We start from the raw sequence: 57,671 nt of genomic DNA, 5'->3' as shown, positions 1-57,671 counted from the left end.
CGACGAGCACGGCGGCGGCCGCGACGAGGAAGAAGGTGCGGCGGCGGGAGCGGGCCCGCTTGGCGCCGACCTCGTCCATGAGCCGGTCCAGGAGCGCGGGGGCGGGGGCCGCGTCGAGGCCGACCGGGACCGTCGGGACGGCGCGCGGCCCGGGGGGCGCGGGCGGGCGCGGCGCGAAGGCGTCGAAAGCCTCGTCGGCGTACGGGTCGGAGCCGGCCGGTCCGGCGTAGGGGTCGCGGTCGCCGTACGGGTCGGAGCCCGTCGGTCCCGGGCGGGGTGCGCCGGGGCGGGCGCCGGTGGGGGCGGTGGGCTGCGCGCCGGCGTCGGCCAGCATGGCCAGCATCGACTCCATCCCGGCGAACTCCTGCACGTGCGCGGCGCAGAGCCCGCACTCCGCCAGGTGGACCTCGAAGGCGGCGGTGTCGACGTCGTCCAGGATGCCGAGTACGTACGCACCCGCGGCGTCATGCGGCGGTGTCATGCCGATACCCCCCTCTCCTCCAGCGCGAGCTTCATCGAACGCAGTGCGTAGAACACCCGGGAGCGGACGGTTCCCGCGGGGATTCCGAGGGTTTCGGCCGCCTCGTTGACGGTACGCCCCTTGAAGTAGGTCTCGACCAATACTTCCCGGTGGGCAGGGGTCAAATCTTCGAGCGCGTCAGAGAGCGTCATCAGCCACAGCGCCTTGTCGATCTCGTCCTCCGCGGGCAGGACCTCGAGCGGTGCCGGGTCGACCTCCTGCGGCCGGGCCTGCCGGCTTCGGTGGCCGTCGATGACGATGCGCCGGGCGACCGTCACCAGCCAAGGTCGGACGGAGCCGGTCGCCCTGTTGAGCTGACCGGCGTTCTTCCAGGCACGGATGAGCGTCTCCTGTACGACGTCCTCGGCGCGCTGGCGGTCACCGGCGACGAGGCGCAATACGTAGGCGAGCAAAGGTCCGGCATGTTCGCGGTAGAGAGCACGCATCAACTCTTCGTCGGGGACGGAGGATCGAAGACGTGACACCTCGCTGCGATGCCGGGCCCGATGCGGACGGTCATCGGCCACGGCCGCATCCTTGCGCACCTGAACCTCCCGGTCGAGACCTTGTTTGTCGTCCAGGGGTACGGAACCGGAGCGGGTTCTTCTCAACGCGCGGCGAAGTTTCTCTCCACGGCAGGTGAAAGCCCGTCCGGTGAGGCCGAGTTGCGGCCACGACCGGGCCGGGTCAGCGGGCGTCGCGCCGCGTCAGCGTGTGACGAGATTCTTCGCGCGGGCGCGGGCGGCCCGGTGCCGGGCGACCCGTTCGCGGTTGCCGCACAGCTCGCTGGAGCACCAGCGGCGGCGGTGTCCGCGGGAGGTGTCGAGGTAGCAGCGGCGGCAGTCGTCGCCCTCGCACTGGCGCAGCAGGGCGCGGGCGACGGGGTCGGTGAGCAGGTCGACGGCGTCCCGGGCGACGGCGGCGAGCAGCGCCCGGCACTCCGGCTCTTGGCTCAACGCCCGGACGAGCAGCCCGGTCTCGGTGCGGACGGCGCGGGGCGCGGGCGGCGCGGAGGCGGCGGCGAGGCAGTTGAGCCGCTCCAGGGCGGGCCCGGGGCGCCGCCCTTCGAGCTGGGTGTGGACCAGGTCGTCCACGCAGTCGCGCAGTTCGCGGAACGGACCGAGCCAGTGCGGGTCCAGCGTGCTCAGCGGCGTGGCGGCCGGGACGAGCCCGGCGGCGTGCAGGAACCGGTCGAGCGTCTCGGGGCGGTCGAGCGGCTGGGCGGCGAGGTCCAGGCAGATCCGGCCGGAGTCGAACCGTACGGTCATGCCCCTGTCACCACCTTGCCGTCGAGAGCCGGTCCGGGCGCCCTCCCAGAGTGCCCACCCGCGCCGGGTCCCGCTAGAGGGTGTGGTGGCGATCAGGCCGGAGACCGCCCCGGGCCCGGGCCCTACCCGTCCTGCCCGTCCGCCTGAGTGCCGTCCGCCGCCGGATCCGCCGCCGGGTCCAGCGCCAGCCGGTAGCCGCGCTTGACCACCGTCTGGATCAGCTTCGGTACGCCGAGGGCGGTCCGCAGCCGGGCCATCGCGGTCTCCACCGCGTGTTCGTCGCGGCCCGCGCCCGGCAGGGCGCGCAGCAGGTCGGCGCGGGAGACGACCCAGCCGGGGCGCCGCGCCAGGGTGTCCAGGAGCGCCATCCCCGCGGGCGGCACCGGCCGCAGGGCGCCGTCGACGAGGACCGCCTGGCCGCGGATCTCGACGCGGTGTCCGGCCACCGGCAGCGTGCGCGCCCGGGACGGCAGCTCCTGGCACAGCAGCTGCACCAGCGGCCCCAGCCGGAAGCGTTCGGGCTGGAGCGTCCCGACGCCGTGCCCCTGGAGCGGCAGGGCTGTCACCGGGCCCACGCAGACGGCGAGGACGTCCTGCCGCAGCGCGGCGAGGAGCTCCGGCAGCACCCCGCGGTCCTCCGCCCGGGTCAGCAGCGAGGCGGCGGCCGGCGCGCTGGTGAAGGTCACCGCGTCCAGGGCGCCGTTCAGCACGCCGTCCAGCAGCCGGTCCAGCGGCCCGATGTCCTCCGGCGGCATCCACCGGTAGACGGGGACGCCGACGACCTCCGCGCCGCCCGCCGTCAGGGCCTCCACGAACCCGGGCAGCGGCTCCCCGTGCAGCTGGAGCGCGATCCGCCGCCCGGCCACGCCCTCGTCCAGGAGCCGGTCGAGGACCTCGGCCATGGACTCGGACGACGGCGACCACGACTCGGTCAGGCCCGCGGCGCGCACCGCGCCCTTGACCTTGGGCCCGCGGGCCAGGACCTCGACGCCCCGCAGCCGGGCGAGGAGTTCGTCGCCGTACCCCCAGCCGTCCGCCGCCTCCACCCACCCCCGGAAGCCGATCGCCGTGGTGGCGACGACCACGTCGGGCGCGTGGTCGATGATCTCCTTGGTGGCCGCGAGGAGTTCGGTGTCGTCGGCGAGCGGCACGATCCTCAGTGCGGGGCCGTGGACGACGGCGGCGCCACGGCGGCGGAGGAGCGCGCTCAGCTCGTCCGCGCGCCGCGCCGCCGTGACCCCGACGGTGAACCCCGCGAGGGGACCCTGCTCATGCTCGTACATGACGACCGAGCCTGACGGTGATCCGTGACAGACTCGGTTCGCCCGTATTTCTTGGCCGTTACGGACCACTCCCGATCACACCTCGGCGTAACCGAGCCGCGGGTTCCTCTCCTCCGCCGCCTCCGCCGTGTCCGGTACGGCGGGGCGCCGGCGAAGGTATACCGCCCAGGTCACGGCGAGGGCCGCCGCGTAGAAGGCGAGGAAGGCCACGAAGGCCCAGGTGCCGGACCCCGTGGTCTGGAAGGACTGCCGGAAGGCGAGGTTGATCCCCAGCCCGCCGAGCGCCCCCACGGCCCCGATCAGACCCATCGCGGCCCCGGAGAGCCTGCGGCCGTACGCCTCGGCCTCCTCGCCCGCCAGGCCTTTGCGGTGCCCCTGGGCGAGGAAGATCGCGGGGATCATCTTGAAGGTGGAGCCGTTGCCGAGCCCGGAGAGGACGAAGAGGGCGATGAAGCCGACGAGGAAGACGGCGAGTGACTCGACGACGGAGGCGTAGATCACCACGGCGGTGGCGGCCGCCATGGCGACGAAGTTCCACAGGGTGATGCGGGCGCCGCCGTGCTTGTCGGCGAGGGAGCCTCCGACGGGCCGGATCAGCGAGCCGAGCAGCGGGCCGATGAAGGTGAGCGAGGCCGCCTGCAGCGGTGTACGGCCGAACTGGGTCTGGAGGACCAGGCCGAAGGCGAAGCTGTAGCCGATGAAGGAGCCGAAGGTGCCGATGTAGAGGAAGGCCATGATCCAGGTGTGCCGGGCCGCGAGGGCTTCCTTGACCGCGCCGGTGTCGTTGCGCACCGGCGCCAGGTTGTCCATGCAGAGGGCGGAGCACACGGCCGCGATCACGATGAGCGGGAGGTAGACGCCGAGGACGATCCGGGGGTGCAGGGCGCCGGCGGTGCCGATGACGAGCAGCCCGACGAGCTGGACGACGGGGACGCCGATGTTGCCGCCGCCCGCGTTGAGTCCGAGTGCCCAGCCCTTCTTCCGCAGCGGGAAGAAGGCGTTGATGTTGGTCATGGAGGAGGCGAAGTTGCCGCCGCCGACGCCGGTGAGGGCCGCCACCAGGACGAAGGTGCCGTAGGAGGTGCCCGGCTCCATCACGGCGAAGGCGAAGCCGGTGGGCAGCAGGAGCATCAGCGCGCTGAAGACGGTCCAGTTCCGGCCGCCGAAGCGGGCGACGGCGAAGGTGTACGGGATCCGGATGAGCGCGCCGACGAAGGTGGCGGTCGCGATCAGGAAGAACTTCCCGGCCGGGTCGATGCCGTACGCGGGGCCCATGAAGAGGACCATGACCGACCACAGGCTCCAGATGGAGAACCCGATGTGCTCGGAGAAGACGGAGTAGGCGAGATTGCGCCGGGCGATCCGCTCTCCCTGTTCGCGCCAGAAGGTCTCGTCCTCCGGCTCCCACCGTTCGATCCAGCGGCCGCCCATCACGTACCTCCACGGAGTCGGGTCCTGAGCGTCCAGATGCCCTGGACCTCTTTCCGGAGAGACTAGGGAGGCCTCGTTTCGGAGCGGTGGCGGGAGGTGACGGGGGCGGAACCTTGCTCTCACCCGCGGCGGGGCACGGATGTGAGCAGCTCGTCCTCCGGGAGCCAGGAGCCCGGCGGGCGGTCAAGCCAGCCCTCCCGCGCGCCGATCTCCGCCGCGGCCGCCCGCAGGGCGTCCAGACCCGGATGCCGCAGCCCTGTGCGCCACACCAGGCTCACGGGCGACAGCGGCACCGGATCGACGAGGGGGCGCAGCACGCTCCCCGGGAAGGGCGGGAAATCGACCACCACGAGGGCGGGGATGCCGAGCTTGGCCAGGATCCGGCGGAACTCCTCCTTCCCCACGGCTCTCGGGACGCGCGGTGCCACCGCGATGCCCCGGCCCTCGAAGAGCCGCGCGGCCAGATCGGTCCACTCCCGGGTGAGGTCGTTGCCCGCCGCCGCGTAGACGCTCTCGCCCGCCAGGGCGGCCAGCGGGACGGCCGCCAGGGCCGCGAGCGGGTGGTCCTCGGGGAGCAGGACGGCCATCGCCTCGTACCGTACGAACTGCGAGGAGAGGCCGGCCCGTTCGGTGGGGCCGAGCCCGCCGTAGCGGCCGAAGGAGACGTCGAGGCTCCCGGCGAGGATCTGGGCCGCGGCTCCCGCGAGGCCGCCTTCGTAGCGGGCCATCAGCTCCTGCTCGGGGGCGAGTTCGCGGGCCCGTTCCAGGACGCGGCTGTGGGAGAGGGCGGTGGTGTTGAGGTCGACGAGCAGCGGCCGGTCCGCCGCCCGGAAGGCGTCGGCGAGCGCGTCGCAGGCCGCCAGCACCGCGCGCGCGTGCGGCAGGAGCCGCTCCCCCTCCGCGGTGAGCGCGACCCTGCGGGTGGTACGGACGAACAGCTCGGCGCCGAGACCCCGTTCCAGCCGCCGGATGTCGCGGCTGAGCGCCTGCTGGGCGACGTAGAGGCGGGCGGCGGCGCGGGTGAAGTGGAGTTCGTCGGCGACGGCGACGAAGGCGCGCAGCAGCCGCGGCTCGACGTCGTGGCCGTAGCCGGACGGAGCGGGGACGGGAACCGCGGAAGACACCGGAGGAGCGACCGCGGACGGAGCATGGGAGGCGACCGGGGACGGAGCCTGGGAAGCGACCGCGGGCGGAGCATGGGAGGCGACCGCGGGCGGAGCCTGGGAAGCGACCGCGGGCGGAGCCTGGGAGGCGACCGGAGGAGCGACCGCGGACGGAGTCTGGGGAGGGACCGGGGAAGGAGCCACGCCGCATTCAACAACGCCGGCGCGTGAATGGCCACCGACCAGGTGTTGGACCGCCCGGGACCCGGGCCCCGAGGCTGGTCCCATGCCGCTCGACCTCATGCTCACCCCGTCCGGTCCCGCTCTCGCACCGCGCTACCGCGACCCCCACCCGCCCGCCGGTCCCCACCGGCCCCACCCGCACGGCCGGCTCCGTCACCCCCGTCCCGGCGGCGCGCCCAGCCCGTCCCGCCGCTCGGCCAACCCCTACGTCCGTCTCTTCGCGACCCCCGGCGCCCGCGCCTTCACCCTCGGCAATCTGATCGCCCGCCTGCCGATGGGGATGTTCGGCGTCAGCGCGGTGATCATGATCGCCGGGTCGTACGGCTCGTACGCGCTCGCCGGCGCGGTCACCGCCACGGGCCTGGCCGCCACCGCCCTCGTCGCGCCCTGGACGGCCCGGCTGGTGGACCGGTACGGCCAGGCCCGGGTCGCCGTCCCCGCGACGGCGCTGGCGACCCTCGGCTCGCTCGCGCTGCTGCTGTGCGTACATCACCAGGCGCCGGCGTGGACCCTCTTCGCGGCGTACGCGGCGACCGCCACCACCCCCAACACGGGCGGCATGTCCCGGGCCCGCTGGGCCCACCTCCACCGGGACGACCCGGCGGCCCTGCACACCGCGAACGCCTTCGAGCAGGCCGTGGACGAGCTGTGCTTCGTACTGGGTCCGGTCCTGGCCGCGTTCCTGTGCGCCGGTCTCTTCCCGGAGGCGGGGACCCTGGCCGGCGCGGTCCTCCTCCTCACCGGCGTCCTGGTCTTCACGACCCAGCGCGCCACGGAGCCACCCGCCACACCCCGCGCCCACGGCTCCGGCTCCCCGCTGCGCGCGCCCGGGATGGGCCCGCTGCTCGGCGTCTTCCTGGCCACCGGCGCGGTCTTCGGGGCGATGGAGGTGGTCACGCTGGCCCACGTGGACGGACCGCTCGCCGGGCCGGTGCTGGCGCTCCAGGCGGCCGGCTCGTGCGCGGCGGGCCTGGTCTACGGCCGCACGAGCCGCTCGGCCGGGCCGCGGACCTGCCTCGCCGCGATGGCCGTGCTGATGACGCTGCCCTTCCTGGGCGCCGTGACGGGCTCCCTGACCGCCCTGGCGGCCGGGCTGCTGGTGGCGGGGATGGCGACCGCGCCGACCCTGCTGACGGGGATGACCCTGGTCCAGCGCCTGACCCCGGCGGGGCGCCTGAACGAGGGGATGACCCTGGCGGTGACCGCCCTCCTCGGCGGCATCGCGGCCGGCTCGGCCTCCGGCGGCTGGACCGTCGAGCACGCCCCGGCGACGGCGTACGCCTTCCTGGTGCCCACCGCGGCGGCCGCCCTGGCGCTGGCCCTGTCCGTCCTCCTGCGCGTGGGCGCGGCCCCGGACATGACGAAGGCCCGGTGACCGTCGTGACGGTCACCGGGCCTTCGCCCACATGGGATGAGGTGTCCGGGCGGAGGACCGCTCGGACGCTCGGTGGAGATGGCGGGAATCGAACCCGCGTCCAACGGTGGCAAAACAGGGCTTCTCCGTGTGCAGTCCGCTAGGAGTTTCTCAGCCCCGGAGATCACGCGGACAAGTCTCCGACGGGCTCAGTCACTGTTTGATTTCCCTCAGGCCCCCGTGACCGGGGCTAGAGGTTTAGATCCCTAGATGACGCCAGGATCCGGGTCGGGACCATCCCCGGGCTGACGCTCCTCACAGAGGCTTCTGTTCGTTACCTAAAAATTAGGCAGCGAGGGCGAAGCGGGAGTTATCGCTCTTGGAGTTGGCGATTATTGGTTGCGACATATGGTTTACGAGATCATTGCCGCTTCCTCGACACGCTTCCCCTGATTCGGCATCCGCTGTCGAAACCGATCATCCCCATGTTGATTTTTCAAAGACGCACCCGCTGTGAGGTGCGAGGCCCATCGTACGGGAACAACGGGCGCCGTTGCCAGCGCATTACCGTGGACCCGGGGCGGGTCAGGCCTCGGCGGCCCGCTGGCGCCGCTTCGCCGCCGCGATCGCACGGCTGGTCTCCCGCGTGTCCTGCTTCTCGCGGAGCGTCTGCCGCTTGTCGAACTCCTTCTTGCCCTTGGCGAGCGCGATCTCGACCTTGACCCGGCCGTTGAGGAAGTACAGCGCGAGGGGCACGATCGTGTGACCCGTCTCCTGTGCCTTCGACTCCAGCTTGTCGATCTCCTCGCGGTGCAGCAGCAGCTTGCGCTTCCGCTTCGCCGCGTGGTTGGTCCAGCTGCCCTGGAAGTACTCGGGCACGTGGATGTTGTGCAGCCACGCCTCGTGGCCGTCGATCTGGACGAAGCCGTCGACGAGCGAGGCCCGGCCCATCCGCAGCGACTTCACCTCGGTGCCCATGAGCACCACACCGCACTCGTACGTGTCGATGATGTGGTAGTCGTGCCGCGCCTTCTTGTTCTGCGCGATGATCTTGCGCTCAGGACCCTTGTCGGCGTCCTTCTTCTTGGCAGGCTTGCCCTGCACGTTCACGAGTCCCTTTGCCATAGTGCGGCCATTTTCGCACTACGACCCCCCTCCGAGGCCACTCAATACCGTCCTCGCCCGCTCCTCGGCCCGCTCGCCGACCGCCAGGTCCGGGGTGATGCCCCGGCCGTCGACACCGTGGCCGGCCGGGGTGCGGTAGTGGCCGACGGTCAGCTCGGCGACGGACCCGTCCGGCAGGGTGCTGGGCATCTGCACCGCGCCCTTGCCGAAGGTGCGCGAGCCGACGGTGACCGCCCGGCCGCGGTCCTTCAGCGCGCCGGTGAGCAGCTCGGCGGCGCTCATGGTGCCGCCGTCGATCAGCGCGACCACGGGCCGCGCGGTGTCCCCGCCGTTCTGCGCGTACACCGCGCGCTGCTCCCCGTCGACGTCGTACGTGGCGACCAGGCCGCCGTCGAGGAAGGCGGAGGCGGCGACGGCGGCCTCGGAGACCAGACCGCCGGCGTTGCCGCGCAGGTCGAGCAGGATCCCGGCGCCGGCCGGGGCGCGCCGCACCGCGTTCCGTACCCGCTCGCCCGTGCCCTTGGTGAAGGCGACCACCTTGATCAGCACGGTCCCGTCGTCGAGGCGGCGCACGGTGACGTCCTCGCCGGCGAGCCTGGCCCTGCGGAGGGTCTCGGTCCAGGCGGAGCGGCCGCGTTCGACGCCGAGGGCGACGGCGGATCCTGGGACGCCGGCGCCGCGCAGCAGCGAGACGACCTCGGAGACCGGAAGGCCGCCGACGGGACGCCCGTCGAGGGTGACGAGACGGTCGCCCGGCCGCAACCCGGCCCGGGCGGCGGGCCCGCCGGGGTGGACGCGGCTGATCTCCACGCGTCCCTCCCCCGCCTTGCGGGCGGAGAGGCCCACACCGGTGTACGAGCCGTCGAGGGCCTGCTCGAACTCCTCGTACTCCGCCGGGCCGTACACCGCGCCCCAGCGGTCGCCGCTGCGGCTGACGAACTCCTCGGCGGCCTGCTTGCCGGACTTGCCGTCGGCCATCGCCTCGGCGGCCACCCGGTTGAGGGCGCCCCGGTCGACGGTCTCCCGCGCGGGGGCGACCCCGGCGGGCTTCGCGGCCTCCGGCGCCTGCCGGGGCAGCGCGCCGGTGACGGCGGCGGTGGCGAGCACTCCGGCGAAGACGAACGTCAAAGCGGCCCCACGGAGCGCTCCGCGGGGCCGGAGACAGTGGTCGGGACGGAGCCCGGGGCCGACCGGCATGTCGCCCACTCTAGGACAAGCGAAAGGCGCCGTACGGTGGTTGACCGTACGGCGCCCGGGGCACTCAGGCGGCTCTTCTCACACCTTGAGGTACTTGCGCAGCGCCACGAAGGCCGCAAGGGCCGGCATCAGCAGGCCGATCGCGATGACGAGCGGCAGCTTGGCGAGGACGGCGTCCCAGCCGATGAAGTTGACGAGCTGCATCTTGTCGGCGAGGGCGATGCCGTGGTCGATGAGGAAGTACCGGCCGACCAGCAGCATGATGCAGGCGACGGCGCCGCCCAGGAGGCCGGCGAACGCGGCCTCCATGATGAACGGCATCTGGATGTAGAAGCTGGAGGCGCCGACCAGCCGCATGATGCCGGTCTCCCTGCGGCGGCTGAAGGCGGAGACGCGCACCGTGTTGACGATGAGCATCAGCGCGATGACCAGCATCAGCCCCATGACACCGAGCGCGGCGATGTTCATGCCGTTCATCAGGTCGAAGAGGTTCTGCAGGATGTTGCGCTGGTCCTGGACGGACTCCACCCCGTCCCGCCCGGCGAAGGCGGTGGCGACGACCTTGTACTTCTCCGGATCGTCCAGCTTGACCCGGAACGACTCCTGCATCTGGTCGGGCGTGATGACGGAGGCGATCGCCGTGTCGCTGTACTGCTCCTTGTAGTGCTTGAAGGCCTCGTCGGTCGACTCGTGGTGCACGGTCTCGACGATGTCCATCTTCTTCAGGTCGGCCTCGATCTGCTCCTTCTGCTGCGCGGTCACCGCACCCTTGGCGCACTTGGGGGAGGTGGCCGCGTCGTTCTTGTTGCAGAGGAAGATGGAGACGTTGACCTTGTCGTACCAGTAGTCCTTCATCGTGCTGACCTGCTCGCGCATGAGCAGCGCGCCGCCGAAGAGGGCGAGCGAGAGGGCCACGGAGACGATGACGGCGAAGGTCATCGTGAGATTGCGCCGGAGACCGACGCCGATCTCGGAGAGCACGAACTGAGCGCGCATGGTGATCTGTCCCCTACCTGCTCAGTGCTGGTATCCGTAGACGCCGCGCGCCTGGTCGCGGACGAGACGGCCCTTCTCGAGCTCGATGACGCGCTTGCGCATCTGGTCGACGATGTTCTGGTCGTGGGTCGCCATGACGACGGTGGTCCCTGTCCTGTTGATGCGGTCGAGCAGCTTCATGATGCCGACGGAGGTCTGCGGGTCGAGGTTGCCGGTGGGCTCGTCGGCGATCAGCAGCATGGGCCGGTTGACGAAGGCCCGGGCGATGGCGACGCGCTGCTGCTCACCGCCGGAGAGCTCGCCGGGCATCCGGTCCTCCTTGCCGCCGAGGCCCACCAGGTCGAGGACTTGGGGCACGGCCTTGCGGATCTCGCCGCGCGGCTTGCCGATGACCTCCTGGGCGAAGGCCACGTTCTCGGCCACGGTCTTGTTGGGCAGCAGCCGGAAGTCCTGGAAGACGGTTCCGAGCTGGCGCCGCATCTGGGGCACCTTCCAGTTGGACAGCCGGGCGAGGTCCTTGCCGAGGACGTGCACCTGGCCGTGGCTGCAGCGCTCCTCGCGCAGGATCAGCCGGAGGAAAGTCGACTTTCCGGAGCCGGAGGAACCGACGAGGAAGACGAACTCCCCCTTCTCGATCTCCAGGGATACATCCCGGAGCGCGGGGCGGTTCTGCTTCGGATAGGACTTGGAGACGTTGTCGAATCGGATCACGGATGCACCACGGTCGGCCGGGAGTAGGTGTGCGCGACCTTACGCGACCCGGGATGGCCCGCGCAGTCGCGGTCCCGGCTTGTGCGGTATATCCTTTTCGCCCTTCCGGGCGGAACGCAGGCGATCCGGGTGCAATCCGACGGGGCGCGCCGAAACGCCTCGGAGCTGGCACAGTGGTAGGGGGAACGCACGGGTGCCGCTCGGCGTTGACCGTGGTGAGGATCCCCGTGCGGGAGAGGAGAGCGCATGACCTACGACCGACTGGTGTGCGCCAACTGCGCGGCCCCCGTCGCGGAGGGCCGCTGTCCCGTCTGCCGCGCGAACCGGGAGCGCATGGACCCGTCGACGGGTCTGACCCCGGGGATGCTGCTGGCACTGGTGATCGCCCTGGTGGCGATGGCGGCGCTGCTCGCGGCGCTGCAGACCGCGTAGCACTCCGCATACGAGCCGGACACGGGAGAGGGCCGGGGGTTCGCCCCCCGGCCCTCTTTCGTCACGCGTGCGGCCTCACGGCCCCACCGTTCCGCCCGATCCGCTCACACCGGCCGGATTCCGGCCGGTGCCCGGCGATCGATCCGCTCAGACGGCGGCCCGCCCGCCGCCGACGAGGCGGGGGAGCATCCGGAAGCCGATGCCACCGGCGATCATCGTCGCGGCGCCGATGATCAGGAACGAGGTCTCGGCGGCGCCGGTCTCCGCCAGCTCCTCCTTGGCCTTGCCCTGCTCGACCGGCTGCGAGCCGGCGTTGTTGGTGCCCGGGTTGTTGTCGACGCACTCGGCGCCGTCGAGGTCGACGGTGCAGGTGTTGCCGTCGCCACCGGTGGTGCCGCCGTCGGTGGAGCCGCCCGTGGAGCCGCCCGTGGAGGACGACGAACCACCGTTGCCGCTGGTGCCACCGGTCGTCGGCTGCTCGCCGCCGCCCGTGGTCGGCGTGCCGCCGTTGCCACCGGTGGTCGGCTGACCACCGTTGCCGCCCGTGGTCGGCGTGCCGCCGTTGCCACCGGTGGTCGGCTGACCGCCATTGCCACCGGTGGTCGGCTGCTCGCCACCACCGGTCGTCGGCTGACCGCCATTGCCGCCCGTGGTCGGCTGCTCGCCACCACCCGTGGTCGGCTGACCGCCATTGCCACCGGTGGTCGGCTGCTCGCCACCACCGGTCGTCGGCTGACCACCGTTGCCACCGGTCGTGGGCTGCTCGCCACCACCGGTCGTGGGCTGCTCACCGCCACCCGTGGTCGGCTGCTCACCGCCACCGGTCGTGGGCTGCTCACCGCCACCCGTGGTCGGCTGCTCGCCACCACCGGTCGTCGGCTCGCCGCCGCCACCGGTCGTCTCCTCGCAGACTCCGCCCACTTCCTCGCACGGGTCGTCGGAGTCGACCTGGACCGAGGCGCTGAGGCCGCCGATCTCGACTCCGACACCGACTGCCTGCGCGGCACCGGCCGCGGTCAGGGACGCACCGGCGACGACAACCGTCCCGGCGGCTATCCGCGCGAGGCGAACCCGCGTCTTCTTCGTCATATGCCTGCTACCCCCAGTAGCTCAATCTCGTCATGGGGCCGCGTTCGGGGCCACGGGCATCGGGAGCGGGATGATCACTCAACCGGTCCCCGTTCACACGCGCCCCAGAAATACGCATGCCGCGGGTCACCCTTGCGAGTTTCCGCATACGCGTCAAGGTCGTTGCGCGTGCGATGCCCGAAAGATCATCAGTTGACCGTCATGCGGGGATGCAACTGTGACGTAAACGCGGAACTTCCGCCTCTCCCAGGCCAGTTCTTATGTCGACAAAGCGGCTCGTCGGCATCGTTTCCGCTTGCGCCCGCGAATCGGCCGTACGCCGACGAAAGCACCGGGCCCCTCACGGCGGTGTGCGCGAGGGGCCCGGTGCGGTGAAAGTCGAAGGGGGTTACTTCTCCTGCTGCTTGCGCCAGCGGATGCCCGCCTCGAGGAAGCCGTCGATCTCGCCGTCCAGAACGGACTGCGGGTTGCCGACCTCGAAGTCCGTCCGGAGGTCCTTGACCATCTGGTACGGGTGCAGGACGTACGAACGCATCTGGTTGCCCCAGGAGCTGCCGCCGTCGCCCTTCAGGGCGTCCATCCTGGCGCGCTCCTCCTGGCGCTGACGCTCCAGCAGCTTGGCCTGGAGGACGTTCATGGCGCTCGCCTTGTTCTGGATCTGGGAGCGCTCGTTCTGGCAGGAGACCACGATGCCGGTCGGGAGGTGCGTGATGCGCACCGCCGAGTCGGTCGTGTTGACGCCCTGGCCGCCGGGGCCCGACGCGCGGTAGACGTCGACGCGCAGCTCGGACTCGTCGATCTCCACGTGGTCGGACGACTCCACGACCGGGAGGATCTCGACGCCCGCGAACGAGGTCTGGCGGCGGCCCTGGTTGTCGAAGGGCGAGATGCGCACCAGGCGGTGCGTGCCCTGCTCGACGGAGAGGGTGCCGTAGGCGTACGGCGCCTTGACGACGAAGGTGGTCGACTTGATGCCGGCCTCTTCGGCGTACGAGGTTTCGTAGACCTCCGTGCCGTAGCCGTGGCGCTCGGCCCAGCGCAGGTACATCCGCTGGAGCTGCTCGGCGAAGTCGGCGGCGTCCACGCCGCCGGCCTCGGCGCGGATGTTGACGAGCGCCTCGCGCTCGTCGTACTCGCCGGACAGGAGCGTACGGACTTCCATCTCGTCCAGCGCCTTGCGGACGGAGACCAGCTCGGTCTCGGCCTCGGCGCGGGTGTCGGCGTCGTCCATCTCCTCGGCGAGCTCGAAGAGCACCGCGAGGTCGTCGATCCGGCCGCGCAGGGCCTCCGCCTTGCGGACCTCGGCCTGGAGGTGCGAAAGCTTGCTGGTGATCTTCTGCGCCGCCTCCGGGTCGTCCCACAGGGACGGGGCCGCGGCCTGCTCTTCGAGCACGGCGATGTCGGCCCTCATCTGTGCGAGGTCCAGGACGGCCTCGATCGACCCCATGGTCGAGGAGAGGGACTTCAGCTCTTCTGATACATCGACGACTGCCACGCGTCCAGCGTAACGGCTCCCCACCGCTCCCCGACCCGCCGCCCGCCTCGGAACACCGCGACCCCGGCAGGATCGGCAGGGGCCCCTACGGGCTCGTGGAGGTCTTGGAGTCCTGGGGTGGGGCGTCGGAGTCGCCGGTGGTCGCCAGGTAGCCGCCGGCGGCCAGGGCGCCGGTGACCAGGACCGCGGCGATGGAGAGGGTGAGCCGGCGTTTGCGGGCCGCGCCCGCCTTGTGGCGGGCCGAGCCGGGCCGGCGGGCTCCCGCGGGGCGGGGGGCGCGGGCGGTGCCCAGCGGGCCGCCGGAGAGTTCGTCGGGGGCGGGCACGCGCATGGAGGTGTGCGTGTCGCGGTTGGAGTCGGGGGTGGCGCCCGGGACGAGCGGGACGGCGGCGCGGCGGGGGGCGGGCCCGCCGCTCGACGTGGACGTCCCGGAGCCCGTCGCGTACGGCTCCTCCTCCGGTTCGCCGGACGGCTCCGCGTCCGGCTCGTCCACGTCGAGCGGCGGGATGCCGGCGAGCAGCGGCAGGACGTCGCGCAGCCGGGCGCCCAGCTCCGAGGCGCGCAGCCGGGAGGCGGGGGCCTTCGCCAGGCACTGGACGATCAGCTGCCACAGCTCCTCGGGGATTCCGGGCAGCGGGACGACGGTCTCGGTGACGTGCCGTCGGAGCACGGCGCCGGGGTGGCCGCCGCCGAAGGGGGTGAACCCGGCGAGGAGTTCGTACAGCACGGTGGCGAGGGCGTAGATGTCGACGGCGGCGCGCGGCGGCAGGCCTTCGACGATCTCGGGGGCGAGGTAGTCGGGCGTGCCGATGATCCGGGTGGCCTTGGTGCGGCCCGGGGTGTCGATGAGCTTGGCGACGCCGAAGTCGGTGAGGAGCGCGGGATGGGCGCCGCCGGGGCCGAGCGGGCCCTCCATGTCGAGGAGGATGTTCTCCGGCTTGACGTCCCGGTGGACGACGCCGGCGGCGTGCGCGGCGGCGAGCCCGTCGGCGACGTCGGCGATGATCGAGACGGCCGCCTCGGGGGCGAGCCGCCGCTCGCGGTCGAGGCGGGTGCGGAGGTCGGTGCCGCGGACCAGGTCCATGACGAGCGCGAGGTCGTTGCCGTCGACGACGAGGTCGCGGACGGCGACCACGCGCGGGTGGTCGAGGCCGAGCAGGGCGGTGCGCTCCTGGACGAAGCGTCCGACGAGCTCCTGGTCGGAGGCCAGGTCCTCGCGCAGCAGCTTGATGGCGACGGGGCCCTCGGGGCCCTCGCCGAGCCACACCGTGCCGGCGCTGCCCCGCCCGAGGATCTGATGGGCTGTGTAGCGGCTGCCGATTTTCCGTGCCAAGACTGCTCCCTCAGCGGCTGGCGGTCGCGACAAAGTTACGCGTCCCCGGGCGCTGGTCGTCACTTCCGAGGGGAAATCACCCCTCGGAAGTCGATAAATCGGCAGTACTACTGTCCCGTACCGCCGGTAGTGGTCCCGCCGGTGGTCCCGGTGTCGGTGCTGCTGCCGAGGTCGGAGACCCAGGTGGAGACGGACGAGATCATGTCGCCGATCGCCTCCCAGTAGCCCTTGCCCTCGGCGACCCAGCTCTGGAGCGGGGTCAGCTCCCAGACGAGCCAGCCGGCGACGACGAACAGCACGATCGTGAACAGGCAGCCCTTGAGGCAGCCCAGGCCCGGGATCCGCATCGGGTTGGCGCTGCGCTGACGCGGCGGGCGGGGCTCGCGCGGAGCCGGCGCCTGCGGCGGGGGCTGCGGCGGCCGGTACTGCTGCTGCGGCCGCTGTTGCTGCTGCTGGGGCTGGGGCGCGTACTGCTGCTGCTGGGGCTGCGGGGCGTACTGCTGGGGCTGCTGCTGCCGCTGCGGCGGACGCTGCTGGTACTGCTGAGGCTGCTGCTGGTACTGCGGGGGCTGGGGCTGCTGTTGGGGCGCGTACGGCTGGGGCCGGCGCTGGGGGCGTCGGCGCAGCGGGTCCTCGCTCGGGTCCAGGTACTGCACCTGGGTCTGCTCGTTGCGGTCCCGCGCCGCGCGGAGCTGGCTCTGCCAGGGGTGCGGCTCGTCGCTCTGCGCTCCCTGCGGGGGCTGGGCGGGGACGGGCGGCAGGACCGTGGTCGGGTCGGCGCCGGCCCCCGGGCCGCCGGTCGGCATGACGCTGGTCGCGGCGGCGGGGTCGTACTGGTGGGCTCCGCCACTGGGCAGCACCTGGGTCGGGTCGGCCGCGCCGGGCGTCTCCGGGACGTGCGCGGGCGCCGGGTCGGGGCCGAGCAGGGCGCCGACGCCCTCGGCCGCCTCGATCTGCGCGGGCGCGGCGTGCACGCCGATGCCGGACGCGACCGTGCGCAGCGCGCGGGCCAGGTTCTCGGCGCTGGGCCGGCGGTCCGGGTTCTTGCTCAGGCAGCGCTCTATCACCGTCCACAGCGGGCCGGGGACGGTCGACGGGCGGTGCGGGTCCTCGCTGAGGTGCCGGTGCAGGACCTCCAGGGCCGTGCCGCCCGCGAACGGGGGCCGGCCGGTGACCAGCTCGTAGAGGAGGATGCCCGCGCCGTAGATGTCGACGGCGGAGGTCTGCGGGCGGCCCTCGGCGGACTCCGGCGCGACGTACGCGGGCGTGCCGACGAACTCGTGCGTCCGGGTCAGGCCCGGGGAGTCGGCGAGGCGGGCGATGCCGAAGTCGGTGAGCATCGGGTGCATCCCGCCGTCCCGCTCGGCGAGCAGGACGTTGGCGGGCTTGAGGTCGCGGTGGACGACGCCGTCGGCGTGGCTGGCGGCGAGGGCGTCGGCGATCTGCGCGGTGAGCAGGGCCGCGGCGACCGGGGTGAGCGGGCCGTTCTCGCGGATGTACCGGTGCAGGTCCGGGCCCTCGACGAGGTCCATGACCAGGGCGAGGACATCGCCCTCGACGACGAGGTCGCGGGTCCGCACGATGTTCGGGTGGGTGAGCCGGAGCAGCACGGACCGCTCGCGCAGGAAGCGCATCACGATGTCCGCGTCGTTGGCCAGCTCCTCCTTGAGGACCTTGATCGCCACGGTCTCTCCGGGCTGGCCCGGCACGGCGGCCTCGGCGCCCGCCGTCTCCCGCTGGCGGGCTCGCCAGACGGTGCCCGTGGCGCCGCGGCCGAGCGGCTCCTCGAGCAGGTACTTGCTGCCGATTGGCCGCACGTCACGCGCTCCCTGCTGATCGTGGTCCTGGACCCCCCGGAGTCCCTGTCATCTGTTGTGACCCGTCCGGGGGTCCAACCCACTTTAGTGCCGCCGAACGGGTCAGCGGTCGATCGCGAGACGGCCGATTCCGGCACCGGACTTGTCCGAAAACAAGACGCATATGGCGCACCCGAGGTTGCGGGAAGTGCCGGGAGACGTGCCCAACCAGGCACTTTTACGTCCACAGCCGACCATTCAAGATCACTTCGAGGCGACCCGCGGGCGGGTTGTCAGTGGCAGGTGCGAGGATGCACACAGCACGTCGCATCGAGGGGTCGGGAGCCCCGCGCCGTGCCGACCTGTACCGGACGACGCGTCCGTGCGGGTGGGGGAGGTCACAGGGCGGCTCCCCTGCCGGCACCACGCGCAGAAGGGACCGCTGACGGCGATGCAGATCCGGCTGACCGTCCTCGCGCCGCACGCCGGCCACGGCGCCGGGCGCGCCTGCGACATGCTCGTCACCGCCCCCGCGGGGACGGCTCTGGCCGCCGTGGCCTCCCAGCTCGCCGCGGCCGTCTCCGGCCCGGACACCTCCACCTCCGGCACCACCGTGCTCTACGCCGGCCGGGAGCGGCTCGACACCCGGCGCTGCGCCCTCGGCGAGCCCCCGCTGGTCGACGGCGCGGTGCTCACCCTCCAGGTTCCCGGCGAGGGCGACCGGGTCGCCGAGGGCGCCCCGGCCCGGCTCCACGTGGTCGCGGGGCCGGACGCCGGAGGGGTCCACCTCCTGCACGGCGGCCCGATCAGGATCGGCCGCTCCCTGGACGCGGACGTGCCGCTCGACGACCCGGACGTCTCCCGGGTCCACTGCACGGTGACGGTCGGCGACGACGGCCGGATCACCGTCGCCGACCTCGGCTCCACCAACGGCACGACGCTGGACGGCTCCCCCGTCGGCCCCCGCCCGGTCCGTCTGGCCCCCGGCGCCCTCCTGCGCCTCGGCGAGTCGGCCCTGCGCCTCGCGGACCGCGGCGACTGCGGCACGGACTCCCTGCCGACGACCCCGGACGGCGAGGGCCATCTGCGGGTGGGAACGGCCGCCGGGGACGGCGGACCCTCCGGAATCGGCCGCCTCTCCGGGGGCGACCCGGCCGGGAGCGGCCCGGTCCACGGCCGGAGCGCGGGCTCCTCGGACCTCGACGCGGGCCCCCAGGGGGCCTGCGGCGCCGCCGGCCCGTACCCGACCCCCGGCCTCCACGGCGCCGACGCCCGGGCCGCCGACATCCCGGGCCCCCGGCCCGCGCCGGGCCCGGGCGGCGCCCCGGAGCACGACGGGCTCCGTCACCACCCCGCCCCCTTCCGCGCGGACGACGCCACGCACGCGGGCTCCCTCGGCCACGCGCGCGCCGAAGAGGACGGGGACGACGAGGGCGAGGCCCACAGCAGGACCCGCCGTCAGACCGCCCCGCCGGCACGGGGCAAGCGCGGCATAGGAGCGTGGGCGCGCCGGCTGACCGGGGGGAAGGGCGAGGCGGCGCCTTCGGAGACGGGCGTCGCCGCCGGCGCCTCCGGCCTGTTCGCGGCGGGCCCGTCCGTGGGCGGTCCTGCCCCGGCCGCCGACACCTGGCCGGATCCGGCCGCCGTGCTGCTGACCGCGCTCGGCCCGGGCCCCCGCCTCTGGGAGCGCGGCCCCGGCCACCCGGAATCGCTGGTCGTCCGGCTCGGCACGACCGACCGTGCCGAGCTCTCCGGCGTGCCGGTCACCGTCGGCCTGCGGGAGGCCGGCTCGCTCGGGCTCGCCGGGCCCGGGGACCGGCTCGCGGGCCTCGCCCGCTCCGTCGTCGCCCAGCTCGCCGCCCTGCACTCCCCCGCCGAGCTGGAGATCGTGCTGATCAGCGCGGACCGCGGCCGTTCCCTTGAGGAGCGGCGCCGGGCCTGGGGCTGGCTCGGCTGGCTCCCCCATCTGCGGCCCGCCCACGGCCAGGACTGCCGGCTGCTCCTCGCGTACGACCGCGAACAGGCCGAGGCGCGTACGGCCGAGCTGACCCGCAGGCTCGACGACGGTCCGCTCGGTCCCGGGTGGCCGAGCGCCGACCGCGCCGCCGTCGCCGAGGCCGCGGCCCGGCACGAGGGCCCGTCCACGGTCGTGATCGTGGACGGGGACCCGGGGTCGGCGGCCCTGCGCGAGACGACCGCGCGGCTCGCCGGAGCGGGCGCCGCCGCCGGGATCCATCTGATCTGTCTGGCCGAGGCGCCGGCCGCCTCCCCGGTCTCGCCGGTGGCGGCGACGTACGAAAGCGCGTGCGCGGCCTCCCTCGCCTTCCGCGAGTGCGGGGCGGTGGCCCTGCTGAGCGGTGACGTGGCGACGGCGCTGCGGCTGTTGCGTACGGCGGGGGGCCGGGCCGCCGGGCACGGCACGGTGGGCGTGGTGGACGCCGTCTCCGTCGCCTGGGCGGAGCGCTTCGGCCGGGCCCTGGCCCCGCTGCGCACGGAGGGAGCGGCCGCGCCGCGCGGCCGGGCGGCCGCGGCCCTGCCCCGGTCCGCGCGGCTGCTCGACGAGCTGGGCCTGGCCCGGGCCACCCCCGCGTCGCTGCTGGCCCGCTGGGCGTCGGCGGCGGACGGGACGGTCGTGCTGGGCGCGGGGCCGCGCGGGCCGGTCTCGGTCGATCTGACCGCGGAGGGCCCGCACCTGCTGATCGAGGGACCGGCGGGCAGCGGGCGCACGGAGCTGCTGCGGTCGATCGCCGCCTCCCTCGCGGCCGGCGGGCGGCCCGACCGCCTGGGCCTGCTCCTGGTGGACGGCGGGGGCGGCGAGCGGGGCGAGGGCCTGGCGGTCTGCGGCGAGCTGCCGCATGTCACGGAGCATCTGGTCGCCTCCGACCCGGTCCGGATGCGCGCGTTCGCGCAGGCGCTGGGCGCCGAGCTGAAGCGCCGCGCCGAGCTGCTGGGCGACGGGCACTTCGCCGACCGCCGGACGGCCGGGCGGCGCGCGTCCGCGGACCGTCCGGCCGGGCAGCGGACGCCGAGCCCGGCGGAGGCCGTGGCGCCGGCCGGTCGGGCGACGGCCCGTATCCCGGACCCCCGCGTCTCCTCCGGGCGGACCGACCGCCCGCACGCCGAGGCCCCGGCCGCCGACCGCCTGAGCGGCCGTACGGTCCGCACGGGCCCCGAGGGCCTGACGTACCACCCCAGCGCCCGCCCCCCGCGCACGGACGCACCCTCGACACCACCCGGCCGCCCGGCCCCCGCGGACCTCCCGGCCACCCCGAGCGGCCGGGTCACCCGCCGAACCTCCGACGAGCTCCCCGCCACCCCGAGCGGCCGACCTTCCGACGGCCTCCCGGCCACCCCGAGCGGCCGCGTCACCCGCCGAACCCCAGACGAGCTCCCCGCCACCCCGAGCGGCCGAGCCTCCGACGGCCTCCCGGCCACGCCGAGCGGCCGCGTCACCCGCCAGACCCCCGACGGCTTCCTCACCGACCAGCCCAGCACCCGTCCCACCCGTCCCGCCCGCCGCGCCCCCGACGACCTCCCGGCCACGCCGAGCGGCCGCGTCGGCCGCCCGACCTCCGACGACCTTCCCGCCACCGCCGGTGGCCGGGGCGCTCCCCTGGCCGGTGGGGACGGCGCGCTCGGCGACCGGCCCAGTGGCCGGCTGCCGCTGCGGGGCGGGGCCGATCTCGCCGACCGGACCGGTGGGCGGGTCCCGCGTCCGGCCCGGGAGGCCGAGGTGCTCGGTGAAAGGCCCGCCCCGGAAGCGTCCGGGTCCGGCGCCGAGTCCGGCGCGCTGCCCCGGCTCGTCGTCCTCGTGGACGACTTCGACGCACTCGTGGCGCCCGCGCTCGGCGCCCCGGGACGGCCCGCCGCCGGTTCCGTCGTACGCGCCCTGGAAGCCGTCGTCCGTGGCGGCGCCCGGCTCGGGGTGCACCTCATCGCGGCCTCGGCCCGCCCGGACCGGACGGCGGACACGGAGCTGGCCCACGGCGCCCGGCTGCGGATCGTGCTCGACGCTCCCCCGGCGGTCCCGGGCCCCGACGAGCCCGTGCCCGGCCGGGGGCGGCTCGGTCACCCGGACGGCCGGGTGACCCCGTTCCAGGCGGGCCGCGTCTCCGGCCGGATCCCGCGCACGGCGACGCTCCGGCCGACCGTGGTCCCCCTGGAGTGGGAGCGGATGGGCGACCCGCCCACCCGCAGACCCGTGCGCGAGCTGGGCAACGGCCCGACCGATCTGGCCCTCCTCGCGAGCGCCCTCGACCGCGCGGCCCGCTCCGTCGACGCCACCCCCGTGGCTCCTCTCGCCCCGGCCGTCCACCCCTGACCCTCGCCCCGTCCACCGGGCGCGAGCCCGTCCCGCGCGAGCCGATCCCGTACGAGCGCGTCCGTCACGAGCCCATCACGATCCCCGCCCGGGCACGGGAGGCGGTATTGCGGGGGCCGATCACCGGGCGTAGACCTGTCGGCACTGGCACGAGCACGGGACGAGCACGCGCACAGGGAGACGGGGCAGTCATGCGTACACCTCTTCGTACACGCAAAGCCGCGACGACGATCACCGCCGTCACCGCGTTCACCGCACTCGCCCTCGCCGGCTGCGGCGGCGAGAGCGGCAAGGACTCCGGCCCGCCCGCCGGGCCCACCAGCACCGCGGACCCGGGCGGGGAGTCGGTCTCCCTGCCCTCCCTCAAGGGGGAGAAGATCCAGGTCGCCGCCGTCTGGACGGGCCCCGAGCAGGAGAACTTCACCAAGGTCCTGAAGGAGTTCGAGAAGCGCACCGGCGCCACCGTCACCTTCGTGCCCGCGCAGGACCCGATCGTGAACTTCCTCGGCACGAAGATCGCCGGCGGCGCCCCGCCGGACGTGGCGATGCTCCCCCAGGTCGGCGCGATCAAGCAGGCCGCCGCCCAGAAGTGGATCAAGCCGGTCGGCCCGGAGGCCAAGGCCCAGCTCGCCAAGAACTACTCCCAGGGCTGGCAGGACCTCGGCGCGGTCGACGGCACGCAGTACGGCGTCTACTTCAAGGCCGCGAACAAGTCCCTGATCTGGTACAACAACGCGGCCTTCGAGAACGCCGGCGCCTCCGAGCCCGCGACCTGGAAGGAGTTCCTCGCCACCGCGGAGACCATCTCGGCCTCCGGCGTCACCCCCGTCTCGGTGGGCGGCGCGGACGGCTGGACCCTCACGGACTGGTTCGAGAACATCTATCTCTCCCAGGCGGGCCCGGAGAAGTACGACCAACTGGCGCAGCACACGATCAAGTGGACGGACCCGTCCGTCACCCAGGCCCTGACGACCCTCGCCCAGCTGTTCGGCAAGCCGGGTCTGATCGCGGGCGGCGCCGACGGCGCCCTGCAGACGGAGTTCCCGGCCTCGGTCACCCAGACGTTCACGGGCGGCGACCAGCCGAAGGGCGCGATGGTGTTCGAGGGAGACTTCGCCGCCATCAACATCGCGCAGACGGACGCGGAGATCGGCACGGACGCGAAGGTGTTCCCGTTCCCGGCGGTGGGCGCGGAGTCCCCGGTCGTGACGGCCGGCGACGCGGCGGTGGCGCTGAAGGACACCAAGGGCGCCCAGGCGCTGCTGACCTTCCTCGCCTCTCCGGACGCGGCGCGGATCTGGGCGGGCGCCGGCGGCTTCCTCTCCCCCAACAAGGCCCTGGACCCGGCCGCGTATCCGAACGACGTCCAGCGGGAGATCGCCAAGGCGCTGATCGAGGCCGGTGACGACTTCCGCTTCGACATGTCGGACCAGATGCCCCAGTCGTTCGGCGGAACGCCCGGCAAGGGCGAGTGGAAGGCGCTCCAGGACTTCCTCAAGAACCCGAAGGACATCGCGGGGACCCAGGCACGACTGGAGGCCGACGCGGCCAAGGCGTACCGGAGCTGATCGGTCGTCATGGCTTCGGTGCCGCGCACGGCGGGGCACGGCACGCCCCGCACACCGCACAAGAGCGTCACCGGCACCCGTAAGGCAGTGGCGGCGGGGTTCCTCCTCCCCGCCCTGCTGCTGCTCGGTGCGCTCGTCGTCTACCCGATCGGGTACTCCGTCCAGCGGTCGTTCTTCGACAAGTCCGGGGAGTCCTTCGCCGGCCTCGGCAACTACGTCGAACTCTTCACCGACGACACGATCCTCACGGCGGTCAGGAACAACGCGATCTGGGTGGTCTTCGCCCCGGCCGTGGCGACCGCGCTCGGGCTGATCTTCGCGGTGCTGACCGAGCGGGTGCGCTGGGGCACGGCGTTCAAGCTGATCGTCTTCATGCCGATGGCGATCTCGATGCTCGCCGCCGGGATCATCTTCCGGCTCGTCTACGAACAGGATCCGGACCGCGGGGTCGCCAACGCCGTCTGGGTGGGCGTGCACGACACCTTCGCCGAGTCGTCCGTCTTCCCCCGGGCCCGGCCCCTGCCGGTGCATCCGCTGGAGGCGGCGGGCGGCGGGGCGTTCGTGACGAAGAGCCCCGTCCGCGCGGGCGAGGCGGTTCGGCTCCCGCTGATCGGTGTCCCGCCGGCGCAGATGCCGCCGGACGCGCGCCCGGCGCGCCCCGCCGAGCCCGCGCCGGCGGACGGCGGGATCAGCGGCACGGCGTGGCTGGACTTCACTCGGGGCGGGGGCGGGAAGCCGAACGTCGTCGATCCGCAGGAGCTCGGTCTCCAGGGGCTGCGGATCGAGGCGGTGAAGGACGGCCGGGTGGTCGCGAGCACCACGGCCGGCGCCGACGGGCGGTTCGCCCTCCCGGCCGCCGCCGACGGCGCCGTCCTGCGACTGCCGGCGGGCAACTTCCGGGAGCAGTACAACGGCGTCGAGTGGCTCGGCCCCTCGCTCGTCACCCCTGCCGTCATCGGCAGTTACGTGTGGATGTGGGCCGGGTTCGCGATGATGCTGATCGCCGCGGGGCTTGCGAGCGTCCCGCGTGAACTCCTCGAAGCGGCCCGCGTCGACGGGGCGAACGAATGGCAGGTCTTCCGCCGCATCACCGTGCCGCTCCTGGCGCCGGTCCTCGCCGTGGTCGTGGTCACCCTGATGATCAACGTCCTGAAGGTCTTCGACCTGGTGTTCATCATCGCCCCGGGTTCGGCGCAGGACGACGCGAACGTCCTCGCGCTCCAGCTGTACCGGTCGTCGTTCGGCACGGACGCGGATCTCGGGGTGGGCTCCGCCATCGCGGTCCTGTTGCTCCTGCTGGTGATCCCGGTGATGGCGTTCAACATCCGCCGCATGCGAAGGGAGACCCGCCGGTGACCGCGTCGGATCGAGACGGGGGCGGCCTGGGCGCACGGCTCGCCGCCCGGACCGCCGGGGGTGCGATGCGGGTCCTCCTGGTCCTCGTCGGGCTCTTCTGGCTCATGCCCACGGTCGGCCTGCTGCTGTCGTCGCTGCGCGGTCCGTCCGACATCAGCGAGAGCGGCTGGTGGAAGGTCTTCACCACCCCGGCGCAGCTCACGACGGAGAACTACGCCGACCTCCTGGCCAACGAGACGATCACGGGCTCGCTCGTCTCCACCGTCCTGATCACCGTCCCGGCGACGGTCCTCGTGGTCGTGATCGGCTCGCTCGCCGGGTACGCCTTCGCCTGGCTGGACTTCCCGGGCCGGGACTGGTGGTTCCTGGTGGTGGTCGGGCTCTTGGTGGTGCCGGTCCAGGTCGCGCTCGTGCCGGTCTCGAAGCTCTTCGGCACGATCGGGATCTTCGAGACGACGCTCGGGGTCGTCCTCTTCCACACGGCGTTCGGGCTGCCGTTCGCGATCTTCCTGCTGCGGAACTTCTTCGCGGAGATCCCCAAGGAGCTGCTGGAAGCGGCCCGTCTCGACGGGGCGGGTGAGCTGCGGCTCTTCACCCGGGTGGTGCTGCCGCTGGGCGGGCCGGCGATCGCCTCCCTGGGGATCTTCCAGTTCCTGTGGGTGTGGAACGACATGCTGGTGGCGCTGATCTTCGCGGACTCCGACTCGCCGCCGATCACGGTGGCGCTGCAGCAGCAGGTGCGGCAGTTCGGGAACAACATCGACGTGCTGGCACCGGGCGCGTTCGTGTCGATGGTGATCCCACTGGCGGTCTTCTTCGCCTTCCAGCGGCAGTTCGTCTCGGGCGTGATGGCGGGCGCGGTGAAGTAGCGGGCGGGGGGCGCCGGGGGGCCAGCCCCGAACGCGGTGAGCCCGACAGGCGAGTGATCCGAAGGGCGCGCCGGGGGAACAGCCCCGAACGCGCGGAGCCCCCGAGGAACGAGGGGGCGAGCACGTACGGGGCTGTGAGCCCGGCTCGAAGCGCCCGGAGGGGAACCGAGCCCCGAAGAAAGGCGGGCGAGCACGTACGGGGCTGTGAGCCCGGCTCGAAGCGCCCGGAGGGGAACCGAGCCCTCAAAAGAAGAAGCCCTATGCGAGCAGGGCGGCCACGGCTGAGCGGGCGAGGTCGTCGAGGTAGCCGCTCGGCAGGTCGCCGCGGACCACGACGAGCCGCCAGTAGAGGGGGCCGACGATCAGGTCGAGCGCGCGGTCGGGGTCGGCGTGGGTGGGGAGTTCGCCGCGTTCGGCGGCCTCGCGGACGATGTGTGCGACGACGCCTTGTTGGCTGTCGAGGAGAGCGGCTTTGATCGCGTCGGCGATCTCCGGTTGCCGGGCGGCCTCGACGAGCAGGTCGGGGACGACCTGGGAGGCCACGGGGTGGCGCAGGGCGTGGGCGGCGACTTCGAGGAGCGCGCGGACGTCCCCGTGGAGGGAGCCGGTCGAGGGGGCGGGGAGGCCTTGTGCGGCGACGGCGCCGACGAGGTCGAGGACGAGGGCGAGCTTGGATTTCCAGCGGCGGTAGACGGCGGTCTTGCCGACGCCGGCGCGGCGTGCGATGCCCTCGATGGACATGCGGGCGAAGCCGACGGCGGCCAGTTCCTCGAAGACGGCGGTGCGGATGGCCTCGGTGACGTCCTCCCGGAGCACGGCGGCTCCCGCGGGGGCGCGACGAGGGGTGCCGAGGGGTGGGGTCATGTCCAGATGGTAGCCGACGCCCGCGTCACGACGAAACGGTTGCGTTCCGACGTAAGGCAGCTCTACTCTCCACGAAGCGACGATACGGTCCCGTCCCGTCGTTACTTCTGGGCGCCGAGGCTGTTCCCGCGTGCGCCGAAGCCGTTCGAGCGAAAGCGATCCGACTCCGTGACCACCGTCCAGGCGCTTCCCGAGCCCGTCGCCCCGGCACCGCCCCCACGCCCCCTGGAGGACCCGCCCGCCCCACCACCCCCTGAGGCCCTGCGCGCCCTCGCCCTCCGCCATGGCCTGTCCGTCAGCGGCGCCCGGCCGCCCCTGCCGGCGTACGTCCGGCAGCTCTGGTCGCGCCGGGCCTTCATCACCGCCTTCGCGACCGCCCGGCTCACCGCCCAGTACAGCCAGGCCAGGCTCGGCCAGTTGTGGCAGGTGATGACCCCGCTCCTCAACGCGGCGGTCTACTACCTCGTCTTCGGCGTCCTGATGGACGTCCGGAACGACATCCCGGACTACGTCCCCTTCCTCCTCACCGGCGTCTTCGTCTGGTCCTTCACCTCCCAGTCGGTCCTGGCCGGCACCCGGGCCGTCAGCGGCAACATCGGACTCGTCCGCGCCCTGCACTTCCCGCGCGCGAGCCTCCCGGTCGCCGTCACGCTCCAGCAGCTCCAGCAGCTGCTCTTCTCGCTCGGGGCGCTCGCCGCCCTGCTGTTCTGCTTCGGCGAGTTTCCCACCCGGAGCTGGTTGCTCGTCGCGCCCGCGCTCCTCCTCCAGACGCTCTTCAACACCGGCGTCGCCCTCGTCATGGCCCGTCTGGCCGCCCGTACGCCCGACATCGCGCAGCTGATGCCGTTCCTGCTGCGCACCTGGATGTACGTCTCCGGTGTCATGTGGTCGATCCAGCACCTCGAGACGAGCGGCCGGCTGCCGGGGGCGCTGATCACCGTCCTGGAGGTCAACCCGGTGGCGCTCTTCATCGATCTGACGCGCTACGCGCTGATCGGCGGCTTCACCGCCGACCGGCTCCCTCCGCACGCCTGGGCGTTCGCCTCGGGCTGGGCGTTGCTGGTCTTCACCGGCGGCTTCCTCTTCTTCTGGGCGGCGGAGGAGGCCTACGGCCGTGGCTGACGACACCCTGCGGGAACGGACCCCGACCGTCGTGGTGGACGGCGTCCACGTCCGCTACACCGTGCGCGGCGGGAAGGGCGGAAAGGGCGGCGCCGCTGCCGCCCTGAGCCGGATGGTCCGGCGCGCGGAGGCTCCGGACGCGCGTTCGGTCCATGCGGTCCGCGGCGTCGGCTTCGCCGCCTACCGGGGCGAGGCGATTGGCCTGATCGGTTCGAACGGATCCGGGAAATCCACCCTCCTCAAGGCGGTGGCGGGCCTGCTGCCCGTCTCCGAGGGCACGATCTACATCCAGGGCCGCCCCTCCCTCCTCGGTGTCGACGCGGCGCTGATGAGCGATCTGACCGGGGAGCGCAACGTGATCCTCGGCGGGCTCGCCATGGGGATGAGCCGCGCCGAGATCGACGCCCGCTACGCCGGGATCGTGGAGTTCTCCGGGATCGACGAGAACGGCGACTTCGTCTCGCTCCCCATGCGGACGTACTCCTCCGGCATGGGCGCCCGCCTCCGCTTCTCCATCGCGGCGGCCAGGAGCCACGACGTCCTGCTCATCGACGAGGCGCTGGCGACCGGCGACGCGCGGTTCCGCCGCCGCAGCCGGCAGCGGATCGAGGAGCTGCGGGCCGAGGCGGGGACCGTTTTCCTGGTCAGCCACTCCCTCTCGACCGTCACGGAGACCTGCGACCGGGCGCTGTGGCTGGAGGCGGGGGCGCTGCGCCGGGACGGACCGGCGGCGGAGGTGGTGGCCGCGTACGAGGAGTTCACCAGGACGGGGGGACAAAAGGGGAGATAACCCACCGAAGCGCCATAGAGTGCAGTTCCGATGACGACGCATCGAGAGTCCACCCCAGCGCCCCCGCCCGGCAGCGCCACCGGCGACCCGGGTCCGGCCCCCGCGCCCGTCGACGGTGCCGGGGGCGGGCCCGCCTCCGGCACCACGACCGCGACCGGGACCAGCCCCGTGATCGGCCCCGCGACCGACCGGGACAGGCGGCCGGCACGGTCCGGGTGCGCACCCCCGCCCCCCGGGCTCACCGGCTCGCCCTTCGAGTCGGAGACGTTCACGGCGGCCACCTTCGTCGCGGTCGGCCGCGGCCCGTGGATCGCCCTGGCCGTCCTCTGGCTCGTCACCCGCGCCGGCATGCTCCTGCTCCTGCTGCGCGACAGCCTCGGCGTCGGCGGCGTGGGCCGCGAGGTGTACGTCCTCTACCAGCACTGGTACGGGCAGTTCGCCCGGGGCACCTTCCCGGTGGACGACTCCACCTGGCAGTACCCGCCGGGCGCCGGGCTCGTCATCATGTCGCCCGGCGTGCTGCCCTGGCTGACGTACTTCCAGGCCTTCGTCGCCCTCACCCTCCTCGCCGACGCCGCCGTGGCCCTCGCCCTCGCCCGCGCCGACAGCCACCGCCTCACCCACGGCGCCTGGGTCTGGGTCTGCGGCCTGCCCCTGCTCCTCCACCTCCCCCTCGCGCGGTACGACGTGCAGGTCACCGCCGTCGCGGTCCTCGCCCTCCTCGCGATGAAGTCCCGGTTCGCCGTCGGCCGGGTCCTCGGCGGGGCGCTCGCCGCCGTCGGCGCGCTGGTCAAGGTGTGGCCGGTGCTCACGCTGATCGGCACTCCCCGGGGCCGTACCACTCGCGAGACCTGGATCGCCGCCGCGACCACCGCCGCCGCGCTGCTCGCCACCCTGGCGTTCTGCTTCTCCGACTCCCTCGGCTTCCTGCGCCAGCAGGGCGGCCGGGGCGTGCAGATCGAGTCGCTCGGCGGCACCGCCCTGGCGCTGGGCCGGGCGGCGGGTGTCTGGCCGGGGACGGTGGAGTACCGCTTCGGGGCGTTCGAGTACGTCGGCCCGTACGTCTCCAGCATCGGCCGGCTCGCCCTGCTCCTGACGGTTCTGGCCTTCGTCTGGCTGCTGCTGTGGCGGCTGCGGGCCCGCACCTGGACGGTGGCGACGCCGCTGGACGCGGCCCTGGCGGCGGTGCTGCTCTTCACCGTCACCAGCAGGGTGATCAGCCCCCAGTACATGGTCTGGCTGCTCGGCCTGGTCGCCGTCTGCCTCACCTGCCGGGAGACCGTGATGCGCCCGGTGGCGCTGCTCCTGCTGCCGGCCGCGGCGCTCAGCTCGCTTGCCTACCCCGTCCTGTACGACGAGGTGGTGACGGGCACCGAGCGGGGCGTGGCCGTCATGGTGGCCCGCAACGCTCTGCTGCTCCTGGCGGCGCTGGTGGCCGCACGGCGGCTGTGGACCGCGTCGGTCGCCGTCCGCCAGGACGACGACGTGTGAGACCGGCCGGCCCCCCACCACGGGGCGCCCCACCGCACGGCGAAGGGCCCCGCCGGAAACCCGGCGGGGCCCTTCGTCACGTCCGGCGGCGCCGGTCTCAGCTGTGCGTGCGCAGCAGCTGGCGCATCGTCCGCATGGCCACCGACAGGTTGGCCAGGTCGAACGTCTCCGAGCCCTGGATCTCCTCCAGCGTCGACCGCGCACGGCCGAGGATCGCCGCGTTCCGCTCCTCCCAGGCCTTGAACCGGTCCTCCGGCGTCGAGGTGCCGTTGCCCGCCGCCAGCACGTCGGCCGTGAGGGCGGCGTGCGCGGCGAAGAGGTCCTCGCGAATGGAGGCGCGGGCCATCGACTGCCAGCGGTCCTCACGCGGCAGCTCGATGATCCGGTCCATGAGCTGGGTGATCCGCAGCCGGTCGGCCAGGTCGTAGTAGACCTCGGCGACCGCCATCGGGTCCTTGTCCGTACGGTCCGCGATCGCGACGATGTCGAGGGTCGGGAAGGCGGAGGAGAATCCGGCGACCCGCAGGGCCAGCTCCTCCGGGACACCCTCGCCGGTCAGCTCCTGGAGGATCGACTGGTACCACTCCAGGTCCGCGCCGCGCAGCAGCTGCGGCAGCTCGCCCCAGACCTGCTCGACGCGCTCGCCGAAGAAGCCGATGGTCTCGGCGAGCCGCAGCGGCTGCGGCCGGTTGCCCAGCAGCCAGCGCGTGCCGCGCTCGACCAGACGACGGGAGTGGAGCCGCATCCGGGTCTGGACGTCGGCCGGGACGCGGTTGTCGAGGGCCTCGACGGCGTCCCAGACCTCGCCGAGCCGGAAGATGGAGCGGGCGGCGGTCTGCGCGCGGACGATCTCCTCGATCGACGCGCCGGTCTCCTCGCGGAGGCGGTGCAGGAAGGTCGAGCCACCGCTGTTGACGGTGTCGTTGACCAGGATCGTGGTGATGATCTCCCGGCGCAGCGCGTGGGCGTCGATCGCCTCGGGGAACTTCTCGCGCAGCAGCGTCGGGAAGTACTCGTGGAGCAGTTCGCGCAGGTAGACGTCGTCGGGCAGCTCGGTGTGGATCAGCTCGTCGGCCACCGTGATCTTGGTGTACGCGAGGAGGACGGCGAGCTCCGGCTGGCTCAGGCCGCGCTCGGTGTTGAGCAGTTCGCGGATCTGCCGGTCCTGCGGCAGGAACTCCAGCGCGCGGTCGAGGTGCCCGTCGCGGCCCAGCCGGCGCATGAAGCGCTGGTGGGCGTGGAGCAGGGACGGCGACTGGGCGACGGCGTTGGCCAGGGCCACGTTCTGCGCGTAGTTGTTGCGCAGGACGAGCGCGCCGACCTCGTCGGTCATCTCCGCGAGGATGGCGTTGCGCTGCTTGACGGTCATGTCGCCTTCGGTGACGAGACCGTTGAGCAGGATCTTGATGTTGACCTCGTGGTCGGAGGTGTCCACGCCGGCGCTGTTGTCGATGGCGTCGGTGTTGACCTTGCCGCCCTCGCCCTCGGGGCCGCCCTTGCGGGCGAACTCGATGCGGCCGAGCTGGGTGAGACCGAGGTTGCCGCCCTCGCCGACGACCTTGACCCGCAGGTCCTCGCCGTTGACGCGGATGGCGTCGTTGGCCTTGTCGCCGACGTCGGCGTGGGTCTCGGCGGACGACTTGACGTACGTACCGATGCCGCCGTTCCACAGCAGGTCGACGGGGGCGTGGAGGATCGCCCGCATCAGCTCGGCCGGGGTCATCTTGGTGACGCCGGCCTCGATGCCGAGGGCCGCGCGGGTCTGCGCGTTGACCGGGATCGACTTGGCGGACCGGGGGTGGATCCCGCCGCCCGCGGAGAGGGCGTTCGTGTCGTACTCGGCCCAGGAGCTGCGCGGCAGCTCGAAGAGGCGGCGCCGCTCGGCGTACGAGACGGCCGCGTCCGGGGTCGGGTCGATGAAGATGTGCCGGTGGTCGAAGGCGGCGACGAGCCGGATGTGCTCGGAGAGCAGCATGCCGTTGCCGAAGACGTCGCCGGACATGTCGCCGACGCCGACGACGGTGAAGTCCTCGGTCTGGGTGTCGTGGCCCAGCTCGCGGAAGTGCCGCTTGACGGACTCCCAGGCGCCGCGGGCGGTGATGCCCATGCCCTTGTGGTCGTAGCCGGCCGAGCCGCCGGAGGCGAAGGCGTCGCCGAGCCAGAAGCCGTAGGAGACGGCGACCTCGTTGGCGATGTCGGAGAAGGTCGCGGTGCCCTTGTCGGCGGCGACGACGAGGTAGGTGTCGTCCTCGTCGTGGCGGACCACGTCGACCGGCGGGACGACCTCGCCGGCGACGAGGTTGTCGGTGATGTCCAGGAGCGCCGAGATGAAGGTCTTGTAGCTCGCGATGCCCTCGGCCAGCCAGGCGTCACGGTCCACGGACGGGTCCGGGAGCTGCTTGGCGACGAAGCCGCCCTTGGCGCCGACGGGCACGATGACGGTGTTCTTGACCATCTGCGCCTTGACCAGGCCGAGGATCTCCGTACGGAAGTCCTCGCGCCGGTCGGACCAGCGCAGACCACCGCGGGCGACCTTGCCGAAGCGCAGGTGGACGCCCTCGACGCGCGGGGAGTACACCCAGATCTCGAACGCCGGGCGGGGGGCGGGAAGGTCGGGGATCGCCTGCGGGTCGAACTTCATCGACACGTACGCGTGCGGCCTGCCGTCCTCGGCCTTCTGGAAGAAGTTGGTGCGCAGGGTGGCCTTGATGACGGTGAGGAAGGAGCGGAGGATCCGGTCCTCGTCGAGGGAGGCGACCTGGTCGAGGGCGCCGTCCAGCTCCTCCAGGAGCCCGTCGGTCAGCTCGGTGCCGGCGCGCTGGCGCTCCGGGGCCATCCGGGCCTCGAAGAGGGAGACGAGCAGCCGGGTGGTGTGGACGTTGTCGCGGAGGGTGTCCTCCATGTAGTCCTGGCTGAACATCGCGCCGGCCTGGCGGAGGTACTTCGCGTAGGCGCGCAGCACCATCGCCTGGCGCCAGTTCAGGCCGGCGGAGAGCACCAGCGCGTTGAAGCCGTCGTTCTCGGCCTCGCCGGTCCAGGTGGCGGCGAACGCCTCCTGGAACCGCTCGCGGGCGTCGTCGGCGAGGTGGTCGCCGTTGGAGGACGGCATCCGCAGGCCGAAGTCGTAGACCCAGGCGTGGGTGCGGTCGGCGCAGCGCAGCTCGTACGGGCGCTCGTCGACGACCTCGACGCCGAGCCGGTTGAGGACCGGGAGGACGGCGGAGAGGGAGACCTGGGGGCCCGACTTGTAGATCTTGAAGCGGCGCTCGCCGGGGCCGGCGCCGACCGGCTCGTACAGCGAGAGCGCGAAGTCCTTGCCGCTGCGGCCGAGCTCCTCCAGGCGGACCAGGTCGGCGACGGCGGCGCGCGGCGAGTGGTCGGCCTTGTAGCCCTCGGGGAAGGCGTTGCCGTAGCGGCGCAGCAGCTCGGCGGCGCGCTCCTCGCCGAGCTCGGCGTTGAGGGCCTCGCCGAAGCCGTCGGCCCAGGAGCGGGCGGCCTCGACGAGCCGTGCCTCGATGCGGTCGGCGTCGGCGTCGGTCAGCTTGGCGAGTTCGGTGCCGGGCTCGACGCGGACGACGAAGTGGAGGCGGGAGAGGATCGACTCGGTGTTCCAGGCGGTGAAGTCGACGCTGGTGCCGTCGAGCTCCTCCTTGAGGATGTCGATGATCCGCAGCCGGACGCCGGTGGTGTAGCGGTCGCGCGGCAGGTAGACGAGGGCGGAGTAGTAGCGCCCGTACTCGTCCTGGCGGAGGTAGAGCCGCAGACGTCGCCGCTCCTGGAGGTAGAGGACGCTGGTGACGATGGACCGGAGCTGGTCGACCGGGGTCTGGAACAGCTCGTCGCGCGGGTAGGTCTCCAGGATCTGGAGCAGGTCGCGGCCGTCGTGGCTGTTGGGCGAGAAGCCGGCGCCGACCAGGACCTCCTGCACCTTGCGGCTGACCACCGGCACGCGGCGTACGGACTCGGTGTAGGCGGCGGAGGAGAAGAGGCCGAGGAAGCGGCGCTCGCCGATGACGTTGCCCTCGGCGTCGAACTTCTTCACGCCGACGTAGTCGAGGTAGGAGGGGCGGTGCACGGTGGAGCGGCTGTTGGCCTTGGTGAGGATCAGCAGCTTGTGCTCGCGCGCCTTGGCGCGGGCGTCGGCGGGGAGCCGGCTGAAGGAGGGCGAGACCGGGTGGGCGTGGTGGTCGTCCTTGCCGCTGTGGTGCGGGTCGGAGCGCAGGATGCCGAGGCCGGTGCCGGGGACGGCGGACAGGGCGTCGCCGTCGACGAGCTCGTACTCGCGGTAGCCGAGGAAGGTGAAGTGGTCGGCGGCGAGCCAGCGGAGCAGTTCGCGGGCCTCCTCGACCTCGGTGGGGCGCAGGTCGGAGGCCATGGGCTCGGCGGGGAGGCCGTCGGCGATGCGCATCGCGGCGTCGCGCATCTTCTCCCAGTCCTCGACCGTCTCGCGGACGTCGGACAGGACGCGCAGCAGGTCGGCGGTGATCTGCTTGAGGTCGGCGCGGTCGGTCTCCCGGTCGATCTCGACGTGGATCCAGGACTCGACGAGCGCGTCGTGCGGGAGCTCGGCCTTCGCCGCCCCGCCGTTCTCGGCGGTCAGCACCTCGATGAGCTTGCCGGTGAGGTCGCGGCGGACGAGGACCTGCGGGTGGATGACGACGTGGATGCCGCGGCCCTGGCGGGAGAGCTCGTTGGTCACGGAGTCCACGAGGAACGGCATGTCGTCGGTGACGACCTCGACGACGGAGTGGCTGCAGGTCCAGCCGTTCTCCTCGACCGTCGGGGTGTGGACGCGGACGTTGGCGGTGCCCTGGGGGCGGTTCTCGGCCAGCCGGTAGTGCGAGAGCGCGGCGCCGAAGACGTCCACCGGGTCGCGGTCGGCGAGGTCCTCGGGCGCGGTGTGCCGGTAGTAGCGCTGGAGGTAGTCGAGAGTGGTGGCCCGGTCGGGCCTCTCCCCGTGCTCGGGCCCCGTCGGAAGTCGCCCCCCGACCGGGCTGTTCTCAGCTACGCGGGCGGCCCTCTCGAGGAGCTCGGCCTTGGCTTCGTCCAGCTTGGTCTGCATGTCCTCTGGCTCCTGTCGCGCGCCGTTGCGTGACGTAGGTGAAAGAAAGGACACAACGCCACGACGCGGGGTTTCCGGTCGAAGTCGACGTTATGCCGTGATGAGAGATGTCCGGACCGGATTCGGCCACAGTGCGCGGCGGGCTCGGACGGGAAGGACCGGCGAACGCCCTGTCGGCCCGGCCGCTGTCGCGGACCGGGCGGAGGCCGGGGGCTTCGCTGCCCCCTCGGCGTATCGCGCTGATCACGGCAAAAGCCTATCGCTCCCTACCCCCGGCCCGTCATGAGCCGTATGTGTACAAAAGAGGGGGTGGAAGTTTGCCGTTATGGACAGCGACGCATGTCCTCTTGGCAGAGCTCCGCGACGCGAGCAGTCTGGCGGCGGCACTTCTGAGCGTCGGACACCACCACCGGATCCGGGAGTCGTGATGGCGAAGATCTTGATCGTGACGGGGGACGCGGCGGAATCCCTGGAGGTGATGTACCCGTATCAGCGGCTGCTCGAAGAAGGGTACGAGGTCCACATCGCGGCGCCGGCGCGGAAGCAGCTGCGGTTCGTCGTGCACGACTTCGAGCCCGGCTTCGACACGTACACCGAGAAGCCCGGCTACACCTGGCCCGCCGACCTGGCCTTCTCGGAGGTGGATCCGGGCGACTACGTGGCGGTGGTGATCCCGGGCGGCCGGGCGCCGGAGTACCTCCGCAACGATCCGGAGCTGCGGAAGATCCTGAAGTCCTTCTTCGACGCGGACAAGCCGGTGGCTCAGATCTGCCACGGCCCGCTCCTGACGGCCGCGATCGGCGGCCTGGAGGGCCGCAGGGTGACGGCTTACCCGGCCCTGGAACTCGACATGCAGGCGGCGGGTGCCGGCTTCCAGGACACGGCCGCGGTCGTCGACGGCACCCTGGTCTCCTCCCGCGCCTGGCCGGACCACCCGACCTGGATGCGCGAGTTCCTCAAGGTCCTCCGCGCCCAGGGGCTGACCGGCCGGGACTGACCGGCCGGGCCGGGAGGGAGCGGGGGACGCACCGCGCGTACGGGTGGCACGGGCGGGGCCTGCCGGGGGCACCGGCGAACCCCGCCCGCGCCGCGTGCTCACCGCCGGACGTGCACGGTCACCCGCAGCCCTTCCCGGCCGGCCACGGCCACACCGACCGCGCCCACGGCCACGGCCACCTCACCGTGCCCGGCCAGCGCGAGCACGACCGCGACGACCACCGCCAGCAGACCCACGCAGGCCGTGAACCACGCCAGAGCACGGCTGCCACGTCGGGGCCGGTCTGAGATACCGTCGACAGAAGCCAAGGGAACCACTCTCCTCGCAACAGGGGGGACCCCTTCGGCAGGCGAGGGAGATCCGGAGAGGCCAGCCGCCAAGCAAGGGCCTTTCCGGGTCTCCCTTCGCCGCGTTCGGGGGCCGTGGGATGCGGGGTGCATCCGTGAAGGGAACATAGGCCCGAGGAAAGAGAAGACCGGGCCGTTATCAGCCACTTCCGGTCAACCAGCCTTCGTCGTACGTGCGTTGCGCCGCCTGACCGGACGTCAGCATGCATCTGAAGCCTATCGGGCCCCACCCCCCACCCGTCATGAGCTGGATGTGTACAAAACCGAGGGGCCGATTTTGACGTTCTGTACGGCGACGAGCGCCGGTTTGGAAAAACAGGGGACTTGACGCCGGCCTGCAGACCCTCCCGAGCGAGTGAACGGGGCACGCCAAAGGCGAAAAAGGCCCCCTAGACCAGCTCCTCCGCCACCTCCACCGCCTCCGTGAGCGAGTCGACGACCGGCACTCCGACGGATTCCAGGCTGGCGCGGCTGTGCGACCCCCCGGTGTACAGCACGGCCTTGGCGCCGACGTGCGCCGCCGCCAGGGCGTCGTCCGCCGCGTCGCCGATGACGACGATCCGCTCCGGCTCGACGCCCTCCAACGCGGCGAGGTGGCGCACCATCTGGGCGGCCTTGCCGACCGTCGACGCGCCGGTCCGCCCGTCGACGCGCACGAACCGGGCCTCGATCCCGTGCCGCCGGACCAGCGGCACCAGCTCCGCGTGCGGGGCGAGCGAGAGCAGGGACTGGGTGAACCCCGACGCCTGGCGCGCGGCGAGCAGCTCCGCCGCCCCGGCCGTCAGACCGCAGCCGTCGGCCCGCTGCCAGTAGTGCCGGTGGAAGATGCCGTCCATCAGCGCCCACTCGGTCTCGGTGGGCAGCCGCCCCATCAGCCGCTCGTAGAACTTCGGCACCGGCACCGTGTACAGGTCCCGGTAGCGCGCGAGCGTGATCGGCGGGAGCCCCAGCTCGGCGAAGGCCGCGTTCGTGGCCCCGATGACGGCCTGGATGTCGTCGAGCAGCGTGCCGTTCCAGTCCCAGACCAGATGCTTGCCGCGCCGCTGCGTCCCGTGCTTCCCCATGCGAAGACGGTACCGGCCCCCTCGGACAACCGCCCCGGGCCGGTCGGGCCCGACGTGCGTACGGGCGCCGGTCGCCCCGCCTCAGCCCAGCAAGCCCGGGATCTCCTGGACGCCGAACCAGAGCAGCTCGTGGTCCTCCGCCCCGTCCACCGTGAACTGCGCGTCGTCGTCGCCCTGGTCCGCCGCGCCCAGCGCGTCGGCGGCGGCCGAGACGTCCGCCTCGGCGTCGTCCGCGTCGGCGTGCACCGCCGCCGCCTTCGTCAGCGGTACGGCTCCGGCGATCCGGACCTCGCCGAGCGAGCCGGTGTCCAGGCCCCGGTCGGGGTCGACGGCGGCGTCCTGGTCCGCCACGTCGACGGCCACGACGATCCGGCGGCGGGCGGCCGAGGGGTCCACCGCGAGCATGCGCAGGGAGGCGGCCGCCGCCCGGCTGAGCGCGGCGTACTCCAGCTCCTCGATGTCGTCGGAGACGTACCACTCGCGCAGCGCGGGGGTGACGGCGTAGGCGGTCAGCGGGCCCGGGCCCAGCTCGCCCGCCTTGTGCGCCTGTGCGAGACCGGCAAGGGTCAGGGGGACGTACACGCGCATGGCTGGCCGCTTTCGTAGTCGGAAACGCCCTCAGGATACGTGCGGAGTCCCCCTTCGGGGCCTGGGGGCCGCCCGCCCGGCGGTCGTCGGCCGCCGCTCCGCGGCCCCCGCGCCCACCGGCTCCGGACGCCCTCGACTCACCCGGATAGGTGAATCGAGGGCGCGGGCCCACGCACCTCCGGGGCGCCTTGCGAGGGCCGTGACCGCCCCCGTACAAGATCCCCAACAGAAGTTACCGCCCGGTAGACCAGCGGGCGCGAGGGACGGGGACGCCCATGGACACGACCGCCACCACGACGGCCCGCGCGCCGCGCACCACGGTGCCCGCCGCCCCGGAGCGGGACTCGGTCCCGGCGACGGACCGGGACGCGAGCCCGGGCCCGCTCGCGGGGCCGAGGACCGGTGCGGCGCCCTCCGGCACGGCCACCCGCCCCCGTACGCCCCGCCCCCGCTCCGCCCCGCGCGGCCCCGCCGGCACCGGCCCCCGGGGCTCCGCCGGGACCCGCCCCGCCGGCCCGTCCCGCCCCCGTACGGCGCCGCCCGCCCTCCCGCCGCACACCGTGTTCGCCGAGCGCCTCCTCGCGGTCCTCACCGGCGACCGGCCCGTCCACTGGATGCTGGGCCGGACGGTGGGCGTGGCGTACGAGCAGCTGGTCCGGCTCGCCCCGGGCACGCCCCTGCGGTCCGGCGGCGCCCGCCCCGTGCTCCGGCGCTGCTCCGTCCACCAGCCCCGCCCGGGGGCCGTCGAGGCGTTCGCGAGCATCGCCACCGGCGACCGGGTCCGCGCCCTGGCGTTCCGCCTGGAGCGCGGCGCGGACGGCCGCTGGCGCTGCGCCGCCGTCGAGGTGGACGGCCTGACGGGCGGCGGCCTGCCCGCCGCCCTTCCCGACCGCCTCCCCGACCTCGTTCCCGAGGGGGCCGCTGCCCGTGTCCCCGCCCAGGCGTCCCGGCGCCCCTGACGCCCACCACGGCCCCGCACGGCCCCACCACACGGCCCACCCGGGACCGCCGCGGGCACGACGAAGGGGCCGGTCACCTCACCAGGTGCCCGGCCCCTTCTCCGTACCGTCGCGTACCGCTACTTCTTGCGGCGACGCCCGCCGCTGCTCTTCTGCGCCTTGCGGCGCTCCGCGCGGGTCATGCCGTCACCCGAGGCCGAAGCGCCCTCGGAGATGAAGTCGCCCTCGACGACCGATCCGTCCCCGTCCACCTTCGGCGCGGAGAAGTGCAGCCGGTCCGGCCGCTGCGGGGCGTCGAGCCCCTTGGCGCGGATCTCCGGCCGCCCGGCGCCCGCGGGCACCGCGTCCTGCTTGTCCAGCGAGGTCTTTCCGGCCGCGTCCTGCACCGGGACCTCCTCGACCTGCTGCTCGACCTGGACCTCCAGGTTGAACAGGTAGCCGACGGACTCCTCCTTGATGCCCTCCATCATGGCGGTGAACATGTCGAAGCCCTCGCGCTGGTACTCGACCAGCGGGTCCTTCTGGGCCATCGCGCGCAGGCCGATGCCCTCCTGGAGGTAGTCCATCTCGTAGAGGTGCTCGCGCCACTTGCGGTCGAGCACGGAGAGGACCACGCGGCGCTCCAGCTCACGCATGATCTCCGAGCCGAGCGACTTCTCCCGGGCCTCGTACTGCTCGTGGATGTCGTCCTTGACGGACTCGGCGATGAACTCGGCGGTGATGCCCGCGCGGTCGCCGGCCGCCTCCTCCAGCTCCTCGACGGTGACCTTCACCGGGTAGAGCTGCTTGAAGGCGTTCCACAGCCGGTCGAGGTCCCACTCCTCCGCGAAGCCGTCGGCGGTCTCCTGGCGGATGTAGTCGTCGATCGTGTCGTTCATGAAGTGCTGGATCTGCTCGTGCAGGTCCTCGCCCTCCAGGACGCGGCGACGCTCACCGTAGATGACCTCGCGCTGGCGGTTGAGGACCTCGTCGTACTTCAGGACGTTCTTGCGCGTCTCGAAGTTCTGGGTCTCCACCTGCGACTGCGCGGAGGCGATCGCGCGCGTGACCATCTTGTTCTCGATCGGCACGTCGTCCGGCACGTTGGCCATGGCCATGACGCGCTCGACCATCTGCGCCTTGAACAGACGCATCAGGTCGTCGCCGAGGGAGAGGTAGAACCGGGACTCGCCCGGGTCGCCCTGACGGCCGGAACGACCCCGCAGCTGGTTGTCGATACGGCGGGACTCGTGGCGCTCGGTGCCCAGGACGTAGAGCCCGCCGAGCGACTTGACCTCCTCGAACTCCGCCTTCACGGCCTTCTCGGCCCGCTCCAGCGCGCCGGGCAGGGCCGCGGCCCACTCCTCGACGTGCTCGACCGGGTCCAGGCCGGCCTGGCGCAGCTCGGCCTCGGCGAGGTCGTCCGGGTTGCCGCCGAGCTTGATGTCGGTGCCTCGGCCGGCCATGTTCGTGGCGACCGTGACGGCGCCCTTGCGGCCGGCCTGGGCGACGATCGTCGCCTCACGGTCGTGCTGCTTGGCGTTGAGCACCTCGTGCTGGATGCCCCGCTTCGAGAGCTGCTGCGAGAGGTACTCGGACTTCTCGACCGACGTCGTGCCGACGAGGATCGGCTGGCCCTTCTCGTGCTTCTCCGCGATGTCGTCGACGACGGCGGCGAACTTCGCGACCTCGGTGCGGTAGATCAGGTCGGACTGGTCCTTGCGGACCATCGGCCTGTTCGTCGGGATCGGGACGACGCCGAGCTTGTAGATCTGGTGGAACTCCGCCGCCTCGGTCATGGCCGTACCGGTCATGCCCGAGAGCTTGTCGTAGAGGCGGAAGAAGTTCTGGAGGGTGATCGTGGCGAGGGTCTGGTTCTCGTCCTTGATGTCCACCCCCTCCTTGGCCTCGATCGCCTGGTGCATGCCCTCGTTGTAGCGGCGGCCGGCGAGGATACGGCCGGTGTGCTCGTCGACGATCATGACTTCGCCGTCGATGACGACGTAGTCCTTGTCCTTCTTGAACAGTTCCTTGGCCTTGATGGCGTTGTTCAGATAACCGACGAGCGGGGTGTTCACCGACTCGTAGAGGTTGTCGATGCCCAGCCAGTCCTCGACCTTGGCGACGCCGGACTCGTGGATGCCGACGGTGCGCTTCTTCTCGTCGACTTCGTAGTCGCCGGTCTCCTCGATGCCCTTGAGCGGGTTGCCGGCCTCGCCGCGGGTGAGGCGGGTGACCAGCTTGGCGAAGTCGCCGTACCACTTCGTGGCCTGGTCGGCCGGGCCGGAGATGATCAGCGGCGTACGGGCCTCGTCGACCAGGATGGAGTCGACCTCGTCGACACAGGCGAAGTTGTGGCCGCGCTGGACGAGCTCGTCCTTGGACCACGCCATGTTGTCGCGCAGGTAGTCGAAGCCGAATTCGTTGTTCGTGCCGTACGTGATGTCGCAGGCGTACTGCTCTCGGCGCTGGGCCGGCGTCATGTTGGCCAGGATGCAGCCGACCTGGAGGCCCAGGAACTTGTGGACGCGGCCCATCATCTCGGAGTCGCGCTCGGCGAGGTAGTCGTTCACCGTGATCAGGTGGACGCCCTTGCCTGAGAGCGCGTTCAGATACGCGGGGAGGGTGCCGACGAGGGTCTTGCCCTCACCGGTCTTCATCTCGGCGACATAGCCGAGGTGCAGCGCGGCGCCGCCCATCAGCTGGACGTCGTAGTGGCGCTGGCCGAGGACGCGCTTGGCGGCCTCGCGGACGGTCGCGAAGGCCTCGGGGAGCAGGTCGTCGAGGCTCTCGCCGTCGGCGTACCGCTGCTTGTACTCCTCGGTGAGCGCCCGCAACTCGGCGTCGGAGAGGTTGACGAAGTCCTCTTCGATGGAGTTGACCTGGTCCGCGATGCGGTGCAGTTTGCGCAGGATCTTGCCTTCGCCTGCACGCATGAGCTTGTTGAAGACGGACACTGAGGCTGGTCTCCTTGCCGGTCGGGCCTGGCACTGGGTCTTGTCATGACTCGGGCGCGGGCACGGCAGGTGGTCCCCACCGCAACGGCCATCGTAAGCGAGACCGCCGCCGCGCCGGGAGGCCCGCAGTGCCGAAGGGTCACCGCCGCCGTCACCGCCGCCCGGAAAGACAACGCACCAGACGCGCGGAAGGTGCCGCGACGACCCGAAAAGTGTTCGCGCCACGGCGGTCGGGTCACCACAATCCCGTCATGGAGCCGATCACCCTCGCCACCCCGCGTCTGGCGCTGCGCGCCTTCGCCCCCGAGGACGGGGACGAGGTCCTCGCCGCCTGTCAGGACCCTGACATCCAGCGCTGGACGTCGGTGCCCTCCCCGTACACGCGGCAGGACGCCGAGTACTTCCTGCACCGCGTCGTCCCGCACGGCTGGCGGGACGACACCGAGTACACCTTCGCCGTACGGCTCCGGGAGGGCGGCCCGATCCTGGCCGCTGCCAGCCTCCACCACCCGCGCTCCGGCTCGTGGGAGGTCGGCTTCTGGACCGCCAAGGAGCACCGCGGCCGCGGCTACATGACCGAGACCCTCCTCGCCCTGGCCCGCTGGGCCTTCACCGAGCTGCACTGCACGCGTCTGGAGTGGCGCGCCGAGGTCGGCAACGCCGGCTCCCGCGCGGTCGCCGAGAAGACCGGCTTCACCGTCGAGGGCGTGCTCCGCGCCGCCCTGCCGAACAAGGGCACCCTGCGCGACAGCTGGGTCGGCTCCCTGCTCCCCTCCGACCTGGGTCTGCGCGGCGCCACGCCCTATCTGCCGGCCCCGCGCGCCGAGGCCTGACCGCCGCGACCCGGGGGCGGGGGGGGCGGGGGCGGGTCGCCCGAGGCCGGGCCGGGCCGGGCCGGGTGTCAGTGGCGGGCCCTAGGGTGCGGAGCATGACGACTGTGCCGCCGCCCGCTGTCGAACTGTCCGCCGACGACGCCCGCCGGATCGCCCTGCGCGCCCAAGGCCTGCTGGGAGCGCCGGACCGCCGCTCCGGCGTGCGGGGCGTGCTGCGCCATCTCGGCCAGGTGCAGCTCGACACGATCTCGGTCCTGGCCCGCTCGCACGAGCTGATCCCGTACGCCCGTCTCGGCGCCGTGGGCCGTACGGTCGTCGAGGAGGCGTACTGGTCCGGTACGACGGCCGCCGGCGCGGACGGACCGCGTCCGCACGCCTTCGAGTACTGGTCGCACGCGGCCTGCATCCTGCCGATCGAGGAGTGGCCGCTCTTCGCCTTCCGCCGGCGCGGCTACCGCGCGCGCCCGCAGTGGTACCACGAGCTGGCGGACGGGGCGTACGACGCGGTGATCGGGCAGCTGCGGGCCGAGGGGCCGCACACCGCGACCGAGCTGGGCGGGGCGAAGAACAAGGGCGAGTGGTGGGACTGGTCCGAGTCGAAGGTGGCCGTCGAGCGGGCGCTGATGTACGGCGAGGTGGTGTGCACCGAGCGGCGCGGCTGGAAGCGGGTCTACGACCTGGCGGAGCGCGCGATCCCGGGGGAGCTGCTGCACGACGACCTCGATGACACGGAGTGCCTGCGGCGGCTGGTGCGGCAGGCGGGCGAGGCGCTGGGCGTGGGCACGCGCGCGGACATCGCCGACTACCACCGGATCAAGGGCGAGGCGTTCGACGCGGTGGTCGAGTCCTCCGGGCTGATGCCGGTCACGGTGGCGGGCTGGGCGAAGCCCGCCTGGGCCGATCCGGCCGCCCTGGTGAGCGAGCCGCGCGGGCGGCACCGCACGACGCTGCTCTCGCCGTTCGACTCGCTGATCTGGGAGCGGGCGCGGACGGAGCGGATCTTCGGGTTCACCCATCGTCTGGAGGCGTACGTCCCCAAGCAGAAGCGGGTGCACGGCTATTTCGCGATGCCGCTGCTCTCCGGCGGCAGGCTCCTGGGCCGGGTCGATCCGGCGCGCGACGGCAGGACGCTGGTGGCGAAGCAGGTGTCCCTGGTGGCGCCGAAGGCGGTCGTCCCGATGGCGAAGGCGTTGCGCGAGGCGGCCGAGTGGGTGGGCTGCGACAGCGTACGGATCGAGCGGGCGGACACTCCCGACCTGGCCGCCCGGCTCACCGCCGCCCTCGCGTGACCGACGGCCGCGCGTGCCCACCGTCCTCGCGTGACCGACGGCCTCGGGTGCCGACGCCTGCCGCGGTCTATCGGATCTCGAGGATCTTCTCGCGCATGGCGTAGACGACCGCTTCCATCCGGGAGTGCAGCTGGAGCTTCTCCAGGATGTTGCGGACGTGGTTCTTCACCGTGTTCTCGGAGATGAACAGTTCCTTGGCGATGTCCCGGTTGTTCATGCCGGTCGCCACGAGCTTGAGGACTTCCAGCTCCCGGTCGGTCAGCCGGGGCGCGGGAACGAGCCGGCGCTCGTCCGTGCGCTGGATCATCGATTTGAACTCGGTGAGGAGTTTCGACGCCATGGAGGGGCTGATCTGCGACTGGCCGTCGGCGACCGCGCGAATGGCGGTGGCGACCTCGTCGGTGGAGATCTCCTTCAGGAGATATCCCGTCGCGCCCGCCTTGATGGCGTCGTAGAGGTCGGCCTCCTCGTCGCTGATCGTCAGCATGATGATCTTCGCGGAGGGGGCCACCTCCTTGATGGAGGTGCAGGCCTCGATCCCGCCGCGCTTAGGCATGCGGACGTCCATCAGCACGATGTCCGGCAGCAGGTCGGCAGCCTTGTCGACGGCCTCCGCCCCGTCCCCCGCCTCGCCGACGACCTGGATGTCCTCCTCCTGGGCGAGGACGATCTCCAGACCGCGCCGGAAGAGGGCGTGATCGTCCACCACGAGAACTCGGATCGGCTCCTTGCGGCACGAGCCGCTGTCCGAATCCGATCCCTCGGTACCGGTCGCGCGAGCGGGCTCCCGCCCGCTGTGCACCGGCCCGAAGCTGTCCGCCATCGTTCCTCCCCCTGAGGCCGTGGCCTGAAGTCGTGTTCGGTCCTCCAACCGCAGCCCTTGAAGGACCGGTTGGCGTGCACGCCATGATTTCATGCCCGGGCGTCAGCGCGGTGATCCCGTGGTCGCACGGGGGTGCCCCTGGGGGCGCACGGGGCGCTCCAGGGGCACCATGAGGGACTCGTCAGCGTGGTGCGCGGCGGCCGTTCAGCCGCCGAGGGCACCACCGGCGCCGCCGCCTTCGGCGAGCGGGTCGCTCTCCAGGTGGATGACGCCGTAGTCGTACGCGTGTCGCCGGTAGACGACACTCGGCTGCTTGTTGTCGGAGTCGACGAAGAGATAGAAGTCGTGCCCGACCAGCTCCATCTCGTAGAGCGCCTGATCGAGTGTCATCGGTGCGGCCCGGTGGGTCTTCTCGCGGACCACCAGCGGGCCGTCGCCCTGCACTTCGAGCGAGCCGATCATCTTGGTGGGCACGGCCCCGGACTCCTCGCCCACCAGCTCGCCGTTGCCATTCAGCTGCGCGACACCCGGCACCACGTCGCCCACCTCGGCCGCCGGAATCCTTCCGCTGCCGCGACGGGTGTGCCGCTTGTCGTGCTGCTTGCGCAGTCGAGCCTCCAGCTTGTCGCTGGCGAGGTCGAGCGCTGCGTACGGGTCGCCTGCCGCGGCCTCCGCCCGGATCACCGGGCCTCGGGAGTGGAGGGTGATCTCCACACGGTCGGACCGGTCGGCCTGCCGCGGGTTGTGCTCCTTGGACACCTCGACGTCGAGGCTGATCACCTTGCCGTCGAGCTTCTGGATCCTGTCCAGCTTCAGCTTCTCGGCCACGTGCTTGCGGAACCGCTCGGGCACCTCGGTCTTGCGGCCCTTGACGACGATGTCCACGCAGAACTCCGTTCCCGGATAGCCCAGACCGGCACCCTGGCCGCTGGGCCTCTCCCTTTGCACCAGACTCCGGATGTTCACCGGAGTCCCGGACTTGGCGACGTTCACCTCCTCCTCCCCAGTCGGCGTGATCCCCACCCCACCGACCTGAGGTTAATTCGCCCTGAACTCCCGTCCTCTAGGCGCACCCGTGCATTCCGTGAGGGATGACCTGCGCCATTCCTCACAACCGAACATAGCTCGTTCGGACGGGTGTCGGCACCCGCTGCGGTCACTTACCTCCGTTCGGGTGTTTCCACCTCTCATCACCTGCAACGATGCGTGTTCCCCGTCAGTTCCTGTTTATTTCGAACGATGACGGAGAAGCAGCGACCACCGCGGCCACCGGCTGCCCGATTCGGTTCTCGGGTCCTCTATCCGCACCGCCGCCGAGTAATCCAGGAATGAACGGCCGGTGTACGGCACTCAGTGCCCGCGCCGCTTCGGCCAACGAGGCACCGGTGGTCATCAGGTCGTCCACCAGCACCACCCGCCCCCGCTCCACGAGCCGCGCTCCGCCCGCGACGACCTCCAGCGCCCCCGACAGGTTGGCGAGTCGCCCCCGGGCGTCCAGGCCCGACTGGTCGGCCACGCCGCGCCGCTGGCGCAGGAGGGGAATCACCCGGGCGGTCCGTCCCGAACGGCGCAGCCTTCCCGCGGCCGCCAGCGCGATCCGCCGGGTCGGGTCGTGACCACGCGCCCGCACGGAGCGCCGCGACGACGGCACCGGTACGAGGAGAAGGGGAACGGCCCCCGACGCCTCACAGGGGCCGTTCCCGGCCTTGACGGCGCCGGCCAGCGCGTCGCCGAGGGGTCCGGCGAGGAAGAGCGCGCCGCGCTCCTTGTGGGCGAGGAGCACGGACCGTACGGCATCGGCGTAGGGCGCCGCCGCGTGCACCGGCGGCAGTCCGGCCGGCTCGGGAAGGGGCCGCACCCGGCGCGGACCCGGCCCCGTCAGCTTCGTCCGGCAGGACGGGCACAGCTCGGTACGGGCGCTGCCGCAGCCTCCGCAGGCGACCGGCAGCACCAGCCCGGCGATCTCACGCCACCACCCCCGCATGGCTCCACTGTCCTCCTGCCGGCCCCGACCGGCCACCCCTGTGGACAACCGGCGGGGACCGCCGCGGGACGCCGCTCCGGAGAGGCGGCGCGGCTACCCGGGGTAGACCGGCGCGGAGCCCGTCACCTTGGCCAGACGCTGCCAGTTCGCGCCCGGCACCAGCCGCACGATGCCGTCGTTGCCGGACTCGGCCACGACCGGGGCCCGGTCGTCGTTGGGCGCGGCCACGGCCGTCACGCCGTTGAGGCCGGGCAGCAGCGACGAGGCCGAGGTCGCCCCGTCCGTCTGGATGTAGCGCACCTGCTGGACGCCGCCGGCCTCCTTGCCGACTACGACCAGCCGGCTCGGACCGGCCCAGGACACGGCCGTGACGGCCTCCATGTGCGGCGCCACCGGCTGCAGCGCGTCGACCGACACCGTCGGCTCCCCGCCGCCGTCGCGCTCCACCCGACCGATCTTCAGGGTGGTGCCGCCGTCCTTCGCCTTCAGCAGCAGCGCGACCCGCACCCCGTCCGCGGAGACCCGCAGCGATTCGACCCGTTCGCCGTCCGCCAGCCAGGGCGCACGCACCTCGACGGGCTCGCCCTCGCCGTCCGGCACCATCCACAGACGCGGCTTCACGGGGTCGCGGTCCGCCACCCACAGATCGCCCCGGCCGTCCCAACTGGGCGCCGACAGCCGGTCCTCGGGCCGGCCGGCGTTGCTCCGCACCAGCGCCGGGCGCAGCTCGTGGTCGGTGAGGATCGACGCCACCCGCAGCTCACGACCGTCCTTGCCGACCCCGGCCGCACGTCGCTCGTCGCGGTCCACCGCGACCGACCGCAGCGGCATCACACCGTCGCCGAAGGGCCCGAGCGTGCCGTCCTGCTGCTCGTTCGCCTTGTCGCCGACCGGGACCGCCATCAACTTGCCGGTCGCGTCGACGTAGAACGGGTTCTCCGCCCGGCCCGTGTCCCGGACCGGCGCGTACTCCATCGCCGCCTGCTTGCCCAGCGAACACAGCCGGCCGCCGTCCGACCCCCGCAGGAGCTCGACCTGCTCCACCCGTACGGACGTCAGATCGCCGAGCGTGAACAGCAGCTGCGCCGCCATCCGCCGGCACACCACTCCGCCCACGTGGTCGGCCTTGCCGTTCAAGGGCACCCGCAGCGTGGACTGGTCGTCCGTCGACAGCGACGTGACACCGGCCTTCAGGGCGGTACCCGACGGAAAACTCGAGTCGACGGCAGGCTTCAGCCAGTTCGTCGGCCCCTCCAGCAGCGCCTTGACCGACTGGGTCACCGTGTCCATCCGGGTGACCGGGTCCTGGCGCTGGCGGATGTAGACCGGGTCGGCGACGACCCAGTCCTCCCCGGACGCGAAGTAGTACGTGTCGACGGACCGGTAGGTGCGCTGGAAGTCGGCCTCGCTGAGCACGAGACCCGGCGGCAGGCCGTCGATCCGCCACTCCTTGCCCTTGCCGTCGGCGGTGGGCTGCTGCACCACGTGGATCGAGTCGTTGAAGTCGGCGGGGCCGACCGGCTTGTAGGCGTGCCGGGCGTCGACGGTCGCGATCTGCCGGCCCTTGATGGGATAGGCCCGCCCCGGGCTCCCGGGGTCGGAGACCCGGTCGGCCTGGCCGCGGTCGGGCGCCGTGGTGAGCACGGTGATCCGCTCCTCCGGCTTCCACGCCTGCGCCGCCTGACTGGTCAGGTACTTCCGGGCCGTGGCGAAGCCGGGGTCGTCACTGGTCATGGCCTCCAGGAAGCCGTCGACGATCTCGGCCGGGTCGGCGTTCTCCCGCGGCTGCACGGCGTACACCCGCACCTGCGAGTCGCCCGGGTCGGAGGCCCGTACGTTCCGTACGTCGCCGCTGTCGGGCATCGACGCGCAACCGGCCACCAGAAGCGCCCCCGCGAGCGCCCCGGCCGCCCGTACGGCCCTCCCACGTCCCCGCCCCGGGTGCTGCCCTCGGGAGTCAGCGCCCACGTGTTCCGTCCTCCCCCTCGGCGTTCGTCGACGCCATCGCCTCATCACTGCCGGCCTCGGCCGCCGCCCTCGGGACCACCCGGGACCCGCTGCCCGGAAGGGCCGTCGGATCCGCGGTGGCCCGCGACGCGGCGGACATCCGCGACGGTACGGGCAGCGCCGGACGGTCCCCGGCGGTCTGCGCCGGCACCGACGTCAGCCGGGCTCCGTCCTCCCGCGCCCGCCCGGCGGCGGCCTCCTCGCGGTTGCGCCGCGAGTCCTCCGGCTCCAGGGGGATCGGAGAGCCGCGCAGCGGCTCGTCCGCGGTCCGCGGCAGGGTCAGCCGGAACTGCGATCCGCCCCCCGGCTCGCCCCACGCCTGCAGCCAGCCGCCGTGCAGCCGCGCGTCCTCGACCGCGATCGACAGGCCGAGGCCGGTGCCGCCGGTGGTCCGCGCGCGGGCCGGGTCGGCCCGCCAGAACCGGTTGAAGACCCGCGTCGCCTCGCCGGGCTTGAGCCCCACGCCGTAGTCCCGTACGGCGACCGCGACGGCCCCGCCCGCGGCCGCCAGCTTGACGATCACGTCACGGCCGTCGCCGTGCTCGACGGCGTTCACGACGAGGTTGCGCAGCACGCGCTCGACCCGGCGGGCGTCCGCCTCGGCCACCACCGGCTGCTCGTCGCCGACGACCACGATCCTGCCGCCCTTGCGCTCGGCGAGCGGTTCGGCCCCTCCGATCACCCGGCGCACGACCTGCCGCAGGTCTATCGGCTCGGCCTCCAGCGCCGCCGCGCCCGCGTCGAAGCGGCTGATCTCCAGCAGATCGGCCAGCAGCGACTCGAAACGGTCGAGCTGGTCTCCGAGCAGCTCGGCGGAGCGGGCGGTGATCGGGTCGAAGTCGACCCGCGCCTCGTGGATGACGTCGGCCGCCATCCGTACCGTCGTCAGCGGCGTCCGCAGCTCGTGCGAGACGTCCGAGACGAACCGCCGCTGCATCCGGGAGAGCTCCTCCAGCTGCTGGATCTTCAGCTGGAGGTTCTGCGCCATCTTGTTGAAGGCCTCGCCGAGCCGGGCGATGTCGTCCTCGCCGGTGACCTTCATCCGCTCCTGGAGCCGCCCCGCGGAGAGCCGCTCGGCGATCCCGGCCGCCATCCGCACGGGGGTGACGATCTGCCGCACCACCAGCCACGCGATGGCGCCGAGGAGCACCACGACGAACAGCCCGGCGGTCGCGAGGGTGCCCTTGACCAGGGTGAGGGAGTCCTCTTCCTGGCTCAGCGGGAAGAGGTAGTACAGCTCGTACTGGGTGCCTTCGGCGTCGTTGAGCCGCTTGCCGACCACCAGGCCCGCTTCCGAGGCCTTGCCGTCGGTGTAGTGGATCCGGGCGTACCGCTGGAACGTGCCGGTCCGCTGGGCCACGAAGTGCCGCAGGTCGCCGGGGATGCTCGTGGCGGGGTCGACCTCGCCCGAGGCACGGGCGCCGCGGCTCGCGGTCCCCTCCGCTTCCTCCAGGGAGAGCGCGACCACGTTGTAGGCGCTCTGACCACCACTGGCGAGCTGCTCGACGAGGGTGGAACGCCAGGTCAGCGAGGCTCCGGCGCGGGCGCCGTCCTGCCCTCCAGGCACGGACGGCGTGCTCGCCGCCTTGTCCTGGGCGGCGGAGAACCCACCGGCGGCCTGACTCTGGGCGGCCTTCTCCTTGGCATCGAGCAGACCGTTGCGCACCTGGCCGATGACGACCAGGCCGAGGAGCAGCACCACGCCGAGCGACATCAGCAGGGTGCCGGCGACGACGCGGAGCTGGATGTTCCTGCGCCACAGCCGTACGGCGGGCAGCAGGGGACGACGCACCCAGCGGGCGAAGAGCCGGAGCACCGGCCCGCCCGGTGCTCCACCCTGGAGCAGACGGCCGAATCGCGAGCCCCCCCGTCCCGGTCCGGCAGTCCGCCCCGACAGGACTCCCGGTGCGCCGGGCTTCGGAGCAGTACTGCCTACGCTCATGTCAGCTCGGCCCCGCCTTGTAGCCGACGCCCCGTACGGTCACCACGATCTCCGGGCGCTCCGGGTCCTTCTCGACCTTCGAGCGCAGCCGCTGCACGTGGACGTTGACGAGCCGGGTGTCGGCCGCGTGCCGGTAGCCCCACACCTGCTCCAGGAGGACCTCACGGGTGAACACCTGCCACGGCTTACGGGCCAGCGCCACGAGCAGGTCGAACTCGAGCGGTGTCAGGGCGATGGACTGCCCGTCCCGCTTGACCGAGTGACCGGCGACGTCGATGACCAGATCGCCGATGGCGAGCTGCTCCGGCGCGGGCTCCTCGGAGCGCCGCAGCCGCGCGCGGATCCGGGCGACCAGTTCCTTGGGCTTGAACGGCTTGACGATGTAGTCGTCGGCCCCGGACTCGAGACCCACCACCACGTCGACGGTGTCGCTCTTGGCGGTGAGCATGACGATGGGCACCCCGGACTCGGCGCGGATGAGCCGGCACACCTCGATGCCGTCCCTTCCGGGCAGCATCAGGTCCAGCAGCACCAGGTCCGGCTTGGCCTCACGGAAGGCGGCCAGCGCCTTGTCACCGTCGGCGACGAACGACGGCTCGAACCCTTCACCCCGCAGCACGATGCCGAGCATCTCGGCCAGTGCGGTGTCGTCGTCGACGACAAGAACGCGTCCCTTCATATCGACATCATCCCATTTCCGTATCAGTCCCGAGGCGGCTGGTGAGATACCTCACTGACCTGCGGTGACGTCTGTGATTGCGCGCCGTGAGCTGCCGGTGCCTGTGGGTGCTGACGTCAGACATGGATGTCACCCCCGTGACCCCCGTGGTCGCGTTGAACCGTACCCTGCGCGGCCGTCCCCGGCCCATGGGGTGCGTGCCGACCCAAGAGGACGGGAGACCGCTTCTCCGTATCCCTCTCTCCACATGATCGGCCCCGCCCGCCGGTCTCACCAGGGAAGCGGCCCCGCCCGCCGGTCTCACCAGGGAAGCGGCCACGCCCGCTCCCCGCCCCCTCCGTCCGGCCCGCCGCCGCTCCGGGGTGCCCGCCGCCACAACGGGTTTGTGCGCACTGATCAGGCATCCGCCCCATCTGCCCCCTCGCCCCCGTGCAGGAAGGCGGGACGGAGGCCCTGGCCCCGGCCCACAGCAGGGCCCCGCGTGGCACGATGGCACCCGGCCCCCGCCCGAACAGGCGGGCGGCCGCCGTGACCGAGCCAGGGCTTGCCGAACCGGCCCCGCGACCATTCCTCGAGGTGGACGACCGTGAACGACACTCCGGGCTGGGCCTCGCCCGGATCTGCTCCCTCCGACGGCCAGGACGGTCCCGGCACGCCCCGGCCCTCCGAGCCCGGCGACGCGAACGGCTCCGCCCCCCAGTGGTCCAAGGAGCAGCCGCCCGCCGGCCAGTGGTCCCCGCCGACCGCCCCGGCGCCCGGTCAGGTCCCGACGCCCGCACCCGGCCCCGGCTGGGGCGTCCAGCCCGGAAGCTGGGGCAAGCCCCCGGCGGCCAAGCCCGGCATCATCCCGCTGCGCCCCCTGGGCATGGGCGAGATCCTCGACGGCGCCGTCTCCACCCTGCGCCGCTACTGGCGCACGGTCCTGACGATCACCGTCACGGTCGCGGTCATCTCCCAGGCCGCCGACATCCTCGCCCAGCGTTATCTCGTCCCGGCCCCCGCCGACATCAACCCGGACGCGAGCCCCGCCGAGCAGCTCGACCAGGCCCTGGACTCCTTCCAGGCCAGCCTGATCGCCCTGGGACCGGCACTGCTCATCGCCTTGGCAGCCACCCTGTTCAGCGCCGCCCTCCTCACCGTCGTGATCAGCCGCGCGGTCCTGGGCCGCCCGGTCACGGTGAGCACCGCCTGGCAGGAGGCCCGGCCCCGGCTCCTGCCGATGCTCGGCCTGACGCTGCTCCTGCCGTTGATGAGCGTCGCCATCATGGCCGTCGGTCTGCTGCCCGGCCTCCTCGTCGGCGAGACCGCCGGCGTCGGACTGGCCGTGATCGGCGGTCTCGCGGCGTTCGTCGTCACGATCTGGCTGATGGTCCGCTTCAGCCTCTCCTCCCCCGCCCTGATGCTGGAACGGCAGGGCATCATCCCCTCGATGAAGCGCTCGGCCAAGCTCGTGCAGGGCGCCTGGTGGCGGATCTTCGGCATCACCCTGCTGACCCAGTTGCTGGTCTTCATCGTCTCGATGATCATCATGGTCCCGTTCGCCGTGATCGCGATCATCGCCGACGGCACCAGCATGTCCGACATGGTCTCCGACTCGGCCCCCCAGTTCGGCTGGGCCTACCTCATCGTCATGGGCATCGCCGGAGTGATCACCAGCGCGATCACCTACCCCATCTCCGCGGGCGTCACCGCTCTCCTCTACGTCGACCAGCGCATCCGCCGCGAGGCGCTCGACCTCGAACTCGCCCGCGCCGCAGGCCTTCCCGGCTACGGCACCGCCCCGGGCGACAGCGCCTCCGGAGGCTGACGGAGTGAAGGCCACGGGGGGCACGATCACGGCGCGACCGCCGATCCGCGACGACGTACCGGTGGAGATCCCCCGCGTCCCCGCCCGTGAGGCGGCGGAGCGGGAACTCTCCAAGCCGATGTACCACGAGAACGATCCCAACCTCCTCCAGCGCGCCCTCGACCGCGTCTGGGAGTGGGTCGGCGGTCTCTTCGACGCGGCCTCGGGCGCCACACCCGGAGGCCTGTTGGGCCTCCTGGCGATCGCCCTCGTCGTCCTCGCCGTGATCGGCGCCCTGTGGTGGCGGCTCGGCACCCCGCACCGCACCCCCACCACCGGCGACGCCCTCTTCACGGAGGGACCCCGCACGGCCCGGGAGCACCGCGCGGCCGCCGCCCGGCACGCCTCCACCGGCCGCTGGAACCAGGCGGTCCAGGAGCGGATGCGGGCCGTCGTCCGCTCGCTGGAGGAGCGCACCGTGCTCGACCCCCGCCCCGGCCGCACCGCCGACGAAGCCGCCGCCGAGGCGGGCCGCTCCCTGCCCGCCCACGCGGACCGACTCCGCGCGGCCGCCCGCACCTTCGACGACATCACGTACGGCGGCCGCACGGCCGACGAGAACGCGTACCGCCGTATCGAGGAGCTGGACACGTCCCTGGAACGGGCCCGCCCCGCCCTCGACTCCGCCACCACGGGGGCGCCGGCGTGAACCGACCGTCCACCAGCCCCACATCGTCCTCGCTCGCCCCCCGCCAGCTCTGGACCCGGACCCGCGGAGTCCTCCTCGTCCTGGGCCTGGTCCTGATCGGCGGCATCATCCTCGCGACGATGCGCTCCGCCGACCACCACGGCCACCTCGATCCCAGGTCCGCCGACCCGAACGGCAGCCGGGCCGTCGCCGAGATCCTCAAGGCCCAGGGCGTCACCCTGCGCGTGGCCACCACACTCGACGAGGCCACCACGGCGGCCGACCCGGACACCACCCTCCTGGTCACCACCCCGGACCTGCTGACCGATCGCCAGCAGTCCACCCTCCACGCCGCCATGAGCACGTCCGGCGGCCGCACCGTCCTCCTCGGCGCGGGCCCGTCCTCCCTGCCCGCTCTGGCCCCGGGCGTCACCTCGGCCCCCAGCACCCCGGTCGCCACCCGCGAACCGGAGTGCTCCCTGCCGGCCGCCGTCCGCGCCGGCGGCGTCGACCTCGGCGGCGAGCGGTACGTCACCGGCGACCACGCCGAGACCTGCTACCCCGCCGACGGCCTGCCGACCCTGGTCTCCGTCAAGAACTCCGGGGCCGGCGACACCGTCCTGCTCGGGTCGCCCGACATCCTCTACAACGACCGTCTGAACCAGCAGGGCAACGCCTCGCTCGCCCTGCAACTCCTCGGTTCCCGGCCTCATCTCGTCTGGTACCTCCCTTCCCTCACCGATGCCTCCGCCACCGAGGGCGACCCCGACGGCCCGTCCGACGACAACGCCGCCGAAGGCTTCCTCTCTCTGGTCCCCGAGGGCTGGCTGTGGGGCACCCTGCAACTCGCCGTCGCCGCCCTCCTCGCCGCCCTCTGGCGCGGCCGGCGCCTCGGCCCGCTGGTGACCGAACGCCTCCCGGTCGCCATCCGCGCCTCCGAGGCCACCGAGGGCCGCGCCCGCCTCTACCGCAAGGCGAACGCCCGCGACCGCGCGGCCTCCGCCCTGCGCACCGCGACCCGCACCCGGATCGCCCCTCTCCTCGGCGTCCCTCCCCAGCACGCCCACTCCCCCGAATCCCTGCTCCCCGCGCTCTCCGCCCGTCTCCCCGGGACCACCGCGGACCCCAAGGACCTTCTGTTCGGCCCGGCTCCCGCCGACGATGCCGCCCTCATCCGCCTGGCGGACCACCTCGACGCCCTCGAAAGAGAGGTACGCACCTCATGAGCGCCCCGACCCCCGCGACCCCTACGACCTCGGACAGCGCCCGCGCCTCCCTGGAGGCCCTGCGCACCGAGATCGCGAAGGCCGTGGTCGGCCAGGACCCCACCGTCACCGGCCTGGTCGTCGCCCTGCTCTGCCGGGGCCACGTCCTGCTCGAAGGGGTCCCCGGCGTCGCCAAGACGCTGCTGGTCCGCGCGCTCGCCACCGCCCTCGAACTCGACACCAAGCGTGTCCAGTTCACCCCCGACCTGATGCCGAGCGACGTCACCGGCTCACTGGTCTACGACGCCAGGACCGCCGAGTTCTCCTTCCAGCCGGGTCCCGTCTTCACCAACCTGCTGCTCGCCGACGAGATCAACCGCACGCCCCCCAAGACCCAGTCCTCCCTCCTGGAGGCCATGGAGGAGCGCCAGGTCACCGTCGACGGCACTCCCCGCCCGCTGCCCGACCCGTTCCTGGTCGCGGCGACCCAGAACCCGGTGGAGTACGAGGGCACGTACCCCCTCCCCGAGGCCCAGCTCGACCGCTTCCTGCTGAAGCTGACGGTCCCGCTGCCGTCGCGGGCGGACGAGATCAGCGTCCTGACCCGGCACGCCGACGGCTTCAACCCCCGTGACCTCCAGGCCGCCGGTGTCCGTCCGGTCGCCGGCCCCGCCGAACTCGAGGCCGCCCGCGCCGCCGTCGCCAAGACCGCCGTCTCCCCCGAGATCGCCGGCTATGTCGTCGATATCTGTCGTGCCACGCGTGAATCCCCCTCGCTCACTCTCGGCGCCTCTCCCCGAGGCGCCACCGCCCTGCTCTCCACCGCCCGCGCCTGGGCCTGGCTCACCGGCCGGGACTATGTCACCCCGGACGATGTGAAGGCCCTCGCTCTCCCCACCCTGCGCCATCGCGTCCAACTGCGGCCCGAGGCCGAGATGGAGGGCGTCACCGCCGACTCCGTCATCAACTCGATCCTCGCCCACGTCCCCGTACCCCGCTGAGAACGGCGCCCCATGGCCCTCACCGGACGAACCGCGCTGCTCGCCGCCCTCGGATCGTTGCCCGTCGGCATCCTCGCCCCCAGCTGGACGGGGATGCTCGCCGTGAACGCGCCCCTCTCCATCGCAATTCTGTGCGACTACGCGATGGCAGCGCCAGTGCGAAGCCTGCGATTCACCCGAAGCGGTGATACGTCAGTTCGACTGGGTGACGAGGCGGAGGTGCACCTCACGGTCACCAACGCATCCCGCCGCCGGCTTCGGGCCCAGCTCCGTGACGCCTGGCCGCCCAGCTCCTGGCTTCCGGGGACCGAGCAGGCCGCGTCCCGTACGAGGCTGTCCGTTCCGCCTGGTGAGCGCCGCCGGGTCACCACGCGGCTGCGCCCGACGCGCCGCGGCGACCGTCACGCGGAGCGGGTCACGGTCCGTTCCTTCGGCCCGTTGGGCCTGGCGGCCCGGCAGGGGAACCACCATGTGCCGTGGGCGGTGCGCGTCCTGCCGCCGTTCACGAGCCGGAAGCACCTGCCGTCTCGGCTGGCCCGGCTCCGTGAACTCGACGGCCGCACGAGCGTCCTGACGCGAGGCGAGGGCACCGAGTTCGACAGCCTCCGCGAGTACGTCCCCGGTGATGACACCCGGTCGATCGACTGGCGTGCCACGGCCCGCCAGACCACGGTCGCCGTGCGTACCTGGCGTCCGGAGCGGGACCGTCACATCCTGATCGTTCTGGACACGGGCCGTACGTCGGCGGGGCGCGTGGGCGATGTCCCGCGCCTGGACGCCGCGATGGACGCGACTCTTCTCCTCACCGCGCTGGCGTCCCGCGCCGGCGACCGTGTCGATCTTCTCGCGTTCGACCGCGGCCTGCGCGCTCAGGTCCAGGGCCGCTCGGCGGGGGACGTCCTGCCCGCCATGGTCAATGCCCTGGCCCCGCTGGAGCCGCAGCTCGTGGAGACGGACGCGCGAGCGCTCGCGGCCACGGCCCTGGCTCGTGCGCCTCGGCGTTCTCTTCTGGTGCTGCTGACCGGTCTGGACGCGGCTCCGATCGAGGAGGGTCTGCTTCCTGTCCTCCCGCAGCTGACCCAACGCCACACGGTGCTGGTGGCCTCTGTGGCCGACCCGCATACGGCCCGCATGGGCAGAGGCCGCGGTTCGGTCGACGGTGTCTACGAGGCGGCTGCGGCTACGCAGGCCCAGGCTCAGCGCAGCCGTACGGCGGATCAGCTCCGTCGCCATGGCGTCACGGTGGTCGACGCGGTCCCGGACGAGCTGGCGCCGGCTCTGGCGGACGCGTATCTGGCGCTGAAGGCCGCCGGCCGTCTCTGATCGCAGCGCGGGGGGCTCCAGCGGGAGCCCCTCTCCGCGATGTCTGGTCGTGCTCATCGGATCGTGAACGCAGAAAAGCCCCGCACCATAAGGTGCGGGGCTTTCCCACAATGATTGTTCGGCGGCGTCCTACTCTCCCACAGGGTCCCCCCTGCAGTACCATCGGCGCTGAAAGGCTTAGCTTCCGGGTTCGGAATGTAACCGGGCGTTTCCCTAACGCTATGACCACCGAAACACTATGAAGTTAACCAACCGGATATCGGCACAGTTCGTTACTTCAGAACTAACACAGTGGACGCGAGCAACTGAGGACAAGCCCTCGGCCTATTAGTACCGGTCAGCTCCACCCATTACTGGGCTTCCACATCCGGCCTATCAACCCAGTCGTCTACTGGGAGCCT

At 72.6% G+C, this 57,671-nt stretch carries 43 protein-coding genes, 2 rRNA genes, 1 other RNA gene and 1 pseudogene (1 of these 47 running past the window's edge); 18 read left to right on the top strand and 29 right to left on the bottom strand.

Going from position 1 to position 57,671, the window contains the following annotated elements; translation table 11 throughout:
- The 6 genes from ACZ6RC_RS00235 to ACZ6RC_RS00210 form a co-directional block, all read right to left on the bottom strand.
- Window positions 1–481, bottom strand: the 5' portion of a protein-coding gene (locus tag ACZ6RC_RS00235) for an RNA polymerase subunit sigma (protein WP_469578276.1). 443 nt of this gene lie to the left of the window's left edge; only the first 481 of its 924 coding nucleotides appear in the window; its start codon is at window positions 479–481; the stop codon falls past the left edge of the window.
- Entirely contained in the window at window positions 478–1,065 is a 588-nt protein-coding gene (locus ACZ6RC_RS00230) for a sigma-70 family RNA polymerase sigma factor (RefSeq protein ID WP_391146402.1), read from the bottom strand. The genes ACZ6RC_RS00235 and ACZ6RC_RS00230 overlap by 4 nt, the downstream gene beginning before the upstream one ends.
- Window positions 1,066–1,227: 162 nt before the next feature.
- Window positions 1,228–1,788 (bottom strand): CGNR zinc finger domain-containing protein, encoded by a 561-nt coding sequence (locus ACZ6RC_RS00225; protein ID WP_469578273.1) that lies wholly within the window; start codon window positions 1,786–1,788, stop codon window positions 1,228–1,230.
- Between the two features lie 122 nt (window positions 1,789–1,910).
- Window positions 1,911–3,071, bottom strand: coding sequence for a uroporphyrinogen-III synthase (locus ACZ6RC_RS00220; protein WP_469578270.1), 1,161 nt, complete (start codon window positions 3,069–3,071; stop codon window positions 1,911–1,913).
- 75 nt (window positions 3,072–3,146) lie between these two features.
- The gene (locus tag ACZ6RC_RS00215; RefSeq protein ID WP_469578267.1) at window positions 3,147–4,502 is read right to left on the bottom strand and encodes a nitrate/nitrite transporter; all 1,356 of its coding nucleotides are present in this window, start codon (window positions 4,500–4,502) and stop codon (window positions 3,147–3,149) included.
- Window positions 4,503–4,621: 119 nt separating this feature from the next.
- Window positions 4,622–5,626 (bottom strand): LysR family transcriptional regulator, encoded by a 1,005-nt coding sequence (locus tag ACZ6RC_RS00210; protein ID WP_469578265.1) that lies wholly within the window; start codon window positions 5,624–5,626, stop codon window positions 4,622–4,624.
- A gap of 265 nt (window positions 5,627–5,891) precedes the next feature.
- Between ACZ6RC_RS00210 and ACZ6RC_RS00205 the strand changes: the two genes are divergently transcribed.
- Window positions 5,892–7,223: an MFS transporter gene (locus tag ACZ6RC_RS00205; protein ID WP_469578262.1), complete on the top strand. Its 1,332-nt coding sequence runs from the start codon at window positions 5,892–5,894 to the stop codon at window positions 7,221–7,223.
- A gap of 70 nt (window positions 7,224–7,293) precedes the next feature.
- Here the strand turns inward: ACZ6RC_RS00205 and ssrA are convergent.
- The 5 genes from ssrA to ftsE form a co-directional block, all read right to left on the bottom strand.
- Window positions 7,294–7,687: a transfer-messenger RNA gene (ssrA, locus tag ACZ6RC_RS00200) on the bottom strand.
- Window positions 7,688–7,787: 100 nt separating this feature from the next.
- Window positions 7,788–8,327, bottom strand: a complete 540-nt coding sequence (smpB, locus tag ACZ6RC_RS00195; protein ID WP_391146420.1) for an SsrA-binding protein SmpB — start codon at window positions 8,325–8,327, stop codon at window positions 7,788–7,790.
- 18 nt (window positions 8,328–8,345) lie between these two features.
- Window positions 8,346–9,524, bottom strand: coding sequence for a S41 family peptidase (locus ACZ6RC_RS00190; RefSeq protein ID WP_469578260.1), 1,179 nt, complete (start codon window positions 9,522–9,524; stop codon window positions 8,346–8,348).
- Window positions 9,525–9,602: 78 nt separating this feature from the next.
- On the bottom strand, window positions 9,603–10,520 hold the full coding sequence (ftsX, locus tag ACZ6RC_RS00185) for a permease-like cell division protein FtsX (protein ID WP_391146426.1): 918 nt from the start codon (window positions 10,518–10,520) through the stop codon (window positions 9,603–9,605).
- A gap of 21 nt (window positions 10,521–10,541) precedes the next feature.
- A complete protein-coding gene (gene ftsE, locus ACZ6RC_RS00180; RefSeq protein ID WP_260229593.1) occupies window positions 10,542–11,231 on the bottom strand; it encodes a cell division ATP-binding protein FtsE in 690 nt (229 codons plus the stop codon).
- Window positions 11,232–11,477: 246 nt separating this feature from the next.
- On the opposite strand from ftsE, the gene ACZ6RC_RS00175 reads away from it, so the two are divergent.
- Window positions 11,478–11,663 (top strand): hypothetical protein, encoded by a 186-nt coding sequence (locus ACZ6RC_RS00175; RefSeq protein WP_365715394.1) that lies wholly within the window; start codon window positions 11,478–11,480, stop codon window positions 11,661–11,663.
- 147 nt (window positions 11,664–11,810) lie between these two features.
- On the opposite strand, the gene ACZ6RC_RS00170 is transcribed toward ACZ6RC_RS00175, so the two are convergent.
- From ACZ6RC_RS00170 to ACZ6RC_RS00155, 4 genes are all read right to left on the bottom strand, one after another.
- Window positions 11,811–12,752: a hypothetical protein gene (locus ACZ6RC_RS00170; RefSeq protein WP_469578256.1), complete on the bottom strand. Its 942-nt coding sequence runs from the start codon at window positions 12,750–12,752 to the stop codon at window positions 11,811–11,813.
- A gap of 388 nt (window positions 12,753–13,140) precedes the next feature.
- Window positions 13,141–14,247, bottom strand: coding sequence for a peptide chain release factor 2 (gene prfB, locus ACZ6RC_RS00165; RefSeq protein ID WP_469578254.1), 1,107 nt, complete (start codon window positions 14,245–14,247; stop codon window positions 13,141–13,143).
- 85 nt (window positions 14,248–14,332) lie between these two features.
- On the bottom strand, window positions 14,333–15,580 hold the full coding sequence (locus ACZ6RC_RS00160; protein WP_469578251.1) for a serine/threonine-protein kinase: 1,248 nt from the start codon (window positions 15,578–15,580) through the stop codon (window positions 14,333–14,335).
- Between the two features lie 107 nt (window positions 15,581–15,687).
- On the bottom strand, window positions 15,688–17,397 hold the full coding sequence (locus ACZ6RC_RS00155) for a serine/threonine-protein kinase (protein WP_469578249.1): 1,710 nt from the start codon (window positions 17,395–17,397) through the stop codon (window positions 15,688–15,690).
- Window positions 17,398–17,827: 430 nt separating this feature from the next.
- Here ACZ6RC_RS00155 and ACZ6RC_RS00150 point away from each other — a divergent pair, with 430 nt between their 5' ends.
- The 4 genes from ACZ6RC_RS00150 to ACZ6RC_RS00135 all read left to right on the top strand — a co-directional run bounded on the left by ACZ6RC_RS00150 (window position 17,828) and on the right by ACZ6RC_RS00135 (window position 25,490).
- Window positions 17,828–21,697, top strand: a complete 3,870-nt coding sequence (locus ACZ6RC_RS00150) for an FHA domain-containing protein (RefSeq protein ID WP_469578246.1) — start codon at window positions 17,828–17,830, stop codon at window positions 21,695–21,697.
- A 191-nt stretch (window positions 21,698–21,888) separates the two neighbouring features.
- Window positions 21,889–23,265, top strand: coding sequence for an ABC transporter substrate-binding protein (locus ACZ6RC_RS00145; RefSeq protein WP_391146447.1), 1,377 nt, complete (start codon window positions 21,889–21,891; stop codon window positions 23,263–23,265).
- Between the two features lie 9 nt (window positions 23,266–23,274).
- Window positions 23,275–24,621, top strand: coding sequence for a carbohydrate ABC transporter permease (locus ACZ6RC_RS00140; RefSeq protein WP_391146449.1), 1,347 nt, complete (start codon window positions 23,275–23,277; stop codon window positions 24,619–24,621).
- A 65-nt stretch (window positions 24,622–24,686) separates the two neighbouring features.
- Window positions 24,687–25,490, top strand: a complete 804-nt coding sequence (locus ACZ6RC_RS00135) for a carbohydrate ABC transporter permease (protein ID WP_453614875.1) — start codon at window positions 24,687–24,689, stop codon at window positions 25,488–25,490.
- A gap of 258 nt (window positions 25,491–25,748) precedes the next feature.
- Here the strand turns inward: ACZ6RC_RS00135 and ACZ6RC_RS00130 are convergent, their stop codons facing one another.
- The gene (locus ACZ6RC_RS00130; protein ID WP_469578242.1) at window positions 25,749–26,354 is read right to left on the bottom strand and encodes a TetR/AcrR family transcriptional regulator; all 606 of its coding nucleotides are present in this window, start codon (window positions 26,352–26,354) and stop codon (window positions 25,749–25,751) included.
- 168 nt (window positions 26,355–26,522) lie between these two features.
- Here ACZ6RC_RS00130 and ACZ6RC_RS00125 point away from each other — a divergent pair, with 168 nt between their 5' ends.
- The 3 genes from ACZ6RC_RS00125 to ACZ6RC_RS00115 all read left to right on the top strand — a co-directional run bounded on the left by ACZ6RC_RS00125 (window position 26,523) and on the right by ACZ6RC_RS00115 (window position 29,757).
- Window positions 26,523–27,476, top strand: a complete 954-nt coding sequence (locus ACZ6RC_RS00125; protein WP_469578240.1) for an ABC transporter permease — start codon at window positions 26,523–26,525, stop codon at window positions 27,474–27,476.
- Complete coding sequence (locus tag ACZ6RC_RS00120) at window positions 27,469–28,266, top strand: ABC transporter ATP-binding protein (RefSeq protein WP_469578236.1); 798 nt, start codon at window positions 27,469–27,471, stop codon at window positions 28,264–28,266. Before ACZ6RC_RS00125 ends, ACZ6RC_RS00120 begins: the two co-directional genes overlap by 8 nt.
- A gap of 348 nt (window positions 28,267–28,614) precedes the next feature.
- Window positions 28,615–29,757, top strand: a complete 1,143-nt coding sequence (locus tag ACZ6RC_RS00115; protein WP_469579385.1) for a glycosyltransferase 87 family protein — start codon at window positions 28,615–28,617, stop codon at window positions 29,755–29,757.
- A gap of 97 nt (window positions 29,758–29,854) precedes the next feature.
- Here ACZ6RC_RS00115 and ACZ6RC_RS00110 read toward each other — a convergent pair whose 3' ends face one another.
- Complete coding sequence (locus ACZ6RC_RS00110; RefSeq protein ID WP_469578234.1) at window positions 29,855–34,819, bottom strand: NAD-glutamate dehydrogenase; 4,965 nt, start codon at window positions 34,817–34,819, stop codon at window positions 29,855–29,857.
- Window positions 34,820–35,243: 424 nt separating this feature from the next.
- Here ACZ6RC_RS00110 and ACZ6RC_RS00105 point away from each other — a divergent pair, with 424 nt between their 5' ends.
- Window positions 35,244–35,816: a DJ-1/PfpI family protein gene (locus ACZ6RC_RS00105; RefSeq protein WP_391146457.1), complete on the top strand. Its 573-nt coding sequence runs from the start codon at window positions 35,244–35,246 to the stop codon at window positions 35,814–35,816.
- Between the two features lie 98 nt (window positions 35,817–35,914).
- Here ACZ6RC_RS00105 and ACZ6RC_RS00100 read toward each other — a convergent pair whose 3' ends face one another.
- The 3 genes from ACZ6RC_RS00100 to ACZ6RC_RS00090 all read right to left on the bottom strand — a co-directional run bounded on the left by ACZ6RC_RS00100 (window position 35,915) and on the right by ACZ6RC_RS00090 (window position 37,815).
- On the bottom strand, window positions 35,915–36,052 hold the full coding sequence (locus ACZ6RC_RS00100) for a hypothetical protein (RefSeq protein ID WP_469578231.1): 138 nt from the start codon (window positions 36,050–36,052) through the stop codon (window positions 35,915–35,917).
- A gap of 500 nt (window positions 36,053–36,552) precedes the next feature.
- A complete protein-coding gene (locus ACZ6RC_RS00095) occupies window positions 36,553–37,227 on the bottom strand; it encodes an HAD family hydrolase (RefSeq protein ID WP_391146463.1) in 675 nt (224 codons plus the stop codon).
- An 81-nt stretch (window positions 37,228–37,308) separates the two neighbouring features.
- Entirely contained in the window at window positions 37,309–37,815 is a 507-nt protein-coding gene (locus ACZ6RC_RS00090; protein ID WP_469578229.1) for a DUF6912 family protein, read from the bottom strand.
- Between the two features lie 500 nt (window positions 37,816–38,315).
- On the opposite strand from ACZ6RC_RS00090, the pseudogene ACZ6RC_RS00085 reads away from it, so the two are divergent.
- Window positions 38,316–38,669: pseudogene (locus ACZ6RC_RS00085) on the top strand (Rv3235 family protein); the annotation flags it as partial.
- 224 nt (window positions 38,670–38,893) lie between these two features.
- Here ACZ6RC_RS00085 and secA read toward each other — a convergent pair.
- Window positions 38,894–41,710, bottom strand: a complete 2,817-nt coding sequence (secA, locus tag ACZ6RC_RS00080) for a preprotein translocase subunit SecA (protein ID WP_391146466.1) — start codon at window positions 41,708–41,710, stop codon at window positions 38,894–38,896.
- 251 nt (window positions 41,711–41,961) lie between these two features.
- Between secA and ACZ6RC_RS00075 the strand changes: the two genes are divergently transcribed.
- Window positions 41,962–42,543 (top strand): GNAT family N-acetyltransferase, encoded by a 582-nt coding sequence (locus ACZ6RC_RS00075; protein WP_469578225.1) that lies wholly within the window; start codon window positions 41,962–41,964, stop codon window positions 42,541–42,543.
- A 95-nt stretch (window positions 42,544–42,638) separates the two neighbouring features.
- Window positions 42,639–43,832: a winged helix-turn-helix domain-containing protein gene (locus ACZ6RC_RS00070; protein WP_469578222.1), complete on the top strand. Its 1,194-nt coding sequence runs from the start codon at window positions 42,639–42,641 to the stop codon at window positions 43,830–43,832.
- A gap of 67 nt (window positions 43,833–43,899) precedes the next feature.
- Here the strand turns inward: ACZ6RC_RS00070 and ACZ6RC_RS00065 are convergent, their stop codons facing one another.
- From ACZ6RC_RS00065 to mtrA, 6 genes are all read right to left on the bottom strand, one after another.
- On the bottom strand, window positions 43,900–44,655 hold the full coding sequence (locus tag ACZ6RC_RS00065) for a response regulator (RefSeq protein WP_469578219.1): 756 nt from the start codon (window positions 44,653–44,655) through the stop codon (window positions 43,900–43,902).
- 204 nt (window positions 44,656–44,859) lie between these two features.
- The gene (gene hpf / locus ACZ6RC_RS00060) at window positions 44,860–45,540 is read right to left on the bottom strand and encodes a ribosome hibernation-promoting factor, HPF/YfiA family (RefSeq protein WP_391146503.1); all 681 of its coding nucleotides are present in this window, start codon (window positions 45,538–45,540) and stop codon (window positions 44,860–44,862) included.
- Window positions 45,541–45,871: 331 nt separating this feature from the next.
- On the bottom strand, window positions 45,872–46,639 hold the full coding sequence (locus ACZ6RC_RS00055; RefSeq protein WP_469578216.1) for a ComF family protein: 768 nt from the start codon (window positions 46,637–46,639) through the stop codon (window positions 45,872–45,874).
- A 93-nt stretch (window positions 46,640–46,732) separates the two neighbouring features.
- Window positions 46,733–48,502 (bottom strand): LpqB family beta-propeller domain-containing protein, encoded by a 1,770-nt coding sequence (locus ACZ6RC_RS00050; protein ID WP_469578213.1) that lies wholly within the window; start codon window positions 48,500–48,502, stop codon window positions 46,733–46,735.
- 94 nt (window positions 48,503–48,596) lie between these two features.
- Complete coding sequence (gene mtrB / locus ACZ6RC_RS00045) at window positions 48,597–50,588, bottom strand: MtrAB system histidine kinase MtrB (protein ID WP_469578210.1); 1,992 nt, start codon at window positions 50,586–50,588, stop codon at window positions 48,597–48,599.
- 1 nt (window position 50,589) lies between these two features.
- Entirely contained in the window at window positions 50,590–51,267 is a 678-nt protein-coding gene (gene mtrA / locus ACZ6RC_RS00040; RefSeq protein ID WP_009333493.1) for a two-component system response regulator MtrA, read from the bottom strand.
- Window positions 51,268–51,853: 586 nt separating this feature from the next.
- Between mtrA and ACZ6RC_RS00035 the strand changes: the two genes are divergently transcribed.
- From ACZ6RC_RS00035 to ACZ6RC_RS00015, 5 genes are read left to right on the top strand one after another with little or no spacing between them, the layout of a single operon-like run.
- On the top strand, window positions 51,854–53,074 hold the full coding sequence (locus tag ACZ6RC_RS00035; RefSeq protein WP_469578208.1) for a DUF7847 domain-containing protein: 1,221 nt from the start codon (window positions 51,854–51,856) through the stop codon (window positions 53,072–53,074).
- 4 nt (window positions 53,075–53,078) lie between these two features.
- Window positions 53,079–53,762 carry a DUF4129 domain-containing protein gene (locus ACZ6RC_RS00030; RefSeq protein WP_469578205.1) on the top strand — a complete coding sequence of 228 codons (684 nt, stop codon included), beginning with the start codon at window positions 53,079–53,081 and terminating at the stop codon, window positions 53,760–53,762.
- Entirely contained in the window at window positions 53,759–54,967 is a 1,209-nt protein-coding gene (locus ACZ6RC_RS00025; RefSeq protein ID WP_469578203.1) for a DUF4350 domain-containing protein, read from the top strand. The genes ACZ6RC_RS00030 and ACZ6RC_RS00025 overlap by 4 nt, the downstream gene beginning before the upstream one ends.
- Window positions 54,964–55,947 carry an AAA family ATPase gene (locus ACZ6RC_RS00020; protein ID WP_469578201.1) on the top strand — a complete coding sequence of 328 codons (984 nt, stop codon included), beginning with the start codon at window positions 54,964–54,966 and terminating at the stop codon, window positions 55,945–55,947. The genes ACZ6RC_RS00025 and ACZ6RC_RS00020 overlap by 4 nt, the downstream gene beginning before the upstream one ends.
- A gap of 12 nt (window positions 55,948–55,959) precedes the next feature.
- A complete protein-coding gene (locus ACZ6RC_RS00015) occupies window positions 55,960–57,270 on the top strand; it encodes a DUF58 domain-containing protein (protein ID WP_469578198.1) in 1,311 nt (436 codons plus the stop codon).
- Window positions 57,271–57,386: 116 nt separating this feature from the next.
- Here the strand turns inward: ACZ6RC_RS00015 and rrf are convergent.
- Together rrf and ACZ6RC_RS00005 are read right to left on the bottom strand one after the other, a co-directional pair.
- Window positions 57,387–57,503 (bottom strand): 5S ribosomal RNA (rrf, locus tag ACZ6RC_RS00010).
- A gap of 74 nt (window positions 57,504–57,577) precedes the next feature.
- A 23S ribosomal RNA gene (locus ACZ6RC_RS00005) occupies window positions 57,578–57,671 on the bottom strand; the annotation flags it as partial.

The sequence above is a fragment of the Streptomyces sp. NPDC048353 genome (assembly GCF_055587165.1).
This window is presented reverse-complemented; position numbering and strand designations above follow the sequence as displayed.

Bases quoted from the DNA above. Each gene is read 5' to 3' on its own strand.
- ACZ6RC_RS00215 (WP_469578267.1), bottom strand. From the start codon at position 4,502: ATGGGCGGCCGCTGGATCGAACGGTGGGAGCCGGAGGACGAGACCTTC.
- ftsX (WP_391146426.1), bottom strand. From the start codon at position 10,520: ATGCGCGCTCAGTTCGTGCTCTCCGAGATCGGCGTCGGTCTCCGGCGC.
- ACZ6RC_RS00175 (WP_365715394.1), top strand. From the start codon at position 11,478: ATGACCTACGACCGACTGGTGTGCGCCAACTGCGCGGCCCCCGTCGCG.
- ACZ6RC_RS00055 (WP_469578216.1), bottom strand. From the start codon at position 46,639: ATGCGGGGGTGGTGGCGTGAGATCGCCGGGCTGGTGCTGCCGGTCGCC.
- ACZ6RC_RS00145 (WP_391146447.1), top strand. From the start codon at position 21,889: ATGCGTACACCTCTTCGTACACGCAAAGCCGCGACGACGATCACCGCC.
- smpB (WP_391146420.1), bottom strand. From the start codon at position 8,327: ATGGCAAAGGGACTCGTGAACGTGCAGGGCAAGCCTGCCAAGAAGAAG.
- mtrA (WP_009333493.1), bottom strand. From the start codon at position 51,267: ATGAAGGGACGCGTTCTTGTCGTCGACGACGACACCGCACTGGCCGAG.
- ACZ6RC_RS00190 (WP_469578260.1), bottom strand. From the start codon at position 9,524: ATGCCGGTCGGCCCCGGGCTCCGTCCCGACCACTGTCTCCGGCCCCGC.
- ACZ6RC_RS00020 (WP_469578201.1), top strand. From the start codon at position 54,964: ATGAGCGCCCCGACCCCCGCGACCCCTACGACCTCGGACAGCGCCCGC.
- ACZ6RC_RS00130 (WP_469578242.1), bottom strand. From the start codon at position 26,354: ATGACCCCACCCCTCGGCACCCCTCGTCGCGCCCCCGCGGGAGCCGCC.
- ACZ6RC_RS00090 (WP_469578229.1), bottom strand. From the start codon at position 37,815: ATGCGCGTGTACGTCCCCCTGACCCTTGCCGGTCTCGCACAGGCGCAC.
- ACZ6RC_RS00225 (WP_469578273.1), bottom strand. From the start codon at position 1,788: ATGACCGTACGGTTCGACTCCGGCCGGATCTGCCTGGACCTCGCCGCC.
- ACZ6RC_RS00115 (WP_469579385.1), top strand. From the start codon at position 28,615: ATGCTCCTGCTCCTGCTGCGCGACAGCCTCGGCGTCGGCGGCGTGGGC.
- ACZ6RC_RS00095 (WP_391146463.1), bottom strand. From the start codon at position 37,227: ATGGGGAAGCACGGGACGCAGCGGCGCGGCAAGCATCTGGTCTGGGAC.
- mtrB (WP_469578210.1), bottom strand. From the start codon at position 50,588: ATGAGCGTAGGCAGTACTGCTCCGAAGCCCGGCGCACCGGGAGTCCTG.
- ACZ6RC_RS00110 (WP_469578234.1), bottom strand. From the start codon at position 34,819: ATGCAGACCAAGCTGGACGAAGCCAAGGCCGAGCTCCTCGAGAGGGCC.
- ACZ6RC_RS00220 (WP_469578270.1), bottom strand. From the start codon at position 3,071: ATGTACGAGCATGAGCAGGGTCCCCTCGCGGGGTTCACCGTCGGGGTC.
- ACZ6RC_RS00065 (WP_469578219.1), bottom strand. From the start codon at position 44,655: ATGGCGGACAGCTTCGGGCCGGTGCACAGCGGGCGGGAGCCCGCTCGC.
- ACZ6RC_RS00050 (WP_469578213.1), bottom strand. From the start codon at position 48,502: ATGCCCGACAGCGGCGACGTACGGAACGTACGGGCCTCCGACCCGGGC.
- ACZ6RC_RS00205 (WP_469578262.1), top strand. From the start codon at position 5,892: ATGCCGCTCGACCTCATGCTCACCCCGTCCGGTCCCGCTCTCGCACCG.
- ACZ6RC_RS00135 (WP_453614875.1), top strand. From the start codon at position 24,687: ATGCGGGTCCTCCTGGTCCTCGTCGGGCTCTTCTGGCTCATGCCCACG.
- ACZ6RC_RS00140 (WP_391146449.1), top strand. From the start codon at position 23,275: ATGGCTTCGGTGCCGCGCACGGCGGGGCACGGCACGCCCCGCACACCG.
- ACZ6RC_RS00070 (WP_469578222.1), top strand. From the start codon at position 42,639: ATGACGACTGTGCCGCCGCCCGCTGTCGAACTGTCCGCCGACGACGCC.
- ACZ6RC_RS00075 (WP_469578225.1), top strand. From the start codon at position 41,962: ATGGAGCCGATCACCCTCGCCACCCCGCGTCTGGCGCTGCGCGCCTTC.
- ACZ6RC_RS00170 (WP_469578256.1), bottom strand. From the start codon at position 12,752: ATGACGAAGAAGACGCGGGTTCGCCTCGCGCGGATAGCCGCCGGGACG.
- ACZ6RC_RS00015 (WP_469578198.1), top strand. From the start codon at position 55,960: ATGGCCCTCACCGGACGAACCGCGCTGCTCGCCGCCCTCGGATCGTTG.
- ACZ6RC_RS00150 (WP_469578246.1), top strand. From the start codon at position 17,828: ATGCAGATCCGGCTGACCGTCCTCGCGCCGCACGCCGGCCACGGCGCC.